54 protein-coding genes (2 of these 54 cut by a window edge) are annotated in these 55,595 nt (G+C 65.5%); 24 read left to right on the top strand and 30 right to left on the bottom strand.

The window, feature by feature from the left end; translation table 11 throughout:
* Positions 1-140 carry the 3' portion of a cation efflux transmembrane domain-containing protein gene (locus J2W49_RS20530; RefSeq protein WP_310320626.1) on the top strand. Its footprint begins 517 nt before the window's first position, so only the last 140 of its 657 coding nucleotides appear in the window; the start codon falls outside the window, past its left edge; the stop codon is at positions 138-140.
* Entirely contained in the window at positions 124-573 is a 450-nt protein-coding gene (locus J2W49_RS20525; RefSeq protein ID WP_310320624.1) for a DUF3703 domain-containing protein, read from the top strand. Before J2W49_RS20530 ends, J2W49_RS20525 begins: the two co-directional genes overlap by 17 nt.
* Positions 574-614: 41 nt before the next feature.
* Here J2W49_RS20525 and J2W49_RS20520 read toward each other — a convergent pair whose 3' ends face one another.
* From J2W49_RS20520 to J2W49_RS20490, 7 genes are all read right to left on the bottom strand, one after another.
* Entirely contained in the window at positions 615-2,024 is a 1,410-nt protein-coding gene (locus J2W49_RS20520; RefSeq protein ID WP_310320622.1) for an amidase, read from the bottom strand.
* A gap of 171 nt (positions 2,025-2,195) precedes the next feature.
* Entirely contained in the window at positions 2,196-3,095 is a 900-nt protein-coding gene (locus J2W49_RS20515) for a DMT family transporter (protein WP_310320620.1), read from the bottom strand.
* 103 nt (positions 3,096-3,198) lie between these two features.
* Entirely contained in the window at positions 3,199-4,326 is a 1,128-nt protein-coding gene (locus J2W49_RS20510; protein WP_310320618.1) for an ABC transporter ATP-binding protein, read from the bottom strand.
* A complete protein-coding gene (modB, locus tag J2W49_RS20505; RefSeq protein ID WP_310320617.1) occupies positions 4,323-4,988 on the bottom strand; it encodes a molybdate ABC transporter permease subunit in 666 nt (221 codons plus the stop codon). Before modB ends, J2W49_RS20510 begins: the two co-directional genes overlap by 4 nt.
* A gap of 17 nt (positions 4,989-5,005) precedes the next feature.
* Positions 5,006-5,818, bottom strand: a complete 813-nt coding sequence (gene modA / locus J2W49_RS20500; RefSeq protein WP_310320616.1) for a molybdate ABC transporter substrate-binding protein — start codon at positions 5,816-5,818, stop codon at positions 5,006-5,008.
* Positions 5,819-5,833: 15 nt separating this feature from the next.
* Positions 5,834-6,262, bottom strand: coding sequence for a MarR family winged helix-turn-helix transcriptional regulator (locus J2W49_RS20495; RefSeq protein WP_310320614.1), 429 nt, complete (start codon positions 6,260-6,262; stop codon positions 5,834-5,836).
* 11 nt (positions 6,263-6,273) lie between these two features.
* Complete coding sequence (locus J2W49_RS20490; RefSeq protein WP_310320612.1) at positions 6,274-6,798, bottom strand: flavin reductase family protein; 525 nt, start codon at positions 6,796-6,798, stop codon at positions 6,274-6,276.
* A gap of 88 nt (positions 6,799-6,886) precedes the next feature.
* Here J2W49_RS20490 and J2W49_RS20485 point away from each other — a divergent pair, with 88 nt between their 5' ends.
* The 4 genes from J2W49_RS20485 to J2W49_RS20470 all read left to right on the top strand — a co-directional run bounded on the left by J2W49_RS20485 (position 6,887) and on the right by J2W49_RS20470 (position 11,327).
* Positions 6,887-7,936 carry a 2,5-dihydroxypyridine 5,6-dioxygenase NicX family protein gene (locus J2W49_RS20485; protein WP_310320611.1) on the top strand — a complete coding sequence of 350 codons (1,050 nt, stop codon included), beginning with the start codon at positions 6,887-6,889 and terminating at the stop codon, positions 7,934-7,936.
* 58 nt (positions 7,937-7,994) lie between these two features.
* A complete protein-coding gene (locus J2W49_RS20480; protein WP_310320610.1) occupies positions 7,995-8,810 on the top strand; it encodes an alpha/beta fold hydrolase in 816 nt (271 codons plus the stop codon).
* 35 nt (positions 8,811-8,845) lie between these two features.
* Positions 8,846-10,105, top strand: a complete 1,260-nt coding sequence (locus tag J2W49_RS20475; protein ID WP_405001062.1) for an acyl-CoA dehydrogenase family protein — start codon at positions 8,846-8,848, stop codon at positions 10,103-10,105.
* A 466-nt stretch (positions 10,106-10,571) separates the two neighbouring features.
* Entirely contained in the window at positions 10,572-11,327 is a 756-nt protein-coding gene (locus tag J2W49_RS20470; RefSeq protein WP_310320606.1) for a M14 family zinc carboxypeptidase, read from the top strand.
* Positions 11,328-11,382: 55 nt separating this feature from the next.
* Here the strand turns inward: J2W49_RS20470 and J2W49_RS20465 are convergent, their stop codons facing one another.
* Positions 11,383-12,960: an alanine/glycine:cation symporter family protein gene (locus tag J2W49_RS20465; protein ID WP_310320605.1), complete on the bottom strand. Its 1,578-nt coding sequence runs from the start codon at positions 12,958-12,960 to the stop codon at positions 11,383-11,385.
* A gap of 120 nt (positions 12,961-13,080) precedes the next feature.
* A complete protein-coding gene (locus tag J2W49_RS20460; protein WP_310320603.1) occupies positions 13,081-14,439 on the bottom strand; it encodes a D-amino acid dehydrogenase in 1,359 nt (452 codons plus the stop codon).
* A 200-nt stretch (positions 14,440-14,639) separates the two neighbouring features.
* Here J2W49_RS20460 and J2W49_RS20455 point away from each other — a divergent pair, with 200 nt between their 5' ends.
* Positions 14,640-15,557 carry a LysR family transcriptional regulator ArgP gene (locus J2W49_RS20455; protein ID WP_310320600.1) on the top strand — a complete coding sequence of 306 codons (918 nt, stop codon included), beginning with the start codon at positions 14,640-14,642 and terminating at the stop codon, positions 15,555-15,557.
* Positions 15,558-15,602: 45 nt separating this feature from the next.
* Here the strand turns inward: J2W49_RS20455 and J2W49_RS20450 are convergent, their stop codons facing one another.
* Positions 15,603-16,058, bottom strand: coding sequence for a fasciclin domain-containing protein (locus J2W49_RS20450; protein WP_310320598.1), 456 nt, complete (start codon positions 16,056-16,058; stop codon positions 15,603-15,605).
* Positions 16,059-16,269: 211 nt separating this feature from the next.
* Here J2W49_RS20450 and J2W49_RS20445 point away from each other — a divergent pair, with 211 nt between their 5' ends.
* Positions 16,270-16,908: a TetR/AcrR family transcriptional regulator gene (locus J2W49_RS20445; protein WP_310320596.1), complete on the top strand. Its 639-nt coding sequence runs from the start codon at positions 16,270-16,272 to the stop codon at positions 16,906-16,908.
* Positions 16,909-17,071: 163 nt separating this feature from the next.
* Here J2W49_RS20445 and J2W49_RS20440 read toward each other — a convergent pair whose 3' ends face one another.
* The 3 genes from J2W49_RS20440 to J2W49_RS20430 are packed head-to-tail and all read right to left on the bottom strand — an operon-like array spanning position 17,072 to position 19,465.
* The gene (locus tag J2W49_RS20440; protein ID WP_310320594.1) at positions 17,072-17,494 is read right to left on the bottom strand and encodes a universal stress protein; all 423 of its coding nucleotides are present in this window, start codon (positions 17,492-17,494) and stop codon (positions 17,072-17,074) included.
* Between the two features lie 14 nt (positions 17,495-17,508).
* Entirely contained in the window at positions 17,509-18,471 is a 963-nt protein-coding gene (locus J2W49_RS20435) for a metallophosphoesterase (protein ID WP_310320591.1), read from the bottom strand.
* Between the two features lie 4 nt (positions 18,472-18,475).
* A complete protein-coding gene (locus J2W49_RS20430) occupies positions 18,476-19,465 on the bottom strand; it encodes a LysR family transcriptional regulator (RefSeq protein ID WP_310320874.1) in 990 nt (329 codons plus the stop codon).
* A 101-nt stretch (positions 19,466-19,566) separates the two neighbouring features.
* On the opposite strand from J2W49_RS20430, the gene J2W49_RS20425 reads away from it, so the two are divergent.
* Complete coding sequence (locus J2W49_RS20425) at positions 19,567-20,166, top strand: hypothetical protein (RefSeq protein WP_310320590.1); 600 nt, start codon at positions 19,567-19,569, stop codon at positions 20,164-20,166.
* A 153-nt stretch (positions 20,167-20,319) separates the two neighbouring features.
* On the opposite strand, the gene J2W49_RS20420 is transcribed toward J2W49_RS20425, so the two are convergent.
* From J2W49_RS20420 to J2W49_RS20400, 5 genes are all read right to left on the bottom strand, one after another.
* Positions 20,320-22,188: a phosphoenolpyruvate carboxykinase (GTP) gene (locus tag J2W49_RS20420; protein ID WP_310320588.1), complete on the bottom strand. Its 1,869-nt coding sequence runs from the start codon at positions 22,186-22,188 to the stop codon at positions 20,320-20,322.
* 360 nt (positions 22,189-22,548) lie between these two features.
* Positions 22,549-22,692, bottom strand: a complete 144-nt coding sequence (locus tag J2W49_RS20415) for a hypothetical protein (RefSeq protein WP_310320586.1) — start codon at positions 22,690-22,692, stop codon at positions 22,549-22,551.
* A 64-nt stretch (positions 22,693-22,756) separates the two neighbouring features.
* Positions 22,757-23,182, bottom strand: coding sequence for a PaaI family thioesterase (locus J2W49_RS20410; protein ID WP_310320584.1), 426 nt, complete (start codon positions 23,180-23,182; stop codon positions 22,757-22,759).
* Between the two features lie 254 nt (positions 23,183-23,436).
* Entirely contained in the window at positions 23,437-24,897 is a 1,461-nt protein-coding gene (locus J2W49_RS20405) for a mechanosensitive ion channel (protein ID WP_310320582.1), read from the bottom strand.
* 315 nt (positions 24,898-25,212) lie between these two features.
* Positions 25,213-26,412 (bottom strand): threonine ammonia-lyase, encoded by a 1,200-nt coding sequence (locus tag J2W49_RS20400; RefSeq protein WP_310320579.1) that lies wholly within the window; start codon positions 26,410-26,412, stop codon positions 25,213-25,215.
* Between the two features lie 646 nt (positions 26,413-27,058).
* Between J2W49_RS20400 and J2W49_RS20395 the strand changes: the two genes are divergently transcribed.
* Positions 27,059-29,323 carry an ATP-binding protein gene (locus tag J2W49_RS20395; protein ID WP_405001061.1) on the top strand — a complete coding sequence of 755 codons (2,265 nt, stop codon included), beginning with the start codon at positions 27,059-27,061 and terminating at the stop codon, positions 29,321-29,323.
* 37 nt (positions 29,324-29,360) lie between these two features.
* Here J2W49_RS20395 and J2W49_RS20390 read toward each other — a convergent pair whose 3' ends face one another.
* The 4 genes from J2W49_RS20390 to J2W49_RS20375 form a co-directional block, all read right to left on the bottom strand.
* Entirely contained in the window at positions 29,361-30,086 is a 726-nt protein-coding gene (locus tag J2W49_RS20390; protein ID WP_310320575.1) for a glutamine amidotransferase, read from the bottom strand.
* Positions 30,087-30,250: 164 nt separating this feature from the next.
* Positions 30,251-30,595: a hypothetical protein gene (locus J2W49_RS20385; RefSeq protein ID WP_310320573.1), complete on the bottom strand. Its 345-nt coding sequence runs from the start codon at positions 30,593-30,595 to the stop codon at positions 30,251-30,253.
* A gap of 187 nt (positions 30,596-30,782) precedes the next feature.
* Entirely contained in the window at positions 30,783-32,693 is a 1,911-nt protein-coding gene (gene recQ / locus J2W49_RS20380) for a DNA helicase RecQ (RefSeq protein ID WP_310320571.1), read from the bottom strand.
* 28 nt (positions 32,694-32,721) lie between these two features.
* Positions 32,722-33,141: a rhodanese-like domain-containing protein gene (locus J2W49_RS20375; protein ID WP_310320569.1), complete on the bottom strand. Its 420-nt coding sequence runs from the start codon at positions 33,139-33,141 to the stop codon at positions 32,722-32,724.
* Between the two features lie 83 nt (positions 33,142-33,224).
* Here J2W49_RS20375 and J2W49_RS20370 point away from each other — a divergent pair, with 83 nt between their 5' ends.
* Entirely contained in the window at positions 33,225-34,271 is a 1,047-nt protein-coding gene (locus J2W49_RS20370; protein ID WP_310320567.1) for a homocysteine S-methyltransferase family protein, read from the top strand.
* Positions 34,272-34,346: 75 nt separating this feature from the next.
* On the opposite strand, the gene J2W49_RS20365 is transcribed toward J2W49_RS20370, so the two are convergent.
* Positions 34,347-35,219, bottom strand: a complete 873-nt coding sequence (locus J2W49_RS20365) for an alpha/beta fold hydrolase (RefSeq protein WP_310320565.1) — start codon at positions 35,217-35,219, stop codon at positions 34,347-34,349.
* Between the two features lie 374 nt (positions 35,220-35,593).
* Between J2W49_RS20365 and J2W49_RS20360 the strand changes: the two genes are divergently transcribed.
* Positions 35,594-36,544, top strand: a complete 951-nt coding sequence (locus tag J2W49_RS20360; RefSeq protein ID WP_310320563.1) for a TerC family protein — start codon at positions 35,594-35,596, stop codon at positions 36,542-36,544.
* Between the two features lie 240 nt (positions 36,545-36,784).
* Here J2W49_RS20360 and J2W49_RS20355 read toward each other — a convergent pair whose 3' ends face one another.
* The 3 genes from J2W49_RS20355 to J2W49_RS20345 all read right to left on the bottom strand — a co-directional run bounded on the left by J2W49_RS20355 (position 36,785) and on the right by J2W49_RS20345 (position 40,223).
* Positions 36,785-38,587 carry a thiamine pyrophosphate-requiring protein gene (locus tag J2W49_RS20355; RefSeq protein WP_310320561.1) on the bottom strand — a complete coding sequence of 601 codons (1,803 nt, stop codon included), beginning with the start codon at positions 38,585-38,587 and terminating at the stop codon, positions 36,785-36,787.
* 133 nt (positions 38,588-38,720) lie between these two features.
* Positions 38,721-39,437: a PRC-barrel domain-containing protein gene (locus tag J2W49_RS20350; protein ID WP_310320559.1), complete on the bottom strand. Its 717-nt coding sequence runs from the start codon at positions 39,435-39,437 to the stop codon at positions 38,721-38,723.
* A 186-nt stretch (positions 39,438-39,623) separates the two neighbouring features.
* Positions 39,624-40,223 (bottom strand): cyclic nucleotide-binding domain-containing protein, encoded by a 600-nt coding sequence (locus tag J2W49_RS20345; RefSeq protein WP_310320557.1) that lies wholly within the window; start codon positions 40,221-40,223, stop codon positions 39,624-39,626.
* 132 nt (positions 40,224-40,355) lie between these two features.
* On the opposite strand from J2W49_RS20345, the gene J2W49_RS20340 reads away from it, so the two are divergent.
* From J2W49_RS20340 to J2W49_RS20305, 8 genes are all read left to right on the top strand, one after another.
* Positions 40,356-41,570, top strand: a complete 1,215-nt coding sequence (locus tag J2W49_RS20340; RefSeq protein ID WP_310320555.1) for a sensor histidine kinase — start codon at positions 40,356-40,358, stop codon at positions 41,568-41,570.
* A 17-nt stretch (positions 41,571-41,587) separates the two neighbouring features.
* Positions 41,588-42,250, top strand: a complete 663-nt coding sequence (locus J2W49_RS20335; RefSeq protein ID WP_405001060.1) for a response regulator transcription factor — start codon at positions 41,588-41,590, stop codon at positions 42,248-42,250.
* 157 nt (positions 42,251-42,407) lie between these two features.
* Positions 42,408-43,811 carry a CmpA/NrtA family ABC transporter substrate-binding protein gene (locus J2W49_RS20330; protein WP_310320550.1) on the top strand — a complete coding sequence of 468 codons (1,404 nt, stop codon included), beginning with the start codon at positions 42,408-42,410 and terminating at the stop codon, positions 43,809-43,811.
* A 40-nt stretch (positions 43,812-43,851) separates the two neighbouring features.
* On the top strand, positions 43,852-44,715 hold the full coding sequence (gene ntrB / locus J2W49_RS20325; RefSeq protein WP_310320548.1) for a nitrate ABC transporter permease: 864 nt from the start codon (positions 43,852-43,854) through the stop codon (positions 44,713-44,715).
* Between the two features lie 67 nt (positions 44,716-44,782).
* Positions 44,783-45,577, top strand: a complete 795-nt coding sequence (locus J2W49_RS20320) for an ABC transporter ATP-binding protein (RefSeq protein ID WP_310320546.1) — start codon at positions 44,783-44,785, stop codon at positions 45,575-45,577.
* 45 nt (positions 45,578-45,622) lie between these two features.
* The gene (cynS, locus tag J2W49_RS20315) at positions 45,623-46,066 is read left to right on the top strand and encodes a cyanase (protein ID WP_310320544.1); all 444 of its coding nucleotides are present in this window, start codon (positions 45,623-45,625) and stop codon (positions 46,064-46,066) included.
* Between the two features lie 125 nt (positions 46,067-46,191).
* A complete protein-coding gene (locus J2W49_RS20310; protein WP_310320542.1) occupies positions 46,192-46,659 on the top strand; it encodes a nuclear transport factor 2 family protein in 468 nt (155 codons plus the stop codon).
* Between the two features lie 97 nt (positions 46,660-46,756).
* Complete coding sequence (locus tag J2W49_RS20305; RefSeq protein WP_310320540.1) at positions 46,757-47,884, top strand: methyl-accepting chemotaxis protein; 1,128 nt, start codon at positions 46,757-46,759, stop codon at positions 47,882-47,884.
* 10 nt (positions 47,885-47,894) lie between these two features.
* Here J2W49_RS20305 and J2W49_RS20300 read toward each other — a convergent pair whose 3' ends face one another.
* Complete coding sequence (locus J2W49_RS20300; RefSeq protein WP_310320538.1) at positions 47,895-48,764, bottom strand: pirin family protein; 870 nt, start codon at positions 48,762-48,764, stop codon at positions 47,895-47,897.
* A gap of 139 nt (positions 48,765-48,903) precedes the next feature.
* On the opposite strand from J2W49_RS20300, the gene J2W49_RS20295 reads away from it, so the two are divergent.
* The 4 genes from J2W49_RS20295 (at position 48,904) to J2W49_RS20280 (ending at position 52,909) form a co-directional block, all read left to right on the top strand.
* The gene (locus J2W49_RS20295) at positions 48,904-49,083 is read left to right on the top strand and encodes a hypothetical protein (RefSeq protein WP_310320536.1); all 180 of its coding nucleotides are present in this window, start codon (positions 48,904-48,906) and stop codon (positions 49,081-49,083) included.
* A gap of 66 nt (positions 49,084-49,149) precedes the next feature.
* Positions 49,150-50,190, top strand: coding sequence for an RNA methyltransferase (locus J2W49_RS20290; RefSeq protein WP_310320534.1), 1,041 nt, complete (start codon positions 49,150-49,152; stop codon positions 50,188-50,190).
* Between the two features lie 48 nt (positions 50,191-50,238).
* Positions 50,239-51,681 (top strand): phospholipase D-like domain-containing protein, encoded by a 1,443-nt coding sequence (locus J2W49_RS20285; RefSeq protein ID WP_310320532.1) that lies wholly within the window; start codon positions 50,239-50,241, stop codon positions 51,679-51,681.
* A gap of 79 nt (positions 51,682-51,760) precedes the next feature.
* Positions 51,761-52,909 carry a Fic family protein gene (locus tag J2W49_RS20280; RefSeq protein ID WP_310320530.1) on the top strand — a complete coding sequence of 383 codons (1,149 nt, stop codon included), beginning with the start codon at positions 51,761-51,763 and terminating at the stop codon, positions 52,907-52,909.
* Positions 52,910-52,922: 13 nt separating this feature from the next.
* Here the strand turns inward: J2W49_RS20280 and rd are convergent, their stop codons facing one another.
* The 3 genes from rd to J2W49_RS20265 form a co-directional block, all read right to left on the bottom strand.
* A complete protein-coding gene (gene rd, locus J2W49_RS20275; RefSeq protein ID WP_310320529.1) occupies positions 52,923-54,194 on the bottom strand; it encodes a rubredoxin in 1,272 nt (423 codons plus the stop codon).
* Positions 54,191-55,333, bottom strand: coding sequence for an acyl-CoA dehydrogenase family protein (locus tag J2W49_RS20270; RefSeq protein WP_310320528.1), 1,143 nt, complete (start codon positions 55,331-55,333; stop codon positions 54,191-54,193). Before J2W49_RS20270 ends, rd begins: the two co-directional genes overlap by 4 nt.
* A gap of 97 nt (positions 55,334-55,430) precedes the next feature.
* Positions 55,431-55,595, bottom strand: the end of a protein-coding gene (locus tag J2W49_RS20265; protein ID WP_310320527.1) for an OsmC family protein. Its footprint extends 405 nt past the window's final position; 165 of the gene's 570 nt are visible here — the last part of the coding sequence; its start codon lies beyond the right edge, outside the window; the stop codon is at positions 55,431-55,433.

Raw genomic sequence — 55,595 nt, 5'->3', positions numbered from 1 at the left:
GATCGGCCTGGCCCGACCTGGTGGTGGCCAGCTTGATGGCGGCGCTCGCGCTGCACGGTGGCTGGTCGGTGCTCCGGCAGGCAAGGGCTGAAATCGGGCAGGCGCGCTCGGCGGAGGCACACCATGGCCACGTTCACTGAAGACCCGCCCACCACTGGGTTTGACGCGCTTGCTTACGGTGAACTGATCCACCTGGCCAGGACCGCGACGTTGCACGAGCAGGCCTGGCTGGCACTGGAGGCAGCGCATGTGGTGGGGCAGCGCCACCTGAAACCGCACCTGGAAACGCACGCACTCATGCTGGGCTTGGCCCTGCGCACTGGGGACTGGGCCGAGGCAGCAGGCCAGTTGTTCCGGCTGGCGCTGGTGCCACTGGGCCACGTGACGGGCCGCCTGCCGCTGGGCAACCCGGGGCGGGCCACGGTGAGCGCCTTCCGGCCCTTGCCGGTTCGCCCTGAGCTGGTCGCATTGATCAAGCAGGCAGGCGCTGGGGGACTCACAAGCAGCGATCCAGATCCACCGATCAGGCCAGAGAGGGCACGAACCCAAGGGAGCCGTTCTCGCGGGGCTTGAGTGCGCGAGGTTTCCACCCGCTCGCGCGGAGCCTGCAGGGCTCAGCCGGCGACCACCGTGGGCCAGGGGCGCTGCGCCGGCCGCATCTGCTCAAACGCACGCGCCATCTGCAGCACGCCCAGATCGTCGAAGCGGCGGCCGGCGATCTGCAGGCCGATGGGCACGCCGCGCTCGTCGTACCCGCATGCCACGGAAACGGCGGGCTGCTCGCTCATGTTGAACGGCACGGTGAAGCCAATGTGGTCCATGGCCTGCTCCACCTGGTTCGTGGGGTAGGCCCATTCGGCCGGGAAACTGATGTTGGGCGACACCGGGGACAGCACGAAATCAAACGGTAACGTGGCGGCCACGGTGAGGGCCCGGATCTTCACGGACGCACTGTAGGCCTCGAAAGCCTGTTGGCCGCTGAAGCCCAGGCCGGCTTCGGCCCATGTGCGCACGATGGGCAGCACGCGCTCGCGCTGTGCACGCGACAAGGCCAGCATGTCGCAACCGGAGCGGATGCGCCAGAACCGGTCCATGCCCTGCAGCAAGCTGGGGGTCATCCAGGGCCGCATCGGCGCCACGCTGGCACCAGCGGCCTCGAACAAACGCGCGGCTGCGTTCACCGCTTCCGCCACCTGCGGGTCCACCGGCATGCCGCACCCCGCGTCCAGCAGCAGGCCGATGCGCAGGCCTTTCATGTCGCGCTGCAGGTCCAGCCAGTCGATGCTGGCCGGTGGCAGGCTCATGTGGTCGCGCGCGTCTGGCTGCGAGAGCACCGCCATCATCAAGGCCGCGTCGGTCACGGTGCGTGTCATCGGCCCGGCGCAACGCCCCATGTACGGCGGGTCGATGGGCACGCGCCCCAGACTGGGCTTCAAGCCCACCAAACCACACCACGCCGCCGGCAGCCGCACCGAGCCACCGATGTCGGTGCCGATGTGCAGCGGCCCATAGCCCGCCGCCGCTGCCGCGCCCGCCCCCGCGCTCGAACCACCCGGGTTCATGGCCGTGTTCCAGGGGTTGCGCGTGAGCGGGTGAAAGCTGGACAGGCCCGACGACAACATGCCGTACTCCGGCATGGTCGTCTTGCCCAGGAACACCGCCCCCGCTTCGCGCAAGCGCGCCGCAGGCGGCGCATCGTGCGCGGCCGGCACCAACTCCGTCGCTGCGGTACCCAGCGGGGTGGGTACACCGCGCGTGGCGATGTTCTCCTTGATCGTCACCGGCACTCCATCGATGCTCACATCCCCGACACGCAAGGGCGCACCCGCACGCCACCGCGCCTCAGAAGCCCGCGCCATCACCAACGCACCCTCGGGATCGAAAGCGTAAGTCGCCTTCAGCACTGGCTCACAACGCTCGATGTGCGCCAGCACCGACTGCGTCACTTCCACTGGCGACAGCCGCCCAGCAGCATAGGCTTCCACCAATTCGGCGGCCGACAGATCTTGAAGGGCTTGTGTCATAGGGCAAGTGGATTGAGAGAGGGAGAGCAGACTGGTTGTACCTCGATAAAGCCAAGCCCGCCATCCCCGAGGGGAAGTCAGTCCAGAGACACCGAGGAACCGGCTTTGCCGGGCCTCTGGTGTCGCCCCCCTTCCAGGGGGGTGACGCCGTAGGCGGCGCGGGGGGTGTTCCTATCTTTTGCTCACCAGGACGATCCCCACCGCCACCCCCACCAGCGCCACCACCAGCTGCACCGTCAGCGGCTCACCCAGCAACACCACACCAAACACCAGCGCAAACACCGGCGTGAGGAACGTGAAGGTGCTCATCTGTGTGGCCGGGTAGTGGCGCAGCATCCACATCCAGGTCAGGTAACTGATGAAGGCGCCCACCACCATCTGCAGCGCCACCGAGCCCCAGGCCATGGCCGAGTAGCCAAAGCCCCAGGTCTCGCCCAGCGCCAGCGAGAGCACAGGCGCCACCAGCGCCGTCACTGCCAGTTGGTAGAACAGGGTTTTTTCGGCGCTGGCCCCGGAGAGACGGGTGGCGCGAATGGTCAGCGTGGTCAGCCCCCACAGGATGCCGGCGGCCAGGCCCATGGCGTCGCCCTTCCACTGACCCACCATCGGCGAGTCCTGCAGGAAGCCTTCGCTGAACGCGATGGCCACGGCCAGAAAGGCCAGCGTCAGCCCGATCCACTGGATGCGGCGCAGTGTTTCGCTGGGGATCACCCGCGGCAGCAGCAGCGCCACCACGAACGGGCTGGTGTAGAGGAACACCGTGAGGCGGGAGGCGCTGGTGTGCATCAGGCCCAGGTAGATGAAGCAGAATTCGCCAGCAAACAGCAGGCCCGCGAGCAAGCCGGCGCCCAGCGTGCCGTCGCGCTCGAACAGCTTCACACCACGCAACACGCACCACAGCCAGAGCAGCACGGTGGCACCCCCCATGCGCAGTGAGGCCTGCCACAGCGGTGGAATCTCCTGCACCGCAAACTTGATCAAAATCTGCTGAAAACCCCAGAAGGCGCAACAGGCCACCAGGAGGGTAATGGCGAGGGCGTCGAGGTGGGTCTTGCGCTGAATGGCGATCATGGGCTGCGATGGTAGGGCAGGGCAGGCCTTGTACCTGTGAGATGCGCGACGCCTTTGCCAGCGAAGGAAGCGCAAGTATTCATAGCGTCATGCCGCAACGCGTTCATGGGGAGCGCACCGGCATCACATGCACCTTGTCCATGGCCAGCCGCACGCCCCATCGCGCACCCACCACCAGGCCCTGGCGCTGCGCGCCCGACAGCGTGAGCCGCAGCGCTGCACCGGGCACGGCCGCGAGCGCCAATGTGGCCAGCGTGATCTCGCCCAGGTGCCGGGCCTCCACGACCTCGGCATCGAAGTCGCCAGCGCCAAGGGTCTCTGGCGGCAGCAGGGTGATGCCGTCGCTGGGGATCACCCAGGTCACGCGTTGACCGTCGGGCAACTTGCCTTTGTCGCGCACGGTGAGTACGGGTCCCGCATTGGCTTGGTCGGCGGGGGCCATCCAGCGCATCCGGCCCATGCCGGGCTCGGCCGCAGTGCCCAGCCACTCACCCTGGAACCGGTTGTGGATGCCCACCAGGTCGGCCACGCGGGCGTTGCGGGGGGCGTCGTGAATGCTGGCGGGCGTGCCGGTTTGCAGCACGCGGCCGGCGTCCATCACCACCAGCCGGTCGGCCAGCAGGCGGGCCTCGTTCAGGTCGTGGGTCACCAGCACAATCGGGACTGACAGTTCTCGCCGCAGATCCGCCAGCAAGCGGTACAGGCCCTGTCGGTTCATCTGGTCCACCGCGGAAAACGGTTCGTCCAGCAGCAACAGCTGTGGTTCACGCGCCAGTGCGCGCGCCACGGCCACGCGCTGTTGCTGCCCGCCGGAAAGGCCCGCAGGCCGACGGTCCTGCTGGTCGGTGCTCAGGCCCACGTGGACGAGCCAGCGGCGGGCCTGTTGCCTGCGTTCGGCCGCTGGCAGGTGCAGCAGCGACAGGGCCACATTGCCCAGCGCACTCAGGTGCGGCATGAGGGCGTAGTTCTGGAACACCAGGCCCACATGGCGGCGCTGCGGGGGCAGCCAGATGCCCTGCTGCGTGTCGCACCAGACCTCGCCCCCCACCACCACCTTGGCGCTCTGCGGGCGCATCAGGCCGGCCAGCACACGCAGCATCGACGTCTTGCCCGCGCCCGACGGTCCCACCAGCGCCAGCAGTTCGCCCGCTTCGCAGCGCAGGCTGCTGTGCAAGGCCATAGGCAGCAGTTGATCCACTTCGGCGACGAGCGCCCGGTCCGCGATCTTCATCGGCGCACCACCAGCCGGGCCGACGCAAAGAACGACGCGCCCACGGCCACCAGCGAGAACACCAGCAGCAGCAATGCCATCTGGTTGGCACCGGCCAGATCGAAGGACTGCACCTTGTCATAGATCGAGATGGCAATCGTCCTGGTTTCTCCGGGGATGCTGCCGCCCACCATCAGCACCACACCGAATTCACCCAGGGTGTGCACAAAGGTCAGCACGCTTGCCGACAGCACGCCCGGCCAGGCCAGTGGTAGTTCCACGCGCCAGAACGTCTGCCAGGCAGACAGGCCACTCACCGCCGCGGCCTCGCCCAGGTTGCGCGGAATGGCCTCGAACGCGCGCTGCACCGGTTGCACCAGGAACGGGATGTTGAAGATCAGCGAAGCGATCAGCAGGCCCAGAAAATTGAAGGTCAGCTGCACGCCGAAGGTGCTGGCCAGCCACGCGCCCAGTGGCGAGGCGCCGCCCATGGCCACCAGCAGGTAGTAGCCCAGCACGGTGGGTGGCAGCACCAGCGGCACCACCACCAGTGCCTCGATCCACGACTTGCCCGCAAATCGGGCGTAGGCCAGCCAGCGCCCCAGCCACACACCGGCAGGCAACAGCAGCAGCAACGTGGCCGTCGCCAGCTCCAGCGAAAGAATCAGGGCCTGCCAGTCCATGGGTGCTGCTGCCGGCCTCAGTCTTTGGGCATGGCAAAGCCGTAACGCACCATGATGGCTTGCGCGGCCGGCGTGGAGAGGTGTTCATAGAAGGCACGCGCCGCCTGCGGCGCGCCCTTGATCAGCACCATGCGCTGTTTGAGGGGCTGGTGCCAGCTCTCGGGGATGAGCGCAAAGTCGCCCCTGCGTGCCACCGTGGGCGCCAGTGCCAGCGAGTAGGCAATGATGCCGCCTTGCGTCGAACCGGAGGTGGCGAACTGCGCGGCCTGTGAAATGTTCTCGCCCAGCACCAGCTTGCCTTGCAAGTCGTCCCACAGATGCTGGTGCTTGAGCGCTTCCATGGCCCGCGCCCCGTAGGGTGCGTGAGCGGGGTTGGCGATGGCGAACTTCCGCAGTCGGCCGTCCCTCAGTGCCGCGCGCAGGTCCTTGAGTTCACCGTCGGCCTTCAGTGGCGAACCCTGCGGCACCATGATGCCGATGCGACCGACCGCATAGGCCCGTCCGCGGTCTTCCGTTTTCCCGGCGTCGGCCAGCTCAAAGACGAAGTGCTCGTCGGCGGACATGAACAAATGAAATGGCGCACCCTGAAGGAGCTGTGTCTTGACGTTGCCCGACGAGCCGAACACCAGGCGCAGCTTGTGGCCGGTGGTTTTTTCGAACTGTGCCGCCACTTCTTCGATGGCGAACTTGAGATCAGACGCGGCGGCCACCGTGGGAACCGGTTGGGCCAGGGCGGGAGCCAGCGCCGCCAGTGCCATCGCAGCGCCACCGACCCAGCGAAAGATCAACTTGTTCAGCCCATGCGGGCAAACGTTGTCTGGAGAAGTCATGAGTGGACGCGAGGGTCAGTCTGCTTGAGCCAGGCGGCGCAGCTGGCGCTTGAGCTTGACGATGTCGGCAGCGCTCAAGCCGCGCAAGGTGTGGGCTTCGTGCTGGTGCGCTTGTTCGATCAGTGCCGAAGCCTTCTTCTGACCCACCGGCGTGATCACCACGAGGGTGCGCCGCTGGTCACCCGGGTCTCCCTGCAGCGACACCCAGCCTTGCGCCGCCATCCGCTGTACCAGCTTGGTCACCGTGGGTTGCTGGCTCAGCACTTCTTGCGCCAGTTGCCCCACCGGCAGACCGGGCTGCTCACTCAAGGTGGCCAGTACCCGCCACTCCAGCGAACTCAGGCCGGCTTCGCGCACCACCGCTTCGAAGTCCTTGAACAGCGCGTGATTGGCCTGGCCCAACAGGTAGCCCAGGTAGTCGTCAACGAAACGCGGGGTGCTCACAGCCGGTCAAGTTACAGCAGCGGATGCTCGGCGTAGAACCGGCCACCGTGATACAGCAGGGGTGCCGCTCCAGGACGATGGCCGCAACGCTCCACCTCACCCACAAAGATCACGTGGTCACCCTCGGCGTACTGGCTGCGGTTGAAGCACTCGAAGCTGGCCACGGCGCCGGCCAGCAGCGGGGCACCATTGACGCCTTCCGTGAAATTCACGCCTGCCCAGCGGTCCGGCACCCGGGAGGCGAAACGCTCGGCCAACAGTTGCTGGTCGGCCGCCAGCACGTTGATGGCGTAGTGCCGCCCATTGGAAAAAGCCGCCATCGACCCCGCCGCACGCGCCAGGCTCCACAACACCAGCGGAGGATCCAGCGAGACCGAGTTGAAGGAGTTGGCGGTCAGCCCCACGAGCTCGCCCGCGCCGGTGCGCGCGGTCACGATGGTCACGCCCGTGGCGAACATGCCCAGCGACGCGCGGAACTCGAGCGTGGAGAAGTCAGGGGGCCGTGCCTGATGGCCGGCTTGACGGGCTGGGGACATGCGTGGAATTTATATGAAAATTCATGAATAATGGCAACTTCCGCACCAATGTCCCTGTTGGTCGACGGCCACGTGAAGAGGAGACAGTATGCTGCAAGAGCGGCCCGAACCGGCCTGGATCACCGCCTTCGAAGAGGTCCTGCGCCGCTGCGCCCTACAAACTGGGGACACGGTTGCCATTCTCGGTGAAACACAGAGCCGCCCCATCCTGATGGAGCTCGCCCGGCTGGCCGCCGCCCGCTTTGGCGTGCAGGTTTTCACGATCAGCCTGCCTTCCGTGTTCTCCACCGCCGAGCCTGTGGCCCGTTCCACCGGCGCCAGTCCGGCCATCCAAGGCCTGGCGCCGGTCATCGCGGCGCTCTCCGGCTGCACCCTGGTGCTGGACTGCACCGTCGAAGGCCTGATGCACGCGCCCGAACTGCCCGCCATCCTGCAGGGCAATGGGCAGACCCAGCCGCGCATCGTCTACATCAGCAACGAACACCCCGAAGCCCTGGTGCGCCTGCTGCCCGACGACGCCACCGAGACCCGCGTCAAGGCGCACGTGAAACGCCTGCGCGGCGCCGCCCGCATGCATGTAACGTCCGCCGCGGGGACCAACCTCGCCGTGAGCCTGCAGGGCGCCACCGTGGGTGGCAACTGGGGCAGCACCACACGCCCCGGCACGCTCACCCACTGGCCGGGCGGCCTGGTGCTCGCCTTTCCCGCGCAGGGCACGGTCAACGGCACGCTGGTGCTGGCCGAGGGCGACGTGAACCTCACTTTCAAACGCTACATCGAACGACCCATTGCGCTGACCATCGAGAACGACAGCATTACGCGCATCGAAGGCAGCGGTGTCGATGCAGAACTGCTGCGAAGTCACTACGCTGCGTGGAATGAATCAGAGGCCTATGCAGTGAGCCATGTCGGCTACGGTTTGAACGAGCACGCACGCTGGGACAGCATGGCCCTGTACGACAAACGCGACTTCAACGGCACCGAACTGCGCGCTTTCGCCGGCAATTTCCTCTACAGCACCGGGGCCAATGAAGTTGCAGGCCGCCACACGCGCGGTCACTTCGATTTCCCGATGCGAGGTTGCACCGTCACACTCGACGACACCGTCGTGATCGATACGGGTCGGGTGGTCGAATGAACGCCGCCCGGCCGCCCGAAGGCGTACGCACCGCCGCGCGCCGCGCGGAGGTTTCCGAATGAACAGTCTGCCCACCTTCACGGTTCTGGGTGATGGCCCCACCGTGCTCATGCTGCATGGCATCGGCGGCGGCCACCTGGCGTTTGCGCCGCAGGTGGAAACGCTGGCTGCGGCCGGCTACCGCGCCGTCGCCTGGGACATGCCCGGCTATGGCCGAAGCGCTCCCATCGAGCCCTACACCTTCAAAGGCCTGGCGCAGAGCTGTATCGACCTCATCGACGCGCTGCAATGCAGCGATGTGACCCTGGTGGGCCACAGCATGGGCGGCATGGTGGCGCAGGAAGTGGTGGCGCGCCGGCCGGACAAGGTCAGCCGCCTCGTGCTGGCTGGCACCTCGGCCGCCTTCGGCAAACGCACGGACGGCCGCTCGGCGGACACCTGGGCGCGCCAGTTTATTGGCCAGCGCACCGCGCCCCTGGACGCGGGCAAAACCATGGCCGACATGGCGAGCCAGCTGGTGCCACAAATGGTGGGGCCGGGTTCGCTGCCCGAAGGTGCGCGCCTGGCCGAACACTGCATGGCCAGCGTGCCCGCAGCCACCTACCGGCGCGCGCTGGAGTGCCTGGTCACCTTCGACCGCCAACGTGCCCTGGCCGACATCCGCGTGCCCACGCTGCTCATTGGCGGTGAATTCGACCGTGTGGCGGCCCCCGCCGTGATGCGTCAGATGGCCGATGCGATTCCCCGCTCGCGCTACGAACAGCTCAATGGCGTGGGGCATCTGATGAACCTGGAGGCCCCCGACGCCTTCGACGCCCTGCTGCTCGACTTCCTGAACGAACCCGCGCCGCCCCCTTTGGCGGACGCGCATTGACCACAAGCTTTGCTCAAGAAAGAGACCCCATGAACATGCCCCTGCCCACCACCACACCCACGCTGGATTTCACGCCGGCTGTTGGCGACATGCCCTTCACCCCGTTGCAGCGCGAACTGCTCACCGCCGCCCACCGCCTGGGCCGCGACAAGTTCGCTGCGCGCGCGGCGCAATGGGACCGCGAGGCCAGCTTCCCCTTTGCCAACTACGACGACCTGCGCGAAGCCGGCTTCCTCAAACTCTGTGTGCCCACGGCTCATGGCGGCCTGGGCGCCGACTACCCCACCTACATGATGGTGGCCGCAGAGATCGGCCGCTTCTGCGGCGCCACCGCGCTCACCTGGAACATGCATATCTGCAGCACCATGTGGACCGGCGTACTGGCCGACGGCATACCCATGACCGACGAGCAGCGCGCGGAACACGCCGCACGGCGCGAGCTGCACTTCGGCCGAATCGTGAACGACGGCGCGTTGTACGCCCAGCCGTTCAGCGAAGGCACGGCCGCTGCCGCTGGACGCGCACCCTTCGGCACCAGCGCGAAGAAGGTCGATGGTGGCTGGCTCATCAACGGCCGGAAAATCTGGGCCAGCCTCTCCGGCGCGGCCGACTACTACGGCATCCTGTGCACCGAAGACAAAGGCGACGACCACCCCGACGCGCGCGACACGCTCTACATCAGCGTGCCCGCCAGCAGCGCAGGCCTGAGCATCAGCGGCGACTGGGACCCCATGGGCATGCGCGGCACGGTCAGTCGCAACCTCAGCTTCAAGGACGTGTTCGTCACCGACGCCGAACAGCTCATGCCGCGCGGCATCTACTTCAAGGGGGCACAGACCTGGCCCGCCATGTTCTTCACGCTCGCGCCCACCTACCTGGGCCTGGCCAACGCCGCCTACGACTTCACCGTGAAGTACCTACGCGGCGAGGTCGAGGGCGAGCCGCCGGTGCAGCGCCGCCAGTACCCGACCAAGCAGATCGCTGTGGCGCAGATGCGCATTCAGCTCGAAGCCATGAAGAGCCTGTTCACCCGCGCCATCACCGAAGCCCAGCCCAATCCTTCGAAGGACCAGAAGCTGCGCCTCTACGCAGCCCACCACAGCGTGATGGAAGGCGCCAACGACATCGCCCGCCTGGCCATCCGCACCTGCGGTGGTCAGAGCATGATGAAACACCTGCCCCTGGAGCGCCTGTACCGCGACAGCCGCTGCGGCGCACTCATGCTGCCGTGGACGGCGGAACTCGTCGTGGACCGCATGGGGCGGGAGACGCTTTACGAGCCAGGGGAGGAGTAAGCCCACCCCCTGCGCCGCGCCTTCGGCGCGTCACCCCCTCAAAAGGGCAACACCAGCGGCCCGGCAAAGCCGGTTCCGCGGTGTTTCTGGATGTGGCATTTCGCTCCGGATGCGCCGCAGGTCTGCGCTGCGCGCGGGACTCCAAGCACTTGTGCGTTCATCCTCTGATGGCGCGCTCACCCATCCGTTCGGACTGAGCCTGTCGAAGCCATCCCCCACCCTTCGGCCAGAACGGAGCGAACAAGTCCATCCGCTCAACGCGAGTCCATAGAATCGGCGCATGCTTGAAACGCGCTGGCTCCGCATTCCACTTCGCTGCGTCTCGTCGGGCTTGCTGGCGTTATTCGTTTTGGCACCGGCGTGGGCTGAAGCCGATAGCCCGGTGCGCGGCCCCGGTCATCCATTGGCCGACATTGCCACCAGCAGCCCGTGCGCCGATTGGGTGTCCCGTTTGCCGAATGTGCACATGTCCCTGTGCCAGGCCGCTGAGCTGCGCCCCACGGTCGGGCGGTCGGTGCAGGGGCGCACCTTGTACCACCGCGATGTGATCGCGCCGGATGCTCAGATCCGTGTGCTAGTGGTGGGCGCCATGCATGGGGATGAACTGTCGTCGGCCTCGGTGGCGCTGCACTGGATTCAGCGAGCGATGGAGACGCCCGCCAATGCCCACTGGCGGTTTCTTCCCGCGCTCAATCCGGACGGTCTGCTGCGCCAGCCTGCGCGGCGCATGAACGCCAATGGCGTGGACCTGAACCGCAACTTCCCCACGCCCAACTGGGCGCGCGACGCCAAGGTTTATTGGGAGCAGCGCACGCGCAAGGACCCGCGCCGCTGGCCCGGGCCGTCGCCGCTGTCCGAGCCGGAGTCACGTTTTTTGCACGACGAGATGGCGCGCTTCCAGCCCCACCTCATCGTCAGCATTCACGCGCCCTACGGCGTGCTCGACTTCGATGGTCCGGGCACGCCACCGCCCAAGCTCGGGCGGCTCTACCTCGATCAGGTCGGCATCTTCCCGGGCAGCCTGGGCAACTACGGCGGCGTGCACAAGGGCATGCCGGTGGTCACCATCGAACTGCCCAGCGCGTTTCGCACGCCGCTTGAATCCGAGATGCGGCAGATGTGGCTCGACATGCTGCGCTGGATGAGCGAACGCATCCGGCCTGAATCGCCAGAGCCACCCGAAGCACAGGTGTTGCCGGTGAAGCTCCGAAAGCCCACTTGAAGGCATCAAAAAAAAGCCCGCAGCAGCGGGCTTTGAATCTGGCGGGCAGGCCGCGTCAGCGGGCGGCGGCGCCGGCGAGTGACGGGATGGAGCCCGACTGGATGCCAGCCCAGTAGATGTTCAGCTCGCGCTTCACGACGGGCATCAGGAAATAAAGGCCCACGATGTTGGCCAGTGACATCGCGAAAATCATCGAGTCGGAGAAGTCGATCACCGGGCCCAGTCCCATGCTGGCACCGATCACGACGAATGCCAGAAACATCAGCTTGAACGCCAGTTCGGACAGCAGACTGTCGCCCAGCAGGTAGGTCCAGGCCTGCAGTCCGTAGTACGACCAGGTGATCATGGTCGAGAAGGCGAACAGCACCACCGCCAGCGCCAGCACATACGGGAACCATGAAATGGCGCTGCCGAAGGCCATGGAAGTCAGCCCCACGCCACTGGCCTCGCCGGCCAGCGCCGTGACACCACCCACGTCCACATGGCCGCTCACCACGATCACCAGCGCCGTCATGGTGCAGATCACCACCGTGTCGATGAAGGGCTCCAGCAGCGCGGCGAAGCCTTGTGACACCGGCTGGTCGGTGCACACCGCCGAGTGCGCGATGGCCGCCGAGCCGATGCCGGCCTCATTGGAAAAGGCCGCGCGCTTGAAGCCCTGGATCAGCGCCCCCACCACACCACCGGCCACACCTTCGGCCGAGAACGCGCCACTGAAGATCTGCCCGAAGGCCCAGAGGATCTTGTCGGCATTGACGATCAGCACGATCATGCCGGCCGTCAGGTACAGCAGGGCCATGAACGGCACCACCTTTTCCGTCACCTTGGCGATCGAGCGGATGCCGCCGATGATCACCATGCCCACCAGCACCGCCATGATCAGGCCGAAGATCCAGCCCTGTCCCGCGAGAAAGCTGTTGGCACCGCCGGTCACGCTCACCACCTGCTGGAAGCTCTGGTTGGACTGGAACATGTTGCCCCCGCCAATGGCGCCACCCACGCAGCACACGGCAAAAAACACCGCCAGCACCTTGCCCAAGACCGGACGGCCCAGTTCGGCCATGCCCTTGGAGAGGTAGCGCATGGGGCCGCCGGCCACGATGCCGTCGGGCATCTTCACGTCGCGGTATTTCACGCCCAGCGTGACCTCGGTGAATTTGGAAGCCATGCCCAGCAGGCCGGCCAGGATCATCCAGAACGTGGCACCGGCGCCGCCAATGCCCACCGCCACCGCCACGCCGGCAATGTTGCCCAGCCCCACCGTGCCCGAGACGGCCGTGGTGAGCGCCTGGAAGGGCGTGACCTCGCCCTGCATCTTCGGGCTCGAGTAGCGGCCGCGCACCACCTGGATCGCGTGCATGAAGCCACGCACCTGGATGAAGCGGAAATAGAAGGTGAAGATCAGCGCCGCCAGAATGAGCCAGCCCACGATCAGCGGGAAATGGGTGCCGGCGACCGGGACCGAATAGAAGATGGCGCCCGCCACGGCGTCGGAATAGGGCTGAATGGCCGAGCTGATGCGCTCGTCCATCGTGGGGGCGACTGCCTGGGCCTGGGCACTGGCGTGGGCCAGCCATGCAGGGGCTGCGAGCAGCGGCGCCCAGCGGCGCCCGTCGACTGAAAGGCTTTTCATATTGTCTCCTTGAATGAATGGAATGGTGGCGTCTGGTGCGCCGCTGTCCGCAGTCTTGGTGCTGCGGTTGCAAAAAGGCCGGTCATCGCGGGTGGCGATGACCGGCCTTGATGGGGAGAATCAAGCCTGGCGGGCGGGGGTGTCGGTGTTCAGCGCCCCGGGTGCTGAAAGGCGTGTTCGAACGGGTGTGTCCATGCCATGGAAACGGAAGTTCATGGCGGGCTGTTCGCCACAGATGAGCTCGGCCAGAGCCTTGCCCGATCCGGCGCCGTGGGTCCAGCCCAGGGTGCCGTGGCCGGCATTGACCCACAGCCTGCCCACCTTCGTGCGCCCGATCAGGGGAATGTTGGTGGGTGTGGCCGGTCGCAGGCCGGTCCAGAATTCGGGGTTGCCGCCTTCTTCAGGGGTGCGGGTATCGGCCACGCCGGGGAACACCTCTTCAATTCGGCGCACCAGCATTTCGCAGCGCTTCTTCGCCAGCGGGGTGTCTAGCGACAGATCGAAGCCGCCCAGCTCGATCGTGCCCGCCACCCGCAGCTGGTTGCCCAGGCGCGACATGGCGATCTTGAGCTGGTCGTCGATCATGCTGACCTGCGGCGCGAGCTCGGGCTTGAGCAGTGGCAAGGTGGCGCTGTAGCCCTTGCCGGGATAGATCGGCACATGCACGCCCACCTGGCGGAGCAGCGGTGCCGTGTAAGAGCCGCAGGCCACCACATAGGCATCGGCCTTGAGCACACGGACCATGCCGCTGGCCCGGTCGCGCACGCTCACCTGCTGCGCCGCGCCACCGGCCACGTCGATGCGTTCGATGTCGTGGCCATAGAGCAATTGCGCACCGCGCTCGGCGCACAGGGCGGCCAGCTGCTGGGTGAAGACACGCGCATCGCCGGATTCGTCCGAGGGTGTGTAGGTGCCACCGACGATGCGCTCGGCAAACGCATTCAGTGCCGGCTCGATCTTCAGCAGTTCATCGCGGTTGATCACCCGTCGCTTCACGCCAAACTTCTGCATCACGGCCGCCGCACCGGCTGCGCCGTCGAACGATTTCTGGTCGGTGTAGTAGTGGGCAATGCCGCGTTCGAGCCGGTTGTATTGCATGCCGGTCTCGGCCACGATGGCCTTCAGCGCCTCGTGGCTGTACGAACCCAGCGCCACCAGTTGCGCCACGTTGCGCTCGAAGGCCGCGTCGTTGCACTGGCCCAAGAATTGCAAGCCCCAGCGCCACTGGGCCGGGTCAATCTGTGGCCGGAACAGCAGCGGCGAAGTGGCAGAGAACATCCATTTCAGTGCCTTCAGGGGCGCTTCGCGGTTCGCCCATGGTTCGCAGTAACTCACCGAGATCTGTGCTGCGTTGGCGAAGCTGGTTTCCAGCGCTGCATCGGGCTGGCGGTCGACCACGGTGACCTGATGGCCCTTTTGCAGCAAGTGCCACGCGGTGCTGATTCCAATGATGCCCGCGCCCAGAACGACGACCTGCATGACACGCTCCTGAAAGAAATGGGGAAAAGTTCACTGGAGTATGGGAAAAAGCGCGTCGCAAGTGAAGTGAAATTAAACTAAAATTCCCGGCATCAGAATCACTAATGTTTGGTGGGACGCTCATCGCGGTGCCATGCAGCTCACCTGTGTGGCATGCAGCGGCGGGTCCCGCCCAACTGACCACTCTCGCTGAAACGTCCATGAGCACCTACGATCCCGATGCCCTCGAATGTCTGGCCGCCATCATCGAGGAGGGCGGTTTCGAACGCGCCGCCCAGCGACTGTCCATCACCCAGTCGGCGGTCTCGCAGCGCCTGAGGGCGCTGGAGGCGCAGGTCGGCACGGTGCTGATCGTGCGCAGCCGCCCGCTCAAGCCCACGCCGGCCGGGCAGCTCATGCTCAAGCACGCCAAGATGATGCGGCTGCTGCGGGCCGACCTGGAAAAAGACCTGAAAGAGCTTGCGCCCAGTTCCACCGGGCGGGGGCGTGAAGAAGAGCGCATTTCCGTGGCGATCAACGCCGACAGCATCGCCACCTGGGCCTTGCCCGCGCTCGATCGTCTGGCGGTGGCGGGCCTGCCGATCGAGATCATCACCGACGACCAGGAGGTCACACACGAGTGGTTGCGCGAAGGCCAGGTGCTGGGTTGTGTGACCACGCTGGCCCAGGCGCTGCGCGGTTGTCGCATGGATGCGCTGGGCACCATGGACTACGTGGCCGTGGCCAACGCCGAGTTCGCGGCCGAGTACCTTCCCAAGGGTCTGAGCGCCCACAACTTCCACCGGTTTCCTTTTGTGGCCTTCAACCGCAAGGACCATCTGCAGCACGAGTTTGTCACCCGGGCTTTCGGCCTGGCCCGCGTTGTGCTCAAGCAGCTGTTCGTGCCCTCGTCCGAAGGGCAGATCCGCGCGGTCAGGGCGGGGTGGGGCGTGAGCGTGTTGCCCGAGCTGGCCGTGCGCGGGCTGATTGAAAGCGGGGAGCTCGTCAACGTGGCGCCCAAGCGTGCCTTGGGCGTGGCCCTGCACTGGCACTGCTGGAACCTGCATTCCGACGTGCTCGATGAACTGAGCGCAGCGCTGCGAACCGCGGCCGCCCAGAGCCTGCGCCAGCCAGCATGAAAAAGCCCCGCACCAGGCGGGGCTTGATCGCTGGGCGGGGGCGCCTTATTTGGGCATCACCACCGTGTCAATGACGTGGATCACGCCGTTGCTGGCGGCCACGTCGGTGGCCACCACGTTGGCCGCATCCACCTTGACGCCACCCATCGTGCTCACGGTCAGCTCAGCGCCCTGAACGGTCTTGACCTTGCCGGCCTTCACGTCTGCGGCCATCACCTTGCCTGGCACCACGTGGTAGGTCAGCACCGCGGTCAGCTTGGCCTTGTCGGCCAGCAGCGCGTCCAGGGCGGCCTTGGGGATCTTGGCGAAGGCTTCGTCGGTGGGGGCAAACACGGTGAACGGACCCGGGCCCTTGAGCGTGTCCACCAGGCCAGCCGCCTGGACGGCGGTCACCAGCGTCTTGAACGAACCGGCGGCAATGGCGGTGTCGACGATGTCCTTGGCGTGTGCAGCAGACAGGGCGCCGAATGCCATCAGGGAAGCAATAAGGGTCTTTTTCATGGGAAGTCCTTTGAGACGGGTTGGAGGAACAGGGGAAATTCAGGGCAGCTGGGTTGAAGCGGGGCTTGGCAAGCTCAGACACCCTCTTGAGTTGAAATATATCCTCAAAGATATGAAAAGTGACCAATCAGTCTATATGGATACTTTTCAGTGGGGATATCGACCTGTTCGTTGAACTCGTGCACAATGCGACACCTGAAAAAAGGTCTCTATGGTCAGCACCGCCCTCAAGCCCCCCACCGAACCCGCGCCCAAACGCAGCTTCCGCCAGCAAATGCATCTGGCGCGTGAAGACGCCATCGTTTCTGCGGTGAATCGCCTGCTCGCCGAGAAGGGCTTTGAATCCATGACCGTGGACGAGGTGGCGGCCGAGGTCGGCATTGCCAAGGCCAGTCTTTACAAGCACTTTCCCAGCAAGGAAGACCTGGCAGCGGCGGCCATGGTGCGTGTGATGCAGCGCGCGCAGGCGTTTCTGGACGGCCTGGACAAGAACCGCCCGCCGCTGCAGCTGCTGCGCGAAGTGGCGCGCTGGACCATGGAAGTGCAACTGGCCGGAGAAATGCCTTCGCTGCCCAGCGAAAACTCCAGCCTGCGTGCCGCGCTCACCACCAACAAGGCTTATGTGGATGGGCTGATGGATGTGAGCGACAGACTGGGTGCCTGGATCACGGCCGCTCAGAGCGAGGGCAGCATCAATCCGGACCTGCCGCCGATCGCGGTGCTCTACACCCTCTACGCCAGGGCCTGCGACCCGGTGCTGGGTTTCCTGAAAGGCTCAGGCCAGTACAGCAACGAACAGATCATCGAGATGGTGCTGTCCACGTGTTTTGATGGCTTGAAGGCAAGGTAACCCCTACGGCGCTGGCGTACCTGCTGGTGTGGATGTTTTCCGGCGCGCTTGAATTTTCGAACTTCGACACGCCCGTCCAAGGGCACAGCGGAACTGGCTTTGCCAGGCCGCCATGTGCCGTCCCCCCTCCGGGGGGAAGCCGCAAAGCGGCGCAGGGGGGAGCCTATCTGACGATCAACACCGGCACCTTGCACTGGGCCAGCACCTTGGTGGCCACCGAGCCCATGACCAAGTTGCCAAAGGCGCTGTGGCCGTGGGAGCCCATCATCACCAGATCGAACTTGCCAGCCTGAGCCATTTTGGCGATCAACTCGCCAGGAGAGCCGACCTTGTGGACCACCTGGGCATCGATCCCGTGGCGCTTGAGGAACTTGAGCACCGGCGCAGAGACTTTCTCGGCTTCGTCGGCATAGAAACCATTGGCGATCTCGGCTCCCACGGCGGCGCGGGCTCTGGGCGGCAACGGTGTCTGCACGGTGATCACCGTGTAGGCATGCGCCGCGCCCAGCCATTCGTCATGGGTGGCCAGGTAGGCCAGCATCTTCTTGGTAAAGCCACTGCCGTCTACCGCAAGCAAGATCTTCATGGTGTGTCTCCTGGTCAGGGGGAATGGATGCCAGTGTATGGCGCTGGCGTTTCTGGACCTTGCGCTGGCGCAATGTCAGCGTGGGTGGGCGTGGTGCCCGGCACCTCGATGAGCTGCTGCGCCTGGAACCCGACCTGCTCGTCCTTGTCGGCATAGCCCAGCGGGTTGGCCACGATGCGACAGCGCCCCACCTGCAGGTCTTGTGGGCAGTGCAGATGGCCATGCAACCAGAGATCGGCCAGCGGCAGCCAGTCGTCCAGCCCGTTGCAGAACCCCGCTGTGCCTGGGCGCAATCCATACCGGGGATCCGCACTGTCCAAGGTGGGTGCAAAGTGCGTCACCACCACGGTAGGCCCATCAAAAGGGCGCTGCAGGGCGGCATGCAGCCAGTCCTGGCATTCCAGCCCCAGGGCACGCACGGCTTCGGCGTCGAACAGGCGACCGCTGCGCTGGCTGCCCACCTTGGACAGGTAAAAATTGGCCGCCCGGAAAGCCTTTTCCCTCTGCTGCAGACGGTGGGTGAAAGGGTCTGTGGCGCTGCGCCTGGCCTTGCCCTTGGTTTTCGCTTCACCCACAGTCTGTTGCAAGGCCGGGTCGCCCAGGGCGTCGAAGTCGCTCCAGAGGGTGGTCCCGATCCAGCGCACACCCCCGATTTCCAGTGACTCCCGCTCCAGCCAGGTGATGCCCAGCCGGTCACAGGTCTGCCGCAGCTGGATGTGTGCCTCGTCCACGTCGAGCGCGTCGTACTCGTGATTGCCCGGCACGTACAGCACCGGTACCGGCCAGCCCGCATACTGGGGCAGGGGCGAAAAGCGCTGCAAACCCCAGTCCGGCTCGTCCATGACGCTGCCGTCGTGTCGGGTCTGGTAAGAGCCGACGTCGCCTGCCAGCACCAGCAGGTCGGCGCCGGCGGCGGGCTCGGCCTGGAAGTCGGGGTTGGCCTCCAGGTGGAGGTCGCTCAGCAGTTGCAGTTTCATGCGCTCATTGTGTGGCAGGGCGTTCGGCAAGGGCCGACGCAAGGTCAAACCCGCGCGCCGACGCCACCTCCACCGCCTGCCGCAGCCACCGGTGTGCACTCTGGTGCTCGGCCTGCCGGTGCCAGAGACTGTCAACATGCACGGGCGGAACCGGCAACGGCAGTTCGCGCAGCGCCAGTTCGTGCTCCATCCCCGTCGCACCCACAAAGTGGCGCGGCAAGACCGTGAGCAAGTCGGTGTTGGCCACCACACGCCCTGCCGTGAAAAACTGGTTGACGGTGAGCACCACGCGGCGCTTTCTCGACAAGCCGGCCAGCGCCTCGTCCACAAAACCGAACGGCCGACCGGAAAAGCTCACCAGCAGGTGGCGCGCCGCACAGTAGGCGTCCAGGGTCAGTGGTCCGCTGGCCAACGGGTGCCCGCGCCGCATCACCACAACGTACTCCCCGTCGTACAGGCGCTGATGCACGAAGCGCGGGGTGCCCTCCTGCAGATGCAGGGCCCCGAGTTCGGCAAGCACGCCCGGAAAGTGGCCAATGGCCAGGTCGGCGGTGCCGGACTCCAGCAGCTCCCGGGGGTCGCGGGTGGTCAGTGGCAACACCCGCAGGCTTACGCCGGGCGCTTCGTCTTCCAGAATGTCCACAAGACCGGGCACGATCTTGGCGGCGGTGGCGTCGGCCATGGCCAGCACAAAGGCATTGGACGCGGCTCGAGGATCGAATTCCCCCGGCGCCAGCGAGGCACGCAGTTGGTGCAGGGCATCCCGCACCGTGGGCCACAGGGTGAGCGCCGTCGGGGTGGGCTCAACACCGTAGCCGGCGCGCCTGACCAGATCGTCTCCCAGCGCGTCACGCAACCGGCGCAAGGCGTTGCTGACGGCTGGCTGCGTCATCGACAGGTTGTGGGCTGCCCGTGTGAGGTTGCGCTCGGCCATGACCTCGTCGAACACCCGGAGCAGGTTCAGGTCGAGCGTACGGAAACTGCGTTCATTAATCACCCTTGTGAATGTAAGTCATCACAAAGATAAATTGGAAAAAATCTAGGGTTAACCCTAGTATTGCGCTGTCCAAAAGACATTTGTTTGAAGGAACCGCCATGAGCACCATTGCACCGAACCCCGCCCTGACCCTCCGCCCACTGCGCGCCACGCCGTCTGTCAACGCCGCTGGCGCCACCACACCCAGTGCCACCCAGACCGAAAGCGCAAGGAGCCTGGCCGTGATGCTGCTGGCCGCCGTGGTCGCCGCCATGGTGGTGTTGGCCGATCGCCTCATCAACACCTGGGCCGACGGTCACCTCTTCCTCGCTTGGGTGGCCCTCTGGGTGGTGGTCTTTGCGGGCATGGCCTTGTTTGCCAGCACCGCTCGCACGATCGCTCAGCGCACCGTGCGCTCGCTGGACGGCTGGTCGCAGACCATTGCCCGGGCCCGCGCCGATGCCCGCCTGTGGAACATTGCCCAAAGCGATCCCCGCCTGATGCAGGAACTGCAGCAAGCGCTGATGCGTGACCGCGCCGAAGCCGACGAGTCGGCCGCCAGCGCCACTTCCGGCAGCGACTTCAGCGATGCCTTGGCACCCCTGGGCATGAGCAATGACGTGGCCGCACCGACCACCGTGCGCGGCAGCGCATGGAGCGGGTTCATCGAGCGCCTGAGTGAGCAGCGCAGTCGCAACATGCATCTCTACTACATCTGAACGCGCTCAGACGCCTGTTCAAGCGCCAGAAAAAAAAGCCACCGGGTCCCGGTGGCTTTTTTTGTCGGCGTGTTTTGCCAGGATGTTCTGAAGGAAGGTCAGACGTCGCGGAATTGCACAGTGGCACAGTGGTGACCTTGACCCCAAAGAACTTCAGGCGCCGAGCCGCTTTTCCAGATCCGCGCGGGTGGCCAACAAATCGGCCGGCAGGCGGTAGGCCAACTGTTCGAACAGGGCGTCGTGCAGCTTGAATTCGTCCAGCCAGGCGCTCTTGTCGATGTGTGTCACCGTGTTGAACTGCTCGGGCGTGAAGTCCAGACCCTTCCAGTTCAACTCGCTGTAGGCCGGAGCGACACCGAACATGGTCTCCTGGCCATTGGTCTGACCCTCCAGGCGGTCGATCATCCACTTGAGCACGCGCATGTTCTCGCCAAAACCTGGCCAGACGAACTTGCCTGCCTCGTTCTTGCGGAACCAGTTGACGCAGAAGATCTTCGGCAGTGCCGCGCCCTTCGCGACCAATGTCTGCTCCATGTCCAGCCAGTGCTGGAAATAGTCGCTCATGTTGTAGCCGCAGAAGGGCAGCATGGCGAACGGGTCGCGACGCACCACACCTTGCGCGCCGAAGGCAGCGGCCGTGGTCTCCGAGCCCATGGTGGCGGCCATGTAAACGCCTTCTTTCCAGGTGCGGGCCTCGGTCACCAGGGGTACGGTGGTGGAGCGGCGGCCACCGAAGATGAACGCGTCGATGGGCACGCCGGCCGGATCGTCCCAGGCGCTGTCGAGAGCCGGGTTGTTGGTGGCGGCCACCGTGAAGCGGGCGTTGGGGTGGGCGGCCTTGGCGCCGGTCTGCTTGCCGATCTCGGGTGTCCAGTCCTTGCCCTGCCAGTCGATCAGGTGCGCGGGCACCTTGCCCGTGTCCTGCTCCATGCCTTCCCACCACACGTCGCCGTCGTCGGTGAGCGCCACGTTGGTGAAGATCACGTCGCGGTCCAGACTGGCCATGCAGTTGGGGTTGGACAGGGTGTTGGTGCCGGGCGCCACGCCAAAATAGCCAGCCTCGGGGTTGATGGCGTACAGCTTGCCGTCGTCGTGGGGCTTGATCCAGGCGATGTCGTCGCCAATGGTGGTGACCTTCCAGCCTTCAAAGGCGGCAGGTGGCACCAGCATCGAGAAGTTGGTCTTGCCGCAGGCGCTGGGGAAGGCCGCGGCCACGTGGTACTTCTTGCCTTGCGGGTTGGTCACGCCCAGGATGAGCATGTGCTCGGCCAGCCAGCCCTGCTTGCGGCCCATGGTGGACGCAATGCGCAGGGCCAGGCATTTTTTGCCCAGCAGTGCGTTGCCGCCGTAGCCGGAACCGTAGCTCCAGATTTCGCGCGTTTCAGGGTAGTGAACGATGTACTTGGTGGTGGGATTGCAGGGCCACGAGGTCTTGTCGGTTTCGCCTTCAGCCAGGGGCGCGCCCACGGTGTGCATGCAGGGAACGAACTCGCCATCGGTGCCGAGCACGTCGTACACCGCCTTACCCATGCGGGTCATCAGCTTCTGGTTCACCGCCACGTAGGCGCTGTCGGTCAGCTCCACGCCAATGTGGGCGATGTGCGAGCCCAGCGGGCCCATGCTGAAGGGCACCACATACATGGTGCGCCCCCGCATGCACCCTTCGAACAGCGGCTGCAGGGTGGCGCGCATCTCTGCCGGGGCCATCCAGTTGTTGGTCGGGCCGGCGTCTTCCTGCTTTTCAGAGCAGATGAAGGTGCGGTCCTCCACGCGTGCCACGTCGGAGGGGTCCGAGCAGGCCAGGAAGCTGTTGGGTCGTTTGGCGTCGTTGAGCTTGCGGAAGGTTCCGGCGTCCACCAACTGCTGACAAAGCGCGTCGTATTCGGCCTGGCTGCCGTCGCACCAGTGGATGCGGTCTGGTTGGCACAGGGCGGCCATGTCGGCCACCCAGGCGATCAGGCGCGCGTTTTTCACAAAGGCGGGGGTGTTGAGATCGAGGCCCTGCATCACGGGTGAGTTCATCGGGGAAGCTCCAGAGTTTGAAAACCGGTGTGCACGAACGACGCCAGCAGCCGTCTTCGACCTCTGGAGGCCCGAGACGGCTGCAATGGAGTCCCTTGTGCGAAAAAGGACGGTCGGCGCTTGGGGCTGCGGTGCGGTTTGCGGTGCAGCAGGATGGCAAAAAGCGGGTTGGTGGTCCCGGGTTTTGATCCGCGTGTCGGCCAGTTGGGTCGATTTTATGAAAGCGCTTGGTCAGTTACCGGCAAGTTACATGCAAAACCCGCATAACGTAATGCCTATAACAGTGATCGCGAGCACCTGAGGCGCAAAAAAAAGCCGAGGGCCCCTGACGGGCCTCCGGCTTTTCTCCTAAGGGGGAGATCAGGCCATGTAAATAGCGATGAATGCCAGCAGAAACATCAGCACGCCGCCAGCCACTGGCAACACGATCGGCATCAGGGGAACGATGGATTCCACCACGTCCTGGGTCTGGTCGTGGGGGGTCGCGTGGTCGGGCTTGGACATGGTCTCTCCGGGTCGGTTGACAAAACTCGAGCGATTTTACGGGAGATGCGCGGTCTTGCCTGCCTCAGAGCAGCGCGTAGGTTGTGCTGGCCCGACAGACGCTCTGACCATCCGTCTCGCTGCAGATGTCGATCTCGCCGAAAGCCAGACTGCGCCCCGCGCGGATCAAACGGGCAGTCACCAGCGCGTTCTGGCCCGACAGCGGCTTCAGGAAGCTGGTGTTGATTTGAACCGTGGTCATGGGCCGTTGATTGCCCAGTCGTGTGACGATGGCCAGCACCATGGCTGTGTCGGCCGCCGACATGAGGGCCTGGCCACACACCATGCCCCCGATCCGGCTGAGCTGATCGCTGTGCGGCAGGCGCAGGGTCGCTTCGCCATCGCCGAAGGACACCACCTGCAAGCCGAGCGATTGCACCCAGGGTGCGAACCAGTCGGTCAGGGCTTGTTGCAGCGTTTCGAGGGTGACGTTGGAGTGCGGGGTGCTCATGGTCTGGATGATGCGAGTTGGAAATCGTTGGCTAGTTGCTCCAACGCGCAGCGCGCGACCCACGACGCATGGAACGGTGCCATCCCGGGGCACCGCCGGGCCGGCTTTGCCGGACGGCCAGTGCCGCCCCCCTTGAGGGGGCTGAGGGCCGCGGCTCCGAGCCTGCCTGCGCAGGCTTGGACTGCCCGAAGAAGCATCGACTCTGGCGATGCTGCGGCCTGCAAGGCACGCGAAGCGGCGCGGGGGTGTTTCATTCAATTGTCGCGTCGCAGCTTGGAAAGCCAGTGGTCCATCAGTTTGCCGGCGGCTTCACGCCCACCCAGCCCGAAGGACAGCGCCACCGCCACCGCCACCGCACCCAGCGTGAGGCCAAAGGCCAGGTTCACGATGTCGTCGGCAATGCCCATGGCACGCAGACCCATGGCAATCACCAGCGCCAGAATGGCGAATCGCGCGATGCGGGCCAGACCCTGGGTGCTGGCGCCGCTCGCGCGGTCGATCGCATCGTAGGCCACATTGGCGAGCCAGAAGCCAATCACCAGGATGGCCGAGCCCAGAAGAACATGGCCACCAAACTCGATGAAGTTGGCAACGATGCCGCTGACCTGGGTGAAGCCGAGCTGCTCCGCTGCCTCGACGGTGGCGAACAACATGGCAAAAAACAGCGCCACGCGGCCGACGAAGCTGGAGGCGCTGGTGGTCTCGAAGGCATGGGCCATGCCCACGCGTTGCGGCAGCGTGTCAAATCCCAGCGCTGCTAGCAGACTGGCCAACAGCCGGGCGGCAAACGATGCCACCATCCAGGTGATGATCAGGATCAGTGCGGCCGCAATAATGTGAGGCACCGCCCCCAGCAGAATGGCGAGCATGCGGGTGGCCGGCAGCGAGATGGCTTCGATCTTCAGTGCATCGAGAGCGGCAATCAAGGATGGGATGAAGACCAGCACGAACACCAGCGTGCCCACCACGCTGGAGAGCTTGACCGATTCGGTCAGCCCCGCCTTGCCGCCGAGCTGGTCGATGCCAGCGGTGCGGGACAGGTTCGCGGTGAGGTTGCGCAGCACCGTGGCCACGATCCAGCCGACGCCACCGATGATGAAGGCCGCCACGGCGTTGGGCAGCATGTCCAGCGTCTTGGTCACCATGGCCCGCAGCGGGTCCAGCAGGCCTTGCATGTCCAACGCGCCCAGCACCGCTGGGACGAACAGAAGGATCACCAGCCAGAACAGCGCGCCGGCCAGGTTTTCGCTCATGGGCGACATGTCGGCGTGCTCGGAGAGCTTTTCGTCCAGGGTGGTCTTGTCGAGCAAACGCTGCGTCACGCCTCGAACCACACTGGCCACCAGCCAGCCCACCAGCGCCAGGATCAGGCCACCGATCAGCCGGGGTGCATATTCAAAGAGCTGCGTGGTCAACGCAGCGAACGGCCCGGACACCTGTGCCAGGTTCAAGGAATTGAAGACGGCCGCCAGCGCCAGCAGGATCACCACCCAGAAAAGGCCCATCGCCACAGCGCCTTCGATGTCCACCGCCGCGCCCGTGAGCTTGCCAAAACGGTGGTTCACACCCACGAAACCCAGGCTTTTGCGCGTCGCTGCCCGCACGCCCACGGCAATCAACCAGCCGATCACCAGGATAGCCAGCGCGCCAAGCAGTTGGGGAATGTGACTGCCCAGTGTGTTTTGAAGCGAATCCCACATGGCGTTCATGTTCACGTCCTTCTCCTGAGTTGATGAATGATGCGGTGCATCATGCAGACCGAGACGCCGTCCGTCAACCGATGAAGCGGCATGTTCGCCGCCGATCGCGGCTGGAAGATTGATGAAACAGGAGGATGTCGCGCGATCGATGCAGATTGACAACAGAGCGTGCGCCGTCCAAACCAACGCAGTCAAACGCTGCGGACAGGTTGAACCCCCGATGCGAATGTCCCAGACCAGGGATACCGTGGGACCGGCTTTGCCGGGCCACTGGCATGGCCCCCCTTGAGGGGGTGACGCGCGCGGCGCGGCGCGGGGTGGGCCGTCTCTTTAGCCCACCTGCGCTTCGAAGCCCGCGGTACGCAGCGCCTCGATCACCTGCCCAATGTGTTCGCGCCCGCGTGTCTGAAGCACCAGTTCGATGGTCACGTTTTGCGCTGCCAGCAGGGTGAAGGCGCGCTGGTGGTGCACCTCGTCGATGTTGGCGCCGGCCTCGGCGACGGTGGCCGTGATGCGAGCGAGGTTACCCGGCACATCGCGTGCGTTGACCAGTATGCGGGCGAGGCGCCCAGCGCGCACCATGCCGCGTTCGATGATGGAGGCCAGCAGCATCGGGTCGATGTTGCCGCCGCACAGCACCAGACCGACACGTTTGCCCACGAAGCGCTCCGGGTGCTTGATGAGCGCCGCGAGACCGGCAGCGCCCGCGCCCTCGACCAGCGTCTTCTCGATTTCCAGCAGCATCACGATCGCCTGTTCGATGTCGCCCTCGTCGACCAGCAGCAGGTCGTCCACCTTGTCTCGGATGATGGCCTGGGTGATGGCGCCCGGCGTGCCCACGGCGATGCCCTCGGCAATGCTGCTGGCGCCCTGGGGCAGGTGCGTGCCCTTGATGGCGTTGTACATGGCCGGAAACCGCTCGGCCTGCACCCCTACGACCTCGATGCCGGGCCGGATCGCCTTCGCTGCGGTGGCCATGCCGGCGATCAGGCCGCCACCGCCGATGGCGACCACCAGCGTGTCCAGATCGGGCTGCACACGCAGCATCTCCAGCGCCACGGTGCCTTGACCGGCTGCAATCGCTTCGTCGTCGTAAGGGTGCACGAACACCAGACCTTCGCGCTCGGCCAGTTCGCGGGCATGCGCCTTGGCGGCCTCCAGCGTGTCGCCGTGCAGCACCACCTCGGCGCCAAAGCCCCGCGTGCGCTCAACCTTGACGCCCGGCGTGAAGCGCGGCATCACGATCACGGCGCGCAGACCCAGGCGCTGCGCGTGATAGGCCACGCCCTGTGCATGGTTGCCCGCGCTCATGGCGATGACGCCCCGCGCACGCTCTTCGGCGCTGAGTTGCGCCAGCTTGTTGCACGCACCACGCTCCTTGAACGACGCGGTGTACTGGAGGTTCTCGAACTTCAGGAACACCTGGCACCCGACGATCTGCGAGATCGTGCGCGATTCCACGAATGGCGTATCCAGGATCTGGCCTTTGAGCCGCTGCGCGGCCGCTTCGACGTCTTGTTTTGTCAGCATGGCGCCATTGTGACGCAGGCACTTGCCCCCACGCTCCGCCGCTGCGCGGGTCGCTGCCCCCCGAGGGGGCTGAGCCTGCCTCGGGGCGGCCCGGCGGCAGTCTCGGAGGCCCCCACGCTCCACCGCTGCGCGGGTCGCTGCCTCCCGACGGGGCTGAGCCTGCCTTGGGGCGGCCCGGCGGCAGTCTCGGAGGCCCCCACGCTCCGCCGCTGCGCGGGTCGCTGCCCCCCGAGGGGGCTGAGCCTGCCTTGGGGCGGCCCGGCGGCAGTCTCGGAGGCCCCCACGCTCCGCCACTTCGCGGGTCGCTGCCCCCGCGGGGGCTGGCCTTGTTTGGGGCGGCCCTGCACTGCGACCCCTGAGGTTTGGGTAAAACCAGACAAATTGCTCAACCGGTCTTCGGCGCGCCCTTCCATGAATCATCAAGCTGGGGTATGTTCCGCTTCAAAACCGCAATTGATTTGCCCTGGTGGCGTCGGGCGGTTCTTGTGGAGGTGTCTGGATGGTCAAACGCACGGTACCGCCCGTTGAGACTGTGTCTCGCTCGGTGCTGGAACCGAAAGAGTCGCGTGAAGGGCGAAGCCACTTCGTGGGCGAAGGCCGCGTGTTCGTGCCGCACGGCTTGCGCCAGGCCCCTGTGCTCGATCTGATGTGTTCACATTTCGTGCTCACGCTGGCGGCACGGCAGGGGCCGCGCTTCAACGTGCGCCGCGATCTCAACACCATGCTGTCGCTGGCCGGGCGGCACCTGGTCTGGCCACACACCGTGCTGGCCCGTTTGCGCGACTTCCTGAACCGGCGTTGCCGTGACAACGATCTGTGGGGCGGACAGGAGCAGCTCTCAACCAACGCCTTCATGGAACGTTATGGCGTGTGGCGTGGCCCCTATGAAGAAGGCACGCTTTTTTTCTATCTGGACGAATACGCCAAGGAGTCACCCAAGGACCTGTTGTCGGTGCTGGCGGTCACAGGTGACTGGCTCAGCCAGGCGCTGAAAAAGCAGTCCACGCTGGTGGAGAAAAACATCGATGCCCTGGCCGGCTTGCTGCAGCTCAACCGCGCCGAGCGCGCCCTGCTGCTCTACGGCACGCTGGCGCGCTACCAGCGCGACCTGCGCTCCATCCTGGTTGAGTTCAAGGTCAACAACGCGCCGGAGGCCTATGCGGCCATTGCCGACGTGGCAGGGGTGAAAGCCAGTGAAGTGGGTGAGGCGCTGCGGGCGGGCTCGCGGCTGGAGCGCATCGGCATGGTCGAGAACCTGATCTCCGAGCACAACATCACCGATCTGGCCGATCTGATGAAGGTCAGCGAAAAACTGCCGCCGGTGCTGATGCGCGAATACCGCACCCAAAGCGAACTCATGGCGGTGTTCACCCGACCGGCTTCGCGGTCGGCCCTGAGCGTCAAAGATTTTGAATACGTGGGCGAGGACGTCAAGCTGCTCTGCGGTCTGCTGCGCGAAGCCGTGGGGCGACGCGAACCCGGCGTGAACGTGTTGCTCTACGGCCCGCCCGGCACGGGCAAGACCGAACTGGCGCGCGTGGTGGCGCATGCCGCGGGCCTGGAGCTGTTTGAAGTGGAGTACGCCGATCGCGACGGCAACGCGCTCAGCGGCCGCGACCGCTACCGGTCGCTGCAGATTGCCCAGGTCTTTCTGAAAGGCACCGCACACTCCGCGCTGCTGTTCGACGAAGTGGAAGACGTGTTCCCGCCCATCTCCAGCGAGGCAGCGCAGCTCATGGCGCGTGCCGAGCATGTGGCGGCCTCACACACGGGCAGCGTCAGCGGCAAGGCCTGGGTGAACCAGATCCTGGAATCGAATGCCGTGCCCACGCTCTGGGTGACCAATCGCATCGAGCAGATCGACCCGGCGTTTCGCCGCCGCTTTGCCTACCACCTCGAACTCAAGAGCCCGCCGCCGGGTGCGCGCGAGCAACTGGTGCGCAAGACGCTCGAAGGTGCGGCGGTGTCTGAAGAACTGGTGGCGCGCCTGACCGAACGCAAAGGCCTCACGCCCGCGCAGATCCGCACCGCAGTGCGCTTTGCCGAACTTGCCGCAAGCTCCGGAAAATCCGGCGCCCGCCGTTCAGCGAAGGCGTCGTCCAAAGCGGCGCCGCTGCTCGACGACCTGATCGAGCGCCAGTTGCGCAACGCCGATCTGGCCCTGGGCCGCCGACCCGATCTGGTGCAGCGCCCGAGCGTGACCCAGTACAGCCTGGACATGCTCAACGTGGAGTCACGCTACGAGTTGCCCCGCATCATCACGGCGCTGAAGGCGCGTGGCCATGGCTGCCTGTGTTTTCACGGTGCGCCCGGCACTGGCAAGACCGCGCTGGCCGAGCATCTGGCGCAGCAGTTGGAGCGCCCGCTCATGGTGCGGCGCGCCAGCGATCTGGTGAGCAAGTTCGTGGGCGAGACCGAGCAGCAGATGGCCGCCATGTTCCGCGAAGCCGAGGCGGAAAAGGCGGTGCTGTTGCTGGACGAAGCCGACAGCTTTTTGCAGGACCGCAGGGGCGCGCAACGCACCTACGAAGTGACCGAGGTGAACGAGATGCTGCAGGGCATGGAGCGCTTCGCCGGCATCTTCATCTGCACCACCAACCTGATGGACAGCATCGACCAGGCGGCGCTGCGGCGCTTCACCTTCAAGATCCGCTTCAAACCGCTCACGGCGGTACAGCGCGAGACCATGTTCGTGGTGGAGGCGCTCAATGGCGACGCCACCCGACTGGACGACGCCGTGGCCGCGCGACTCAACAAGCTCGATCAGCTGTGCCCGGGTGATTTTGCGGCCGTGAAGCGGCAGGTGGAGATCCTGGCCGAGGCGCTGGCGCCCGAGGAATTTTTGGCCCAGCTGGAGGCCGAGCACCGCATCAAGCCCGAGGTTCGTGAGTCCAGGAAGATGGGATTTTGAACGCCTGTGCGTTGCTTTGTGCTGGCGGACCAGCGGCTTATTGAGGCTGTGCCAGCCGCGCAAACGTGGCCAACACCGACGCCGCTTCAGGCGTGTCCTTCACTGCTGCGCTGATCTGGGCGGCATCACGTCCTTCGCGTGCCAGCGTCGGGCCCAGGCCCTCGAGATAGGCGCGCAGCGACTCGCCCGAAAACTCCGGATGGAACTGCACGCCCCAGGCGCGAGTGCCCATGCGAAACGCGTGGTGGGGTTCGTGGGCGTTGCTGGCCAGCGCGACCGCCTCAGGGGGCAGGCGGCGCACCGTTTGCCAATGCACGGCCTGTGCGTCGAAGCTGGGCGGCAAGTGTCCGAGCAGAGCGTCGCCGTCGGCCTGCGCGTGGCGCTGCACTTGCACCGTGCCGATTTCAACACCTTGCGGGTGGTGGGTCACTTCGCCACCCAGCGCATGTGCCAGCAACTGATGGCCGTAACAGATGCCCAGCGTGGGTACGGACTGCGCCACCGCTTGCTGCAGCCAGGGCACCAGCGCTTCGCTCCAGGGCTCTCGGTCGCTCACCATGGCGTGGGAGCCGGTGAGCACGATGCCGGCCAGGCTGTGCAAGGGCGGCAGCGCTTGGTCGCCCTGGGCATCGTGTGTCAGCACTTCAGCGCCGCCCTCACGCAGGCCGGCGGCAATCCAGTCGTCGAAGTCGCCCAGACGCTCACGGATGTGGGCATGGGTGCGCCCGGTCTGGACGATGAGGATGGGCAGTGCGTTCGACATGGCAGCGATTCTATGGACCCGCATGGTGCCCATCTTGGACCGCTCCCTCCGGACGGTAACCCTTCGGTCGCCAGAAGGCCAAAAAAAAGCCCGTCACGAGGACGGGCAAGAGGAGAGAGGAACCACTCATCTCCAGGAGCAGCACGGCACGCCCGATGCGGCACTCAGTGCACCAGGGCCATGGGGCCGGTGGGCAGCTCTTCGGGCGAATAGTCAGGGTGGTGCTCGACAAAAAACCGCAGTTTCTGGTCGAGCCGCGACACGCGGGTGTGGGCAATGCTCTCGCAATGGTGTTTGGAGATCAGCGCGAACAGTTTGCTGCGCAGGAACCAGAGGTCCTTGGGGCTCTCGCACATCATCAGCGAGGCCTGCAGACGGGTGCGCACGGGATCCTTGATGTCAGCCATGGCATCGTGAAACTCGTCGACGATGAAGTCCAGCTCCAGGACCTGCGTGTCGTGATAAGTCTCTTTCGTCTTTTTACCAAACCAGGGCAGTTTGAAGAACATGCCGCACTCCATTCGTGATGTTCGGGGGCTCGCCGGGAACAGCCCGGGCTCATCCGCTTCATCGACCAAACGGTGCACCAGCTTGAGCTTTTTTGCAGGGAAACGGGGGTCTCACCGACAGGCGGTCGGCCCCAAAAAACCGGGTCCCACATAGGTAAACATTCGCGGCCGCAACGACCGTTCGCACCTACCCGAAAGCACTCACCACGCGTAATACGTCCGCGCCGTAGGCTTCTCGCTTTTTCTGGCCGATGCCGGAAATACCGTCCAGATCGGCTTCTGTCTGGGGGCGGCGGGTGGCGATGGCGCGCAGCGTGGCGTCGTGAAAGATGACGAACGCGGGCAGGTTGTGCTCGCGCGCCACTTCGGCGCGCCAGGCCTTGAGCGCGTCCAGGCAATCGCGCTCGGCCAGACTCAGCGGCTGGCCGTCCAGGGCTGTGGCGGGCCGGCCCGCACGGCTCGCGCGCGTGCCACGCGTGCGTGCGGCCTTCTCGCTGACCTGGCGCAGCCAGATCGCCTGCTCACCCTTGAGGATGGCGCGCGCCGCATCGGCCAGATGCAGGGTGTTGTAGGGCGCGTCGTTCACCTGCACCGCCTCGCGGGCGATCAGGTGGCGCAACAGCGCGCGCCACTGGGACTCGCCCAGGTTGGCGCCGATGCCGAAGGTGCTGAGCTTGTCGTGTCCGTACTGGGTGATCTTGTCGGTCAGCTTGCCACGCAGAATGTCCATGATGTGGCCGGCACCGAAAGCCATGCCACTGGCCTGCTGCACGCGGTAGATGCACGACAGCAGCTTGCGCGCGGGGTCGGTGGCGTCGTGCAGTTCGGGCGGATTCAGGCAGTTGTCGCAGTTGCCGCAGGCCTGGCTGTCTTCTCCGAAGTACTTCAACAAGCGAACGCGGCGGCAGTCGCTGGCCTCGGCCAGCACCAGCAGGGCATCGAGCTTGCCGCGCAGCACCTGCTTGAACTCGTCGGCCGCCGGGCTTTCGTCGATCATGCGGCGCTGGTTCACCACGTCCTGCAGGCCGTAGGCCATCCAGGCATTGGCCGGCTCGCCGTCGCGCCCGGCGCGGCCGGTCTCCTGGTAGTAGCCTTCGATGTTCTTGGGCATGTCCAGGTGCGCCACGAAGCGCACGTCGGGCTTGTCGATGCCCATGCCGAAGGCGATGGTGGCCACCATGATCAGACCCTCTTCGCGCAGGAACCGGTCCTGGTGGCGCTGGCGCATCGAGGCGTCCAGACCGGCGTGGTAGGGCAGGGCGGACAGGCCCGCACCCACCAACATGGCCGCCACTTCTTCCACGCGTTTGCGCGACTGGCAATAGACGATGCCGGCGTCGTGGATTCCGTTGCCACTGGTGTGCTCGTCGCGGATGAAGCGCAGCAGCTGGGTGGTGGCGTCCTTCTTCTCCACCAGCTGGTAGCGGATGTTGGGGCGGTCGAAGCTGCTGATGAAGGTGCGGGCTTCCTGCAACTGCAGGCGCTCGACGATATCGGCGCGGGTGAGGTCGTCGGCGGTGGCGGTGAGGGCCACGCGCGGCACGCCGGGGAAGCGCTCGTGCAGCACCACCAGGCCCCGGTACTCGGGCCGGAAGTCGTGGCCCCACTGGCTCACGCAGTGGGCTTCATCGATGGCAAACAGGCTGAGCTGGCCGCGCTCGTGCAGCGAGTCCAGCAAGGCCAGAAAGCGTGGCGTGGTCAGCCGTTCGGGCGCCGCGTACAACAAGGTGAGTTCGCCGCGCAGCATCTGCTTTTCAACGCGCTGCGCGTCTTCGCCGGACAGGCTGGAATTCAGGAACGCCGCGGCCACGCCGGCCTCTAGCAGCGCGCCCACCTGATCGTGCATGAGCGCGATCAGCGGCGAAACCACCACGGTCAGGCCATGCCCCGCACGTTCGCGCACGATGGCGGGTACCTGGTAGCACAGCGACTTGCCGCCACCCGTGGGCATGAGCACCAGCGCGTCGCTCCCGGCGCTCACGTGCTGCACGATGTCGGCCTGGGGGCCCCGGAAGGCATCGAAGCCGAACACCTCGTTGAGCACGCCCAGGCTGGCTTCCAGGGTTTCGCCCTCGGTGGATATGTCGATCTGGCTCATGCGTGGAGACTGCAGCAGAAAGGGGCGATCACATCTGCTCCCATGGAAGGCCGTCAAACCGCCAGCCATTCAGGCTGGAGCGTTTGAAGGCGTCGTTGAGCTCGCCTTCGAAGCCGTGCACCACATGCGCCACTTCCTTGAAGCCCACCGCTTCCAGCGCCTTGCCGGCATCCAGCGTGCGCTTGCCGCTGCGGCAGATCAGCAGCACCGGCCGTGCCTTGTCGCCGGCCTCCTGTGCCACGGCGGCGGCGAATCGGGCGGGGTCCGGCGTGAGGTCGGGGTATTCGTACCAGGGAATGTTCTCCACGCCAGGCGGGCGCCCCACGTAAAGGGACTCGATTTCCATGCGGACGTCCACGAACAGCGGCGGTTCCTGGCCCAGCGCAGCGCGGCGCGCCGTTTCTGCCTGCAGCCAGGCCCAGGCTTCCTTCGGGAGCAGGTGTTTCATGGGTGGGTATTGTCGGGCATGGGACGGAGAGGGCCGAAGCACGGGTTCGCACGCTTGTCCCCCAGTCTTCCTACAATCTCCCCATGACCACCCCGACCTACACCCGCGCCCAGGCACTGCCCGCCATCCTCTCGAAACGCATCGCCATCCTCGATGGCGCCATGGGCACCATGATCCAGCGCTTCAAGCTGGGCGAGGCGCAGTACCGGGGCGAGCGGTTCAAGGACTTCCACCAGGATGTGAAGGGCAACAACGAGTTGCTGAGTCTGACGCAGCCCCAGGTGATCCAGGACATTCACGAGGGCTACCTGGCCGCAGGTGCCGACCTGATCGAGACCAACACCTTCGGCGCGACCACGATTGCCCAGGAAGACTACGACATGGCCCACCTGGCGCGCGAGATGAACCTGGCTTCGGCCCGCATCGCCCGCGCCGCGTGCGACAAGTTCAGCACGCCCGACAAGCCGCGCTTCGTGGCCGGTGCTCTTGGCCCCACACCCAAGACCGCCAGCATCAGCCCCGATGTGAACGACGCCGGCGCGCGCAACGTGACTTTCGAGCAGTTGCGCGCGGCCTACTACGAACAGCTGGAAGCGCTGGTGGACGGCGGTGCCGACGTGCTGCTGGTGGAAACGATCTTCGACACGCTCAACGCCAAGGCCGCGCTGTTTGCCGTCGACGAATACTTCGAGAACAGCGGCGAGCGCCTGCCCCTGATCATCAGCGGCACGGTGACCGACGCCTCGGGCCGCATCCTCAGCGGCCAGACCGTGACCGCCTTCTGGGCCAGCGTGCGCCACCTGCAGCCGCTGGCCGTGGGCCTGAACTGCGCCCTGGGCGCCACCCTCATGCGGCCCTACATCCAGGAACTGGCCAAGGTGGCGGGCGACACCTTCATCAGCTGCTACCCGAACGCCGGCTTGCCCAATCCCATGAGCGACACGGGCTTCGACGAAACGCCGGAGGTGACGGGTCGTCTGCTGCGCGAGTTCGCGGCTGAAGGCCTGGTCAACATCGTGGGCGGCTGCTGTGGCACGACCCCTCAGCACATCGAGGCCATTCGCAGCGGTGTGGAACCGCTGGCGCCGCGCAGCCTGCGCAAGGATTTTTTCTACCGCGAAGCGGCTTGAACCGCCGGCGGCCACGCGCTGTTCAAGCCGTGTCGCGGCACGGTTCCAGCTGAGCGATTTCGCTCGGTCTCTGGGTCACTTGCCCGCGGTGCGCCTGATGAAGTCGAGCATCAGCGAGACGGCGGCGTCCGCATGGCTCTCGAGCAGCAGGTGGCCGGCATCCAGGACATGCGCCTCCATCCTGGGCAGCGCACGCATCCAGGACAGCACCTCATCCAGCTCAAAATAGATGTCGTGCCTTCCCCAGACCATCAGGGCAGGGGGCTGCCATTGCTCCAGGTACTTGGCGATGGCGTCGAAGCGGGCGGCGTAGCGCCCATAGTCCGCGATCAGCGCCCGCTGCGTGTCCATGTGACCTGGCAGGTTCATCACGCGCCAGTCCTCTTCCCAATGCTCGGGCGGGATTCGTTTGACCACATCCGGCGGAACGCCCGAGATGTAGGTGTCGCGGGTTCCCGCCAGGGTCAGGTGCGCCGTGGCCGCTGCCGCGTTCACCGCATTCGGTTGCGACCAGTAGGCTTGCGTGGCCTTCCATCCTGGCCCCCATCCCGTTCGGTGTGCGTTGGCGTTCTGGACGATGAGGCCCAGCACCTGCTCGGGCGCCTGCATCGCGATTTCCAGGCCCACCGGTGCTCCCCAATCATGCAGGTAGATGAACCGCGGCCCGATCTCCAGATGGTCCAGCAATTCGGTGATTGCCTGAGCGATGGCGGAGAACGTGACAGCCGGCAGCGCATCGGATTCACCGTGGCCCGGCAGGTCGGGCGCGACCACATGGGCGACCCGCGCCAGCGCGGGGACGACCTGCCGGAACATTCCTGCAGAGTTCGGCGTGCCGTGCAGCAGCAGCATGGCCGGTCTGCTCGCTTCGCCGGCCGTGATGAACGACAGCTCGGCACCACCAGAAAGTCGAAATCGCTGTCGGGTCGTGGTCGGATCCTCATGCATGGCTGTGTTTCCCCGTTCGCGCCTCCGCGCACATTGTGGTGTGCGGCAAACGGCGTTCCCACCGCAGGGTCGCGGCATGCCGCAGGGCGGTGTCTCTGGCCCCGACATCTGGCCGTCCGCACTTGGAAAAATAGTGTGAACAGGCCCTGGAGGTGGCGCGCTCGCGGGCAATGGCGCATAATCGCCTGTCCCATCAAGGGGAGTAGTCGATCAGCCAGCGGGCCTGCAGCCCGCCCTGGCTGGAGGGGTTTTCGTCAGCACGCTGCACCGGTCATTCAGGCCGGCGTGGCCGGAAACCCCAGGCCGGGCGCCATGCCCTGGCCCTGGCAAGACCTTGGGGGTGTTTTCAACACCACCAAACCGAGGTCTTTCTCATGGAAACCATTGCGCCACTCTGGCTGTGGCTTGTGTTCGTCGCGTTCGTGATCGCGGCGCTGTTTGTCGACTTTGCCGTGCTCAAGAAGCAGGGTTCCCACGAGGTGGGTGTGCGCGAGGCCCTCTGGTGGTCGCTGGCCTGGGTGATGCTCAGTCTGGTCTTCAACGCGCTGTTCTGGTGGGCGGTGAAGGATGTGTCCGGCTCGGCCGCCATGGCCAACGAGAAGGCGCTGGAGTTCCTGACCGGCTATTTGATCGAGAAGAGCCTGGCGGTGGACAACATCTTTGTCTTCCTGCTGATCTTCACCTACTTTGCTGTGCCGCCAGCGTTCCAGAAGCGCGTGCTGATGATCGGCATCATTGGTGCGATCGTGCTGCGTACGGTGATGATCCTTGTGGGCGCCTGGCTGCTGGACCAGTTTCACTGGATCCTCTACGTGTTCGGCGCCTTTCTCATCCTCACGGGTGTGAAGATGTGGTGGGCGGCAGACCAAGAGGAAAGTCTGGACGACAACCCGGCCCTGAAGCTGCTGCGCAAGGTGCTGCCGGTGAGCAAACACTACGACGGCGAGAGGTTCTGGACGGTCGAAAACGGCAAGAAGATCGCCACGCCGCTGCTGATGGTGATTGCGCTGGTGGCCATGACCGATGTGATCTTCGCGGTTGATTCGATTCCGGCCATCTTCGCGATCACCAAGGACCCGTTCATCGTGCTGACCAGCAACGTGTTCGCCATCCTGGGCCTGCGCGCCATGTTCTTCCTGCTGCAGGCCGCCGCCAGCCGCTTCCACTTGCTGAACTACGGTCTGGCCGTGATCCTGGTCTTCATCGGCACCAAGATGATGATCATCGACCTTTACAAGATCCCGGTGGCGGTATCGCTGGGCGTGGTGCTGGGCATTCTGGCCATCACCATGGTCTGGAGTTCCAAGACCGCGCCGAATACATAGGGATCACCCCCCTGCGCTGCTGACGCAGCTTCCCCCCTCCGTGGCGCGCCTGAAGGCGCTTCGAGAGGGGACGCACCCTGTGGCCCGGCGAAGCCGGTTCCACGGGTGCCCTGGATCGAGACACGTCACGCGGGAAGGTCTTTTTTGGGACTCCCCCCACTGCGGCCTGCAGCACCCGCGAGTTCGCGCGGTCCGTGGGACGGGCGTCGTTCAGCCCCGTCCCGTCGAACAGACGCGTGGCTACCGCGCCTTGGCGGGGAACACGGTGTCCCACCATTGCCGGGCCGATTGTTTCACCATCTCCAGCGCCTCGGGGTCGCGGTGCCACAACGCAGAAAGAAAGGCCGTGGCTTGTTCGGCGTTGATGTGGGGCGGCAACGGCGGCACGTTGGGGTCGGTCACCATCTCCAGCAGCATGGGGGTGTCTGAGGCCAGCGCCTCGTCCCAGGCGGCGGCCACGTCCTCGGGCTGGGTCACGCGCAGGCCCTTGAGCCCGATCAGACGGGCGTATTCGGCGTAGGGAAAATCCGGTACCCGCTGGGAGGCCTCGAATTTCGGGTCCCCCGCCATCGCCCGTTGCTCCCAGGTCACCTGGTTGAGATCGCCGTTGTTGAGCACCATCACCGTGAAAGCGGGTGAGCGCCATTGCTCCCATCCTGCGGCCAGTGAGATCAGCGCATTGACGCCGTTCATCTGCATGGCGCCGTCGCCCAGCAGCGCGATCACATGGCGATCCGGGTGGGCGTGCTTGGCCGCCAGCGCATAAGGTATCGCGGGGCCCATGGTGGCCAGGCCGCCGGAGAGCGAGGCCATCATGCCGCGACGGATTTTCAGGTCGCGCGCGTACCAGTTGGCGGCCGAACCCGAGTCGCAAGTGAGAATGCAGTCATCGGGCAGGCGCGGCGAGAGTTCCCAGAACGGCAGTTGGGGATTGATGCCCGTGGCCGGACTTTTTGCGCGCGCTTCCAGCACCTGCCACCAGCGCGCCACGCCTTGTTCGATCGATTCGCGCCATCGCAGATCCGTCTTGCGTTCCAGCAGCGGCAGCAGCGCGTGCAAGGTCTTGCGGCTGTCGCCCACCAGGCCCACCTCCATGGGGTAGCGCAGGCTGAGCATGCGTGGGTCGATGTCGATCTGCACGCCGCGCGCCTGTCCCTCCTCGGGCAGGAACTCCGAATAGGGGAAGCCTGAGCCCACCATCAGCAGCGTGTCGCACTCGCTCATGAGTTGCCAGCCGGGTTGTGTGCCCAGCAAGCCGATGCAGCCGGTGACGTACGGCAGGTCATCGGGAAGCGCGGCTTTGCCCAGCAAGGCCTTGGCCACCCCGGCGCCCAACTGGTTGGCCACGGCGATCACTTCGTCCGTGGCCTGCAATGCGCCCGCGCCCACCAGAATCGCCACCTTCTTGCCCGCGTTGAGCACCTCGGCGGCGCGTTCGAGATCGGACAGTGGGGGCACGCTGCGCAAGTCGGGCCGGTCGATGCCGCTGTGCACCGTGCCGTGTTCGCGCGGCGGTGTGCGCACGGCGTCGAGCTCTTGCAGGTCGTGCGGCACGATCAGGCAGGTCACGCTGCGCGTGTCGCGCGCGATGCGCACGGCGCGGTCCACGAGGTGCCGCACCTGTGCGGGCACCGTGGCCATTTGCACGTATTCGTGCGCCACGTCCTTGAACAGCGTGAGCAGGTCTACCTCCTGCTGGTAGTCGCCGCCCAGCGCGGCGCGCGCCTGCTGCCCGACGATGGCGACCACCGGCTGGTGGTCGAGCTTGGCGTCGTACAGGCCATTGAGCAGGTGAATCGCGCCGGGGCCCGAGGTGGCCAGACACACGCCCACCTCGCCGGTGAATTTGGCGTGGGCGCAGGCCATGAAAGCCGCGAGTTCCTCATGGCGGGTCTGCACGTACTCGATGCCCAGGTCGCGCTTGCGCGCGCGATCCATGGCGCCGATGAGGCCGTTGATGCCGTCGCCGGGATAGCCGAAGATGCGGCGCACGCCCCAGGCGTGCAAGCGGTCCAGAATGAAATCGCTGACGGTATCAGTCATGTGGGTGGAGAACAGCTGGCGTCCTCAGTTGCGGTAAAAATTGCAGCAACGCCTCCGGGTCGAAATATGGCGAAAAGAGGGCCGTGGTGAAAGGCGCTGACGGGCTTCGGGCGTATCCGCAATTGCGGTGGCTTCAGCGCGCCTTCGGACTGTGGCGCACGGTCTGCTTGTCTGCGTCCAAATGCACCTCGCGGGCCCCCCAGTTGATGCTCAACATGTCTTCGGCTGGCACCGTGACCTGCCCGCCGGGCAGCCAGCGGCGTGTGTCCACCACAAAATGCTCCACGCACCAGCCGTCGTCATTGATGAGGATGTCGTCGATGCGACCTGCCGAACCATCCAGCGCCTCTGCCTGGTAACCGATGATTTCCTGGCAGCTGTGCAGGTGCGAACGGTGCGCTGCATCCAGCGCCTGTTGCGACGCCTCGCTCAACCCGATCGGGGCGCCGCCCGCAGCGGGGGACATCTCCACGGCGCCCATGTCCGGGGCGACGGGATGCGCGGTCGCGCCCCAGGCCAGCGGTCCGCTCCAGTAGTAGGGGTAGCGGTAGTGATCTGCGTAGGCCATTTCATACAGGCGCGACACCGGTTGCTCCGTTTCCACGGGCGGGCTGTCCTCCACCTGCGAGCGCGTGAGATCCACGGGAATCTGTGTGTCGGTCGATTCAGCCATGCGCATCGCGTAGGGCGACACCAGCACACGCCGGCTGTTCAGCCAGTTGCCTGTGTCCACCACCAGATAGCGAACGTGCAAATGCTCGTCGTCAAAATAGACATCCTCAATCGTGCCGACCTCGCCATCGCTTGCCGTCACGCTGGCGCCGCGCCACTGGGTGAACTTGTGAAGCATGTGTTTCTCCGGTTGGCGTACCGCTGCAAAAGGGGTACGGACACGGTCGGGCGGCAAATGGCGTTCCTGAAAGACGCCGAGTGGGTGTCCCACCTTCCAGGTCACCGTGCTTATTTTGCAAAGCGCCACAAGGCCTTGGCGCAGGTGCGTGCCCGGCAGGGTCAGCCGCGCTTCGGGGGCAGGTTCCTAGCCTTGAGGGGTGGGCATCAGTTGCTCGATCTCGTCCTGCATGGTCTGCACCAGCTGGCTGTAGACCTGCAGCTTGTGCCGGTTGTCGCGCAGGCGCTCGGCCAGGCGCTGGGCCACCGCGGTCATGAGCTTGGCGGCGGTGGCGGGTTGTTCGGCGATCAGGGCTTCGAGGGCCTCGCGGTCGAGCACCGCACAGCGCACATCGGTGCTCGCGGTGCAGGAGGCCGAGCGGGCGGCACCGTCCACCAGCGACATTTCACCGATCAGGCTGCCGGGCCCGACCACATTGACCGTAACGGGTTCTACCCGGCTGGGCATGAGCGATTCCACCGTGATCTCGCCCTCCAGCACGAGCACCATGAAACCGGTGTCGATGCTCTCGCCCTGGCGAATGATGGTGGTGCCCGCGCGGTATCGCGTGGGCTGCATGAACCGCACCACGGTCAGGGCCTCGACTTCGCTCAGCTGCATCAGGGCGGTGGGGGCGCGCAGCAGGTAGGCGGCTTCCTGGGCGCCGGCCGAGCCAGCGACCTGCAGTGCGTTGTCCCGGTTTCGGGATGGGCGACGTGCGCCAAACAGCATGTCGAAGAAAGCCATGGTGGGTTTCGGGGATGGGAGAAGAGCGCCCTGAGAACGTGATGGCGGAACACGACCGGAGATTGTGCCGTGTCTGTCCCGATTCAGCGAACATGCACCAGCTTGGCACATCCATTGCTTGTTTCCCGGCCCATGCACATCGACGCCCATGCCTTGCTCAGCCGCCCACTGGCGCCCGCCAGCGAGGCCTGGCGCAACCCGCTGGAGCTGTTGCTGGCGTCCACCGGCGAAGGCATTTACGGCGTGGATCTGGAAGGCCTGTGCGTGTTCATCAACCTGGCGGGTGCCCGCATGATCGGCTTCGAGCCGCACGAGGTGCTGGGGCGCAACATGCATGAACTCACCCACCATGCGCACGCCGACGGCCACCGCTACCCCGAAGCGCAGTGCCCCATCTTCAACGCCTTCCGCCAGGGCCTGCCCTGCCGCATCGACAGCGAGGTGTTCTGGCGACGCGACGGCAGCGCGTTCCCGGTGGAGTATTCCAGCCATCCCATCGTCGATCAGGGTGAGGTGCGAGGGGCGGTGGTCACCTTTGTGGACATCACCGAGCGCCGCCGCGCGGCCGATGCGCTGCAGCGCGCCAAGGACGAGCTCGAGGAACGCGTGCGCGAGCGCACCGGTGCGCTGGAGACGGCGCTGCACCAGGTGCGCGAGCTGGCGGCCTGGTCGGAAACCGTGCGCGAAGAAGAGCGAACCCGCATCGCCCGAGAGGTGCACGACGAGCTGGGCAGCCTGCTGGTGGCGCTGAAGATGGATGTGAACTGGATGGACAAGCGCCTGGCCGAGCAGACGCAGCGCAGCCCGGATGCGGCCGAAGACATGCGCAGCCGCATGCGCTGCAAATGCCAGAACATGAGCCGGCTGATCGAGAACGCGGTGGACAACGTGGGCCGCATCATCACCGACCTGCGACCCAGCATCCTCGACCACCAGGGCCTGTGGGCGGCACTGGAATGGCAGGCGCAGGAATTTGTGCAGTCGGCCGAGCTGATACTGGACTGGCACATGGATGTGGCCACGGCTCCGGAGCCGCCCGAGCCCATGGCCATGGCGGTGTTCCGCATCTTTCAGGAAATGCTCAGCAACGTGGGGCGCCACGCGCAGGCCAATCGGCTGAGTGTCCACATCGCCGTGCAGGGGATGGCACTGCAGCTCACCGTGGAAGACAATGGCGTAGGCGCGCCGCCGCAGGCGTTCGCCGCCGCCGATGCCTATGGCGTGATGGGCATGCGGGAGCGGGCGAGGCACTTCGGCGGCGACATACAAATCGACAGTGCACCAGGACAGGGCACGCGCATGTGCCTGACCTTGGTCCTGCCAGTGGAGACACGGTCCCCAACATGAACACCCAGTTCGACTTGATGGCCGAGACCATCCGCGTGCTGATCGGCGACGACCATCGCATCGTGCGCGAGGGGCTCAAACAGATCCTGGCCGACGCGCCCGACGTGCAGGTGGTGGCCGAGGCGCAGACCGGTCCGGAGGTTCTGGCCGAGGTCCAGGCGCTGCACGGCAGCGAGGGGCTTGATCTGGTGCTGCTCGACATCGCCATGCCCGGACTGGACGGGCTGGACGTGCTGCAGGCCATCAAGCGTGAGCACCCGCGCCTGCCGGTGCTCATGCTCAGCACCTACCCTGAGAAACAGTACGCGGTGCGCTGCATCCGCATGGGCGCCTGCGGCTACCTGAACAAAAGCGCCGACCCCGACGACATGCTGGCTGCGGTGCGCAAGGCCGCGGGCGGCGCGGTTTTTGTGAATCAGGCCACGGCCGAGGCGCTGGCGGCGGCGGTGGGCAGCACGGGTGCCAAGACCGGGCTCGAAGCGCTTTCGCACCGCGAGTACCAGGTCTACCGGCTGCTCACGCAGGGGCGCACCGTGAGCGAAATTGGTGCGCAGCTGGGCCTGGCGGCCAACACGGTGAGCACTTACCGTGCGCGCGTGCTGGAAAAGACAGCCACCAAGAACGACGTGGAGCTGGCGCTGTTCGCCGAACGCCACGCGCGAAACGCCAAAACCCCCTGAATCCCGCCCTTGAAACCGGCGCCGTGTAGGGCTGCCCCTACACGGCGTCGGTGAAGCGTTTGCGAAATCACGAGGGTTCCGCCAAAAGGCGGGGGCGGTCCGTGTTCTGGCCCGGTGCTTGCGAAGTGAGTGGCGTCTTCAACTCACGAGGTGCGCCATGTCCGAATTCTTCGATCCCTACAACGCCGACCGCCCGCTCATGATGAAGTGCAGTTGTGGTCGCGACCACACCGTTGCCGATCACCATGCCGAAGTGAACGCGGACGGCGCGGCCGCGGAGCTGCGCCGGCGCAGCGAGAGTTCGGATTTCGAGGCCTACAGCAACCAGTTCATCGAAGCCACCCTGGTCAAGGCGCTGTTTCCGCAAGACGCAGAGCGTCGCCGCTTTCTGCGTGCAGTGGGCAAGGGCACGGCCATGGCCGCGATCGCCAGCGTGCTGCCGGTGGGCACCATGCAGGCCATGGCGCAGGACAAAGGCGCGCTGGAGAAAACCAATCTCAAGATCGGTTTCATCCCCATCACCTGCGCCACGCCGCTGATCATGGCCCATCCACTGGGTTTCTATGAAAAGCAGGGCCTCAAGGTGGAGGTCACCAAGACGGCGGGCTGGGCGTTGATCCGCGACAAGGTCATCAACAAAGAGTACGACGCTTCGCACTTCCTCAGCCCCATGCCGCTGGCCATGAGCATGGGCCTGGGCTCGAACACCGTGGCGACCAACGTGGCGACGATCCAGAACATCAATGGCCAGGCCATCACGATGTCGATTCGCCACAAGGACAACCGCGACCCGAAGAACTGGAAGGGCTTCAAGTTCGGCATTCCGTTCGATTACTCGATGCACAACTTCCTGCTGCGCTATTTCCTGGCCGAGCACGGCATCAACCCCGACACCGACGTGCAACTGCGCGTGATCGCGCCACCTGAAATGGTGGCCAACCTGCGCGCCGGCAACATTGACGGCTTCCTCGGCCCCGACCCGTTCAACCAGCGCGCCGTCTACGAAGAAGTGGGCTACCTGCACACGCTCACCAAGGACCTGTGGCATGGCCACCCCTGCTGCGCTTTCGGCACCACCACCGAATTCATCCAGCAGAACCCCAACACCTTTGCGGCGCTGTACCGCGCCGTGCTCACGGCCGCGGCCATGGCGCGCCAGCCCAAGAACCGCGAACTGATCGCGAAGGTGATCGCGCCTGCGCAGTACCTGAACCAGCCCGAGGTGGTGCTGCAGCAGGTGCTCACCGGGCGCTATGCCGACGGCCTGGGCAGCATCAAGAACGTGCCCGACCGCGCCGACTTCGATCCCATGCCCTGGCAGAGCATGGCCGTGTGGATGCTCACGCAGATGCAGCGCTGGGGTTACGTGAAAGGCGATGTCGACTACAAGGCCATCGCCGAGAAGGTATTCCTGATCACCGACGCACGCAAGCACATGAAGGACCTGGGCCACGAGTTCAGCGCCGGCCCCACCTACACCAAGCACACCATCATGGGCAAGGAGTTCGATTCGGCCAAGGCGGCGGCCTACGCCAAGAGTTTCCCCATAAGCAAGGCATGAGGACGCCTCAGGCCGCGCGCTGCCAACAGGAGCAGTCTCAATGAAAATTTTCAGTCTCAACGCACGCGCTGCGGTGGTCTCACTGTTGCTGCTCGTGTGTTTCCTGGGCCTGTGGCAACTGGGCTCGACGGCGGTGTCGGTGGGTGGTGCGGCCACGGGTCTCTCGGCCGACGAGATCGAGTATCGGAAGATGATGGGCAAGGACCCGGGTGCGGAGAAAAGCAGTGGCTTTCCGCCGCCGCTGGAAGTGGCCAAAGTGAGCTGGGGGCATTTGTCCGACCCGTTCTACGACAAGGGCCCGAACGACAAAGGCATCGGCATTCAGCTGGGTCATTCGCTGGCGCGCGTGGCGGCGGGCTACCTGCTGGCCATGGCGGTGGCGATCCCGCTGGGCTTCCTCATCGGCATGTCGCCGCTGATGCGCAAGGCGTTTGATCCCTTCGTGCAGGTGCTCAAGCCGATCAGTCCCCTGGCCTGGATGCCGCTGGCGCTCTACACGCTGAAAGACTCGGACGTCAGCGGCATCTTCGTCATCTTCATTTGCTCCATCTGGCCCATGCTGATCAACACCGCGTTCGGCGTGGCCTCGGTGAAGCGCGAATGGCTCAACGTGGCCAGCACGCTCGAAGTGAATCCCTTACGCAAGGCCTTCCTGGTGATCCTCCCCGCAGCCGCACCCACCATCCTCACGGGCATGCGCATCAGCATGGGCATCGCCTGGCTGGTGATCGTGGCGGCCGAAATGCTGGTGGGTGGCACCGGCATCGGCTACTTCGTCTGGAACGAGTGGAACAACCTGTCGCTGACCAACGTGATCTTTGCCATTCTGGTGATCGGTGTGGTGGGCATGCTGCTCGACCTGATGTTCGCCCAACTGCAGAAGGTGGTGACCTATGTGGAGTGAATCTGTCGAACGGCTGGAATCGGCGACTCACCCCGTCACCACACCCGCAACCCAGAAGGCGTCCCCGATGACCGGTTTCCTCAAAGTCGAACAGCTCGCCAAGGCCTACCAGGCCGACAAGCCGGTGTTTGCCGACGTGTCCTTCCACCTAGACAAAGGCGAGTTCGTCTGCATCATCGGCCACAGTGGTTGCGGCAAGACCACCATCCTGAATGTGCTCGCCGGGCTGGACACCGCCACCGCTGGCCACTGCTTCATGGACGGGCGCGAAATCGCTGGCCCCAGCCTGGAGCGAGGCGTGGTGTTCCAGAGCCATGCGCTCATGCCCTGGCTCACCGTGCGGCAGAACATCGCGTTCGCAGTCAAGTCGCGCTGGCCCGACATGCCGCGTGCCGAACTCAACGCGCACGTGGAAAAGTTCGTGGCGCTGGTCGGCCTAAGCCCGGCCATCGACAAGAAGCCCAGCCAGCTCTCTGGCGGCATGAAGCAGCGCGTGGGCATTGCGCGCGCCTTCGCCATCCAGCCCAAGATGCTGTTGCTCGACGAGCCCTTTGGCGCACTCGATGCACTCACGCGCGGCACCATACAGGACGAACTGATGGCCATCGTGAACGAGACGCACCAGACCGTTTTCATGATCACGCACGACGTGGATGAAGCCATCCTGCTGGCCGACCGCATCCTGCTGATGACGAACGGGCAGGAGACCGATCAGGGCTACCGGCCTGGCGGCATGGCTGAGGTGGTGGTGAACCCGTTGCCGCGCCAGCGCACGCGCGCGCAGTTGCACCACCTGAATGGCTATTACGACCTCAGAAACCACATCGTCGATTTTTTGGTCAGCAGGGCAAAAGCCCACTGATCCCTTCTCCTTTCCCTTTCTTCAACACTAGGAACGAGGCAACACATGAGCCGACTCGACGTCACCGAAAAGATCATCAACACCAAGGTCACCAAGGGCCTGAGCTGGGCCGATGTGGCCAAGAAGGTGGGCCAGTCCAAGGAATGGACCACCGCACTGTGCCTGGGCCAGATGACCGCCACGCCGGCACAGGCCAAGGTGCTGGGCAAGATCTTCGGCCTGTCCACCGAAGAGCAGAAGTGGCTGCAGGTCGTGCCTTACAAAGGCTCGCTGCCCACCAGCGTGCCCACCGACCCGCTGATCTACCGCTTCTACGAACTGGTCAACGTGTATGGCACCACCTTCAAGGAACTGATCCACGAGGAGTTCGGCGACGGCATCATGAGCGCGATCGATTTCAAGATGGACATGCAGCGCCAGGCCGACTCGAATGGGGATCGGGTGAACATCGTGATGTCGGGCAAGTTCCTTCCGTATAAACAGTACTAACCCCCCGCCGCGCTGACGCGCGACCCCCCTTGAAAGGGGGGCGGCGGCTTGGGCCGGCGGAGCCGGACCCTCGTCGCCACTGGATCGGTCACTTCGCGCCGGACCTGCTCCGGGCTCCACACCCTATGGAACCTCGTCTACCTTTGCCACCCTACACCTTTGAGACCGCCGCACAGAAAGTGCGCATGGCGGAGGACGCGTGGAATTCGCGCGACCCTGATCGCGTGGTCAAGGTCTACACCGAGGACACGCGCTGGCGCAACCGGGCGGAGTTTCCTACTGCGCGGGACGAGGTGCATGCGTTTCTGGTGCGCAAGTGGGCGAAGGAGCTGGACTACCGGCTCATCAAGGAGTTGTGGGCGTTTGATGGCAACCGCATCGCGGTGCGCTTCGTCTACGAATGGCACGACGATTCAGGGCACTGGTTTCGGTCGCATGGCAACGAGAACTGGCAGTTCAACGAGCTGGGCTACATGGAGCAGCGCCACGCCAGCATCAACGACCGGCCGATCCATGAAAGCGAGCGGCTGTTCCATTGGCCGCTGGGTCCGCGCCCGGTAGATCACCCCGGGTTGAGCGCGCTGGGGTTGTGACGCGAGACACCTGTGGACCGGTATTTCATGTTCACCGCTCAAGCCCGTCGGGTTTGTGTCGAAAAACCTTTTGGGCTGGTGAACAAGGAGCCGGGTGATGGCGAACAACATGGCAAGCGGTGCAGCAGCAGCGGGCACCAACGGAACCGACCGCGGTGCGGCGGTCGAGCAGCACATCGCGGCGATTTCGTCGCTGTCGGAATCGCTGCTGCGAGGTGTGGATTCGGCGCTGGACGAGGTGAGCAGCGTGAACCTCTCGACGCAGCTGCTGTCGGTCAACGCGCGCATTGAGGCGGCGCACGCGGGTGCGGCCGGTGGCAGTTTCGCGGTGGTGGCCAGCGAAATGAACCGCCTCTCGGGCGAGGTCAAGACGCTCACCGAGCGGCTGCGCGGCAACGCCCAGCAGACCGGCGTGCAGATGCGCCATGCGGTGCAGGGCTACGTGACCCAGGTGCGTGATGCCCGGCTGTGCGAGCTGGCGCTCACCAACATCGACCTGATCGACCGCAACCTCTACGAGCGCAGCTGCGACGTGCGCTGGTGGGCCACCGACGCCGCCGCCGTGGACTGCGCGCGCGAACCCAGTGAAGAACGCCGGCGCCATGCGCAGCGTCGCCTGGGGCAGATCCTGGATTCGTACACCGTCTACAGCGACCTGGTGCTGGTGGACACCCAGGGCACGGTGCTGGCCAACGGCCGCCCGGCGCAGTTCCACAGCGTGGGTGCCGATGTGTCTGGCAGCGACTGGTTCACACAGGCCCTGGCCTCGCGCGACGGCAGCGAGTTCGCCTGCTCCAGCGTGCATGCATCCGAACTGGTCAACGGCCAGCGGGTGCTGGTCTACGCCTGCGCCGTGCGCGAAGGCGGCGACGTGCGCGGCAAGGTGCTGGGCGTGCTGGGCATCCTGTTCAACTGGGACGCGCTGGCGCTCACCATCGTGCGCCGCACGCCGCTCACGACCGATGAATGGACCCGCACGCGGGTCTGCATCATCGACGACGGCGGCCGGGTACTGGCAGATTCCCAAGCCGATGGCCCGGCGCGCATTGACCTGAACGGCTGGAAACCCTTGCTGGCACAGCCACGCAGTTCGGCCGTGCTGCGGGTGGACGGCAAGCCCACCTGTGTGGCGCACGCTTCGTCACCGGGGTATGAGACTTACCGCACCGGCTGGCATTCGCTGATCCTGCAGGGCGTATCAGACACTGAGGCGCGTACGCACTGACTTGTTGCCCTCAACCCGGCAGCGGAATCCATTCTTTGTCATCCCCTGGCGGCAGCGGAATGCGCCCCGCCTGCCAGTCTTCCTTGGCCTGTTCAATGCGCTCCTTGCGCGACGACACGAAGTTCCAGAACACATGGCGCTCGCCCAGCGGTTCGCCGCCGAAGATCATCAGCGTGCTCTTCTCGCGGGCGGTGATCACGGCATCAGCATCGTCGCCGAACACCAGCAACTGGCCGGGCACATAGGTCTGGCCGGCGTGCTCGATTTCGCCGTGTGCCACGTACACCGCCTGTTCGCTGTGCCCGCCCGGCAGGGCTTTGGATGCGCCGGCCTGCCATTCGGTGTGCAGGTAGAACAGGGGCGAGTGCGTGCGCACCGGGCTGGTCATGCCGTAGGCGCTGCCGGCGATCAGGCGCATCCACACGCCATCGGCTTCCTGCACCGGCAGGTCGGCGGCGGGGTAGTGGGTGAAGGCGGGGTCGGTTTCTTCGTCGGCTTCGGGCAGGGCCACCCACAGCTGCATCAATTCAAGCCCGCCGCCCGCGAACGACTCCGGGTGGCTGAAGCGTTCGGAATGCGAGATGCCGCGCCCAGCCGTCATCCAGTTCACGTCGCCCGGAACAATGGATTGCTTCATGCCCAGACTGTCGCGGTGCATCACCTGGCCGCTGAGCAAATAGCTCACGGTGGACAGGCCGATGTGCGGGTGCGGGCGCACGTCGGCGGCGCTGGTGTCTTCCGGTGCCATGGTGACCGGGCCGGCGTGGTCCACGAAGATCCACGGCCCCACCATGCGGCGTTTTGCATACGGCAGCACGCGCTTTACGGTGAGGCCGTGGCCAAGGTCGGCGGGGCGGGCGGTGATCACCATTTCCAGCATGGGGGCTCCTTGTGTTGATCGAAGGTGGGACGATGGGAACATTCTCACGGCATGGGCATGGCCGCACAAGCACAAGGGCGTTGCGCATGGCTTGTTTGCCTGCAGCGGCTGCCCGATACTGCGCCCAGGAGGAGCGTGAATGGATTGGTTCGGCGTGGTGTTTTCGGTGGCGTTTCTGCTTTCGCTGCTCACAGGCAAGGCATATTTCCGGCGGGTTTACGACCGGGACGAAACGCCCGCGATGTACTGGCAGATCGTGGGCTGCTACGCGGCCCTGGCTGCATTGGGGCCGGTGCTGCGGTTCTTCCAGGCAGGGTGAAACCGCCAGCGCGCGGGCTGGCCCTGTGTCCTAATCGGGGTTTCGACCCTTCAGAACCTGCTAGACATGCGCATCGAATCCCTCCGCGAACGCCTGCGATCCCTCGGCGCCAAACCCGGCCACGAGCAGCGGGTGCTGCGGCTGTGGTCGCAGGCCCAGCCGCAAGACAAGGGCCGTCGAGCGCTGGAAGCCTTCATGCCCACCGCGCTGCGCAACGAACTGCCCGCTCTGGTCGATGAACTGGCTGGCCTGGCACGCCTGCAATCCCAGCACCCCGGCGACGACGGCTCCGCGCGCCTGCTGGTGGCCTTGGCCGACGGCCAGATGGTGGAGACCGTGCTGCTGCCGCGCGGCGGGCTGTGCGTGTCCACCCAGGTGGGTTGCGCGGTGGGTTGTGTGTTCTGCATGACAGGACAAAGCGGCCTGGTGCGCCAGGTGGGCAGCGCGGAGATCGTGGCCCAGGTGGCGCTGGCGCGCACGCTGCGCCCGGTGAAAAAGGTGGTGTTCATGGGCATGGGCGAACCCGCTCACAACCTGGACAACGTGCTCGAAGCCATCGACCTGCTGGGCACGCTGGGCAACATCGGCCACAAGAACCTTGTGTTTTCCACCGTGGGCGACCCGCGCGTGTTCGAGGCTTTGCCCCAGGGGCGGGTGAAGCCGGCGCTGGCGCTGTCACTGCACACCAGCCGTGCCGATCTGCGCGAGCAGCTGCTGCCTCGTGCGCCCCGCATGTCGCCCGAAGAACTGGTGCAAGCCGGCGAGGCCTACGCCCGCACCACGGCCTATCCCATTCAATACCAGTGGACGCTGCTCGAAGGCATCAACGACGGTGACGACGAACTCGCCGGCATCGAGCGGCTGCTCAAAGGCAAGTACGCGGTGCTCAACCTGATCCCCTACAACACGGTCGACGACCTGCCCTACCGCCGCCCCAGCTGGGAACGCGCCGCCGCCATGGCCCGCCACCTGCACCGCCTGGGCATCCTCACCAAACTGCGCCATTCTGCCGGGCAGGATGTAGAAGGCGGTTGTGGGCAGTTGCGGGCGCGGGCGGAACGGCCTGAACGGCCAGTGCGCAGGGTGATTGCGGTGCAGGCGGCTTAACGGTGGGTCAGCGGCGGGCGGGTGCCCTGCGCTCCGTATGATCAGCGCATGAAATTTTCCCCTCCTGTTCGGCGGCGCTGGCCGCGTGTGCTGGCCTGGTCCCTGTTCACGGTGCTGGTGGTCTTGCCGCTGGGGTTCACGCTGGCGTTTCTGGGCATCCAGGAGGCGACCGAGCGGCAGTGGCTGGGCAAGGCGCCGCACCACAAAGCGATCGACGCGCGGCTGAAAGCGCCACACCGCCTGGCCCTGCTGGACGTGGGGCGTGATTCGCTGCAGGCGCGGCTCCAGCTGATCGAGAGTGCGCGCGAGTCCATCGAGCTGGAGTTCTTCATTTACAACATCGACACCGCCAGCCGGCTGGTGACGCAGGCGCTGGCGCGCAAGGCCGCGCAGGGAGTGAAGGTGCGCATTCTGGTGGACTTTGCGCTGCCGGTGTTCCAGCTCGGGCCGCAGGCGGCGCAGGGCCTGGCCGAGGCGGGGATCGAGGTGCGCTACTACAACACGGCCGGCGTGGAGCGCTTCTTTGCCACCCACCACCGCACCCACCGCAAGCTGCTGGTGGTAGACCGCAAGCAGGCAATCCTGGGTGGCCGCAACATCGCCAACGAGTACTTCGATTTGGCGCCGGGCTACAACTTCCTCGACAGCGACATGCTGGTGGATGGCCCCATCGTGGCCTCGATTGCCGACAGTTTCGATCTGTACTGGACGTCGGACTGGGTGACCGCGCCCTCTCCGTTCGCCGGTGAAGCCGCCGCAAGTTTCGCGGGTTTGCTTGATGCGTTGCCGGCCGACGAAGTGACCCGCCTGCACTGGGTGACGCAGGCCAGCTGGCAACCGCGCTGGCACGCCTGCAACGACGTGCACTTCGTCACCGACTATCCGGGCTCCGGCGTGGAGCGGCGCAAGGTGTTCCTGGAGATTGCGCGGCTGGCGCAGGAGGCGCATCAGCGCATTGACGTCGAAAGCCCTTACCTGATCCTGCGTGCCGACGGCATCAACCTGTTGCAGCGGGTGCTGGACCGCGGCGTGCAACTGCGCATTCTCACCAACAGCCTGTATTCCACCGACGCCTTCTACACCGTGGCCAGCCTGGCGCGCGCGCTGGACCGGTTGCAGCAGCCGGGCCTGGAGGTGTGGGCCTACAGCGGCGAACCCTCGGCGCTCGACCCCGCACCGGCTTCACCGCGCTGGGGTGTGCACGCCAAGCGCGCTGTGTTTGACGAGACCATCAGTCTCATTGGCACCTACAACATCGATCCGCGTTCGGCCAACCTGAACTCAGAGCTGATCCTCGTGTGCCGTGACAGCGCTTCGCTGGCTGCCGAGATGCGGCGCGACATCCGCGCGCGCATGGCGCAGGCGCGCCCGGTGGTCGGCACGGCGCAGCCCGGCGGTTATGAGGCGCTGGTCGAAGGGGCTGACAGCGCGGCGGTGCGGCGCATGTGGCTGGTTTCGCCGCTCGCCAACTGGCTTGATTTCCTGATGTGATGAAAGTTTGCTTTAAAAGCCTGTCTTCAAATTAAAGATTGCTTTAATATGTAAAGCCTCATGTCAAGAAAGCTTGCATATGGCACGCACCACAGGCCGCTACGCCACGACCACCACGCTGGGTGAGCCGGTCAAGGCTTTCATCCCCCACGCTTTGCCGCCTTCTGCTCCCCCGTTGGCAGACGAGGTCTGGGTGGAACGCAACCGCGTGGCACAAACCGCCCTGGCCAGGTTGTCTGCCGTGGCGGGGCTGGTGCCTTCAGTGGACTGGCTGCTGTACAGCGCCATCCGCAAGGAGGCTTTGATGACCTCCCAGATCGAAGGCACACAGGCCACGCTCACCGACCTGTTTGACGACGAAGCCGGCCTTGCCGTGAGCAACACCGACGACGTGGAAGAGGTCACCAACTATCTGCAGGCCTTCCGCCTGGTGCAGGACAACCTGCGCGACGCATCAGGCCTGCCCATCAGCGTGCGTTTGCTGTGCGACGCACACCGCTTGCTGCTCAACGGTGTGCGCGGCACCGGCAAGCAGCCGGGCGAATTGCGCCGTTCCCAGAACTGGATCGGTGGCACCCGGCCGGGCAACGCGGTGTTCGTGCCACCCCCGGCCGAACAGGTGCCCGGCCTGCTGGCGGATCTGGAACGGTACATTCACGCGCCAGACGGAGACTTGCCGCCACTGGTCAAGGTGGCGCTGGTGCACGCGCAGTTTGAAACCATTCACCCGTTCCTCGACGGCAACGGCCGCATGGGTCGCCTCCTGATTACGGCCTTGCTGGAGCATTGGGGCTTGTTGCCCGAGCCCCTGATGTACCTGAGCGGCTACCTCAAGCGTCATCAGGCCGAGTACTACCGGCGGCTGTCTGCTATTCGCACAGAAGGTGACTGGGAAACCTGGGTGGGCTTTTTTCTGGAGGGCGTCGAAGTTGCAGCGGCCAAAGCCGAACAGGACGTCGTGGCATTGGCGAGCCTGGTGACCGCTGACCGTCGCCGCCTGCTGCAGCACGCCAAAGCGGGGCCGGCCAGCTACCGGCTGTTTGAGTTGTTGCCTACCATGCCGCGTTTCACGGTGGAGCGGGCCAGGCAGGCCTTGCACACCACGTTTCCCACCGCCAGCGCCGCCATTAAGTTGCTCGAAGAACTGGGCATCGTGACCGAGGCTACTGGGCAAAAAAAGAACCGCACCTTCAGCTACCAGGCCTACATCGATCTGCTCAGCGAGTAGGCAGGCGAAGCCCTCAATGCAGTGTCAACGGATGCGAAGTCGTCTTCACCCGGACCATGGCGGCGCGCACCTCGTAAGGCACCGCTGCAGCACCGCAGATGGCAGCAGCGATCGTGCGCGCCTGGCGGCCAATGGGTTCGATGAAGCGGCTGGTCTGGCCGTTCACGCTGATGCAGTCGCCCAATGCATGGATGCGCGGGTCGCTGGTGGCGAGGTCTTGCGGCTGCACGGCAATGCCCTGGTCCCAGGCCAGGCCAGCACTCTGTGCCAGGCGGGGTGGGGTGGCCAGGCCGGCGGCGGCCACCACCTGATCGGCCGGGAAGCGCTGGCCGCAGGCGGTGGTGATGCGGTAGCGCTCGCCCACGCCCTCCACACTCGCCACCTGCACGTTGCCAATGAAGCGGATGGGCAGGTCCTTCCAGGCATTGAGCAGTTGCGTGCCGGCGCGTTCGGCCTGCCACCGCGCCAGCGGTTCGGGCATCACGTCCAGCAGGGTGATGCGGTGCCCGCCCAGCGCCAGGTCGTTGGCCAGTTCGCTGCCGATCAGGCCGGCGCCCACGATCACCACGTCTTTCGCGGTTTCACCCAGTGCGGCGCGCAGCTTGCGGTAGGCGCCCAGGTGGTTGATGCGCCAGCACATGCTGGCCGGCAGCGTGGGCGGCAGTGCGGCCTGCGCGCCGTGGGCCAGCACCAGGCGCTCAAAGCGCAGTGTGCCGCGGGTGGTGCGCAGGCTGCGCGTGTCGGGGCAGATGCGAACCGCGTCTGTGTGGGCCAGCAGGCGCACGTTCAGGCGCTGCGCGGCCTGGGCACCGGTTTCTTTCACCAGCCGGTCCAGGTCCATGTGGCGTGCCATGGCCACCGACAGCAGCGGCTTGTCGTACACGTCGGCCGCGCAGGCGCTCACCAGGGTGATGGGCAGGGCGGCGTCCAGCGCGCGCAGGGCTTCGGCCATCTGCCAGCCCGCGCGGCCACCGCCAACGATGACCACGCCGGGCGTGCCTCCGCGCACCGCCACCGGGGTTGCGTCGCCCATGCGAGCGCGCAATTCGTCCAAGCTCGGCGCGCTGTAGGGTTCGAAGTCGCTCTTGGTCACGCCGCAGAGCGGGCAGGCCCAGTCTTCAGGGATGTCTTCAAAGCGCGTGCCGGCGGCCAGGCCGCTGTCGGGATCGCCTTCGGCCTCGTCGTAGATGTAGCCGCAGGCGTGGCAGATGTACTGCCTGAATGCAGGTGCCCCCAGGGCTGTGACGACCTGGGCCACCGGCGAGTGTTGAATGGCGGGTGTCATGCCGGCATCTCCTCGGCGCTCAGCCGCGCAATCTCCTTGCGCAGGTGCTTGATGGCCGGCGTGACGATGGCCACGAACTGCGCTTCGCGCACACGGCGCTGCACGGCGCTGCTCATCAGGTAGCCGCGCGCGCCCTGGTGCATGAGGGCCGAATTGGCGGCGCGCAGACACAGCTCGGCGCCGTGGGCGCGGGCGTCGAGCACGTCGATGAAATAGTTGGTCGAGGTGTCGAACGGCGTCTCAGCCAGCTTCATGATGCGGGCCACCAGCGCGTCGAATTCGGCCTGCAGCTCGGCGGGCCGGTCTTCCAGGTACTGGTTCACATGGCCCAGCTGGCCTTCCACCGCCCACATGCTGTCGATCGCGCCCTGGATGATGCCGGCCGCGATGCCGCACTGAAGCAGCACAAAGCCGCCGCGAATGCGCGCGATGTAAGGCTTGGCCGGGTCGGCCACCACGTCGTCAATGCCGACGAACAGGTCTTTGCAATGCACGCTGTAGGTGCCTGTGCCTTCCATGCCAGAGAATTCCGGGCAGGCCTTGAGCGTGACGCCGGGCGCGTCGCAACGCAGCATGAACATCATTTCCTGGCCCGCGCATTGGCCGTCCACCTGCACCGATGCGATGGCGCCAAAGTAGTGGTCAGGCCCCAGGTTGCTGACCCAGGGCAGGGTGCCGTTGACGCGGTAACCACCTTCCACCGGCGTGGCCTTGAGCAGCAGGCTTTCAATCTGCGCAAAGCTCTTCATCGGGTTCGACAGGCCGGTGCCGCCCAGCGTTTCGCCGCGCACGTGGCGTGCCAGCCGCTCACCGGTGAGCGCCGGGTTGCCCGATGCCTGCATGTACAGCCCCGCCACGCACTGGCACCACATCATGAAGCCGGTGGCGCCGCAGACCTTGGCCGCTTCCGCCATCGCAGCGATGGCCAAGCCGTAGTCGCCCGGCGTGCCATCCGTCTGCGGCAGGTGTGCGCTCATGGCGCCGGTGGCGGCCAGCTGTTTCATCACATCCACCGGGTAGGCGCCGCGGTCAATGGCGTAAGCCTGGCTGGCCAGCGGGCCCTGGGCGATCGCGCGCACGGCTTCAATGAGGTTGGCAGGCTGGGCAGCCAGTTCGGGCGGCAGGTCGGCGGGGTTCATGAAAGCTCCAGGATGGGTGGCCCTTGGGCAGGCTCAGGGCGAACGGGAAATCCCACTCCCTCTCCCGCTCGCGGGAGAGGGCCGGGGTGAGGGGCATTCAGACCATCGAGATCTCGAACGGGATCGGGTTGCGGATGCTGTTGGCCACGGGCGAATAGAAGTTCGCGTGCTGCACGATCTCGTCCAGCACCTCGCGCGGCGCATCGCCTTCCACCAGCACCTTCACGCGCACCGCCTGAAAGCCCATCTGCGGCGGCGTCAT

This window comes from Hydrogenophaga palleronii (assembly GCF_031457455.1).
GTDB classification, from domain to species: Bacteria; Pseudomonadota; Gammaproteobacteria; order Burkholderiales; family Burkholderiaceae_C; genus Hydrogenophaga; species Hydrogenophaga palleronii_A.
This window is presented reverse-complemented; position numbering and strand designations above follow the sequence as displayed.

Excerpts from the sequence above, each read along its gene's own strand:
- J2W49_RS20320 (WP_310320546.1), top strand. The coding sequence starts at position 44,783 with ATGACCGGTTTCCTCAAAGTCGAACAGCTCGCCAAGGCCTACCAGGCC.
- J2W49_RS20375 (WP_310320569.1), bottom strand. The coding sequence starts at position 33,141 with ATGAAACACCTGCTCCCGAAGGAAGCCTGGGCCTGGCTGCAGGCAGAA.
- J2W49_RS20285 (WP_310320532.1), top strand. The coding sequence starts at position 50,239 with ATGAAATTTTCCCCTCCTGTTCGGCGGCGCTGGCCGCGTGTGCTGGCC.
- J2W49_RS20445 (WP_310320596.1), top strand. The coding sequence starts at position 16,270 with ATGGTCAGCACCGCCCTCAAGCCCCCCACCGAACCCGCGCCCAAACGC.
- ntrB (WP_310320548.1), top strand. The coding sequence starts at position 43,852 with ATGAAAATTTTCAGTCTCAACGCACGCGCTGCGGTGGTCTCACTGTTG.
- J2W49_RS20515 (WP_310320620.1), bottom strand. The coding sequence starts at position 3,095 with ATGATCGCCATTCAGCGCAAGACCCACCTCGACGCCCTCGCCATTACC.
- J2W49_RS20295 (WP_310320536.1), top strand. The coding sequence starts at position 48,904 with ATGGATTGGTTCGGCGTGGTGTTTTCGGTGGCGTTTCTGCTTTCGCTG.
- J2W49_RS20520 (WP_310320622.1), bottom strand. The coding sequence starts at position 2,024 with ATGACACAAGCCCTTCAAGATCTGTCGGCCGCCGAATTGGTGGAAGCC.
- J2W49_RS20300 (WP_310320538.1), bottom strand. The coding sequence starts at position 48,764 with ATGCTGGAAATGGTGATCACCGCCCGCCCCGCCGACCTTGGCCACGGC.
- J2W49_RS20280 (WP_310320530.1), top strand. The coding sequence starts at position 51,761 with ATGGCACGCACCACAGGCCGCTACGCCACGACCACCACGCTGGGTGAG.
- J2W49_RS20435 (WP_310320591.1), bottom strand. The coding sequence starts at position 18,471 with ATGAAACTGCAACTGCTGAGCGACCTCCACCTGGAGGCCAACCCCGAC.
- J2W49_RS20345 (WP_310320557.1), bottom strand. The coding sequence starts at position 40,223 with ATGGCTTTCTTCGACATGCTGTTTGGCGCACGTCGCCCATCCCGAAAC.
- J2W49_RS20310 (WP_310320542.1), top strand. The coding sequence starts at position 46,192 with ATGGAACCTCGTCTACCTTTGCCACCCTACACCTTTGAGACCGCCGCA.
- J2W49_RS20475 (WP_405001062.1), top strand. The coding sequence starts at position 8,846 with ATGCCCCTGCCCACCACCACACCCACGCTGGATTTCACGCCGGCTGTT.
- recQ (WP_310320571.1), bottom strand. The coding sequence starts at position 32,693 with ATGAGCCAGATCGACATATCCACCGAGGGCGAAACCCTGGAAGCCAGC.
- modB (WP_310320617.1), bottom strand. The coding sequence starts at position 4,988 with ATGGACTGGCAGGCCCTGATTCTTTCGCTGGAGCTGGCGACGGCCACG.
- J2W49_RS20425 (WP_310320590.1), top strand. The coding sequence starts at position 19,567 with ATGAGCACCATTGCACCGAACCCCGCCCTGACCCTCCGCCCACTGCGC.
- J2W49_RS20370 (WP_310320567.1), top strand. The coding sequence starts at position 33,225 with ATGACCACCCCGACCTACACCCGCGCCCAGGCACTGCCCGCCATCCTC.
- cynS (WP_310320544.1), top strand. The coding sequence starts at position 45,623 with ATGAGCCGACTCGACGTCACCGAAAAGATCATCAACACCAAGGTCACC.
- J2W49_RS20365 (WP_310320565.1), bottom strand. The coding sequence starts at position 35,219 with ATGCATGAGGATCCGACCACGACCCGACAGCGATTTCGACTTTCTGGT.
- J2W49_RS20340 (WP_310320555.1), top strand. The coding sequence starts at position 40,356 with ATGCACATCGACGCCCATGCCTTGCTCAGCCGCCCACTGGCGCCCGCC.
- J2W49_RS20390 (WP_310320575.1), bottom strand. The coding sequence starts at position 30,086 with ATGTCGAACGCACTGCCCATCCTCATCGTCCAGACCGGGCGCACCCAT.
- J2W49_RS20360 (WP_310320563.1), top strand. The coding sequence starts at position 35,594 with ATGGAAACCATTGCGCCACTCTGGCTGTGGCTTGTGTTCGTCGCGTTC.
- J2W49_RS20450 (WP_310320598.1), bottom strand. The coding sequence starts at position 16,058 with ATGAAAAAGACCCTTATTGCTTCCCTGATGGCATTCGGCGCCCTGTCT.
- J2W49_RS20395 (WP_405001061.1), top strand. The coding sequence starts at position 27,059 with ATGTGTTCACATTTCGTGCTCACGCTGGCGGCACGGCAGGGGCCGCGC.
- J2W49_RS20465 (WP_310320605.1), bottom strand. The coding sequence starts at position 12,960 with ATGAAAAGCCTTTCAGTCGACGGGCGCCGCTGGGCGCCGCTGCTCGCA.
- J2W49_RS20385 (WP_310320573.1), bottom strand. The coding sequence starts at position 30,595 with ATGTTCTTCAAACTGCCCTGGTTTGGTAAAAAGACGAAAGAGACTTAT.
- J2W49_RS20440 (WP_310320594.1), bottom strand. The coding sequence starts at position 17,494 with ATGAAGATCTTGCTTGCGGTAGACGGCAGTGGCTTTACCAAGAAGATG.
- J2W49_RS20355 (WP_310320561.1), bottom strand. The coding sequence starts at position 38,587 with ATGACTGATACCGTCAGCGATTTCATTCTGGACCGCTTGCACGCCTGG.
- J2W49_RS20490 (WP_310320612.1), bottom strand. The coding sequence starts at position 6,798 with ATGTCCCCAGCCCGTCAAGCCGGCCATCAGGCACGGCCCCCTGACTTC.
- J2W49_RS20460 (WP_310320603.1), bottom strand. The coding sequence starts at position 14,439 with ATGCAGGTCGTCGTTCTGGGCGCGGGCATCATTGGAATCAGCACCGCG.
- J2W49_RS20480 (WP_310320610.1), top strand. The coding sequence starts at position 7,995 with ATGAACAGTCTGCCCACCTTCACGGTTCTGGGTGATGGCCCCACCGTG.
- J2W49_RS20305 (WP_310320540.1), top strand. The coding sequence starts at position 46,757 with ATGGCGAACAACATGGCAAGCGGTGCAGCAGCAGCGGGCACCAACGGA.
- J2W49_RS20335 (WP_405001060.1), top strand. The coding sequence starts at position 41,588 with ATGGCCGAGACCATCCGCGTGCTGATCGGCGACGACCATCGCATCGTG.
- J2W49_RS20485 (WP_310320611.1), top strand. The coding sequence starts at position 6,887 with ATGCTGCAAGAGCGGCCCGAACCGGCCTGGATCACCGCCTTCGAAGAG.
- J2W49_RS20270 (WP_310320528.1), bottom strand. The coding sequence starts at position 55,333 with ATGAACCCCGCCGACCTGCCGCCCGAACTGGCTGCCCAGCCTGCCAAC.
- rd (WP_310320529.1), bottom strand. The coding sequence starts at position 54,194 with ATGACACCCGCCATTCAACACTCGCCGGTGGCCCAGGTCGTCACAGCC.
- modA (WP_310320616.1), bottom strand. The coding sequence starts at position 5,818 with ATGACTTCTCCAGACAACGTTTGCCCGCATGGGCTGAACAAGTTGATC.
- J2W49_RS20470 (WP_310320606.1), top strand. The coding sequence starts at position 10,572 with ATGTCCCTGTGCCAGGCCGCTGAGCTGCGCCCCACGGTCGGGCGGTCG.
- J2W49_RS20510 (WP_310320618.1), bottom strand. The coding sequence starts at position 4,326 with ATGAAGATCGCGGACCGGGCGCTCGTCGCCGAAGTGGATCAACTGCTG.
- J2W49_RS20350 (WP_310320559.1), bottom strand. The coding sequence starts at position 39,437 with ATGCTTCACAAGTTCACCCAGTGGCGCGGCGCCAGCGTGACGGCAAGC.
- J2W49_RS20290 (WP_310320534.1), top strand. The coding sequence starts at position 49,150 with ATGCGCATCGAATCCCTCCGCGAACGCCTGCGATCCCTCGGCGCCAAA.
- J2W49_RS20330 (WP_310320550.1), top strand. The coding sequence starts at position 42,408 with ATGTCCGAATTCTTCGATCCCTACAACGCCGACCGCCCGCTCATGATG.
- J2W49_RS20455 (WP_310320600.1), top strand. The coding sequence starts at position 14,640 with ATGAGCACCTACGATCCCGATGCCCTCGAATGTCTGGCCGCCATCATC.
- J2W49_RS20400 (WP_310320579.1), bottom strand. The coding sequence starts at position 26,412 with ATGCTGACAAAACAAGACGTCGAAGCGGCCGCGCAGCGGCTCAAAGGC.
- J2W49_RS20415 (WP_310320586.1), bottom strand. The coding sequence starts at position 22,692 with ATGTCCAAGCCCGACCACGCGACCCCCCACGACCAGACCCAGGACGTG.
- J2W49_RS20525 (WP_310320624.1), top strand. The coding sequence starts at position 124 with ATGGCCACGTTCACTGAAGACCCGCCCACCACTGGGTTTGACGCGCTT.
- J2W49_RS20420 (WP_310320588.1), bottom strand. The coding sequence starts at position 22,188 with ATGAACTCACCCGTGATGCAGGGCCTCGATCTCAACACCCCCGCCTTT.
- J2W49_RS20410 (WP_310320584.1), bottom strand. The coding sequence starts at position 23,182 with ATGAGCACCCCGCACTCCAACGTCACCCTCGAAACGCTGCAACAAGCC.